This window comes from Burkholderia sp. PvR073, from assembly GCF_054055695.1.
The window spans coordinates 113,583-171,253 of the sequence record NZ_JBSRXO010000014.1; the positions used below are offsets into that span (position 1 = coordinate 113,583).

A 57,671-nucleotide genomic window follows, 5' to 3' on the forward strand; every position below is an offset into this window, starting at 1 on the left:
GTCGCGTCGACGCACGAAATGCCGAACCGCGATACGCTGGAAGTGGATCGCGTTCAAACCGAACAGGACGGCGCCGAAGCAGCGCCGGCCGGCGGGCAGTCCGAGCCGCCGCGCGCGGAGTGGAACGAGGAAGATCGCAAGCCGGCCGCCGACGCGGTTGCCGGAGACGGAGCGGAGGCGGTCGGCGACATGCCGGGCGAGGCTGGGAACGCCGGCGCCTCACGATCCCGTCCCGCGGACGGCGAGATGCTGGACGATACGTCCGGCAGCCTCGCCGATGCCGTACGCAGTGCCAGCGCGCCCATCGGCGCCGACGCGCTGCCGGACGACGAAGCAGAACCCGAACAGCGCCGCGCCTAATCGCGGCCGACTTCTTGCCGCGCCCGCGCCGGGCGCGAGACCTGACATTTTGAGGTTGTTTTGACAGATATCCACGATATTGAATCGTCCGCGCCTGCCGTACAGGCCGCGCGTGCCGACGATACGCCGGAGCAGGACGCTCCGGCCGCGGGTGGTGACGAGCGTCCCCGCCGCGGCCTGCGGCGCGGTCCGCGCAGCCTGATCGCGCGTCGCCGCGCGGCGGCCAAGTCGAAGGGCGCCGATGGCGAGTCCCAGGACGGCGAAGGCGCGGACGCGCAGCCGGCCGAGGCCGCGGAAGCGCAGCCCGCACGCGCCCCGCGCAAGGAAGGCGCGGCCAAGGGCGGCCGCAAGCCGGCCGGCAAGCGTGAAGGTGCAGCCAAGGGTGCTCCGGGCGGACAAGGCGGCCAGGGGCGGCGTGGCGGTCCGGCGAAGGCCGAGGGTGGCGCGGCGAAGGCCGAAGGCGATGCGGTGTCGCAGGACGATCTGTTCGCCTATGTGACGTCGCCGGCCTTCGACGCGGACAACTCGGCGGGCGGCAGCGGCGTGCGTGCGCCGATGCTGCGTCGCGGTCGCGCGCAGCCGACGAACAAGCGCGTGCTGTCGCCGGACGACGACGCGCCGAAGCTTCACAAGGTGCTCGCGGAAGCAGGCATGGGCTCACGCCGCGAAATGGAAGAGCTGATCGTCGCCGGCCGCGTGTCGGTGAACGGTGAGCCCGCGCACATCGGCCAGCGCATCATGCCGACCGACCAGGTCCGCATCAACGGCAAGCCGGTCAAGCGCAAGCTGCCGAACAAGCCGCCGCGCGTGCTGCTGTACCACAAGCCGACGGGCGAGATCGTCAGCCATGCGGATCCGGAAGGTCGTCCGTCGGTGTTCGATCGCCTGCCGCCGATGAAGACGGCGAAATGGCTCGCGGTGGGCCGCCTCGACTTCAACACCGAAGGTCTGCTGATGCTGACCACGTCGGGCGATCTCGCGAACCGCTTCATGCACCCGCGCTACAGCGTCGAGCGCGAATATGCGGTGCGTGTCGTCGGCGAGCTGTCCGAAGGGATGCGCCAGAAGCTGCTGCATGGCGTCGAACTCGATGACGGCCCGGCGAACTTCCTGCGCATCCGCGACGGCGGCGGCGAAGGCACGAACCACTGGTATCACGTTGCGCTGGCCGAAGGCCGCAACCGCGAAGTGCGCCGTATGTTCGAAGCGGCCGGCCTGATGGTGAGCCGCCTGATCCGTACGCGCCACGGTCCGATCCCGCTGCCGCGCGGCCTGAAGCGCGGTCGTTGGGAAGAGCTCGACGAGGCGCAGGTACGCAAGCTGATGGCGACCGTCGGCCTGAAGGCGCCGTCCGAGGAAAAGGGCAAACGCGGTGGCAGTGGGCCGGCCGAGCGCCGCCAGCCGGATCCGATGCAAACGTCGATGGGCTTCATCAGCCGCGAGCCGGTGCTGACCACGCATGGTCAACTCGACCAGCCGCGTCGCGGCGGCGGTCGGCGCGGCGGCCCGGGCCTGCCGGGCCTGAGCGGCTACGGCAGCCTGCCGGTTTCGCCGTCGGGCCATGGCAACCGCTCGGGCGGCGGCCGCGATGTCGACGGCAATCGTGCGTCGTATGGCGCTGGTCCCAAGCGTGAAGGCGGCGCGGGCGGCAAGCGTGGCGGCGTTAAGGGCGGCGGCAACCGCAACCCGAACGGCAATCGCGCCGAAGGCGCCGGCAACGCCGGTGGTGGTGCACGCGGCGGCCAGCGTCCGCAGCGCAATCGCTCGCGCGGTCGCTGAGCGTTTCTGGCGGACGGCGGCGTGAAGCCGCCGGCATGCCGGTGTGCCGGCTAAATCGGCGTGAATCCGGTTCGGTCGGCACCGTGCGTTGCGTGACTTGCTTTTGACTGTATATATATCGCGCTGCCGGATTGTGCCTGGTCGGACAGTCCGGTTTCGCATTTTTGGTCGGTAAATGCGGGCTGGGCGCTGCTTTTACCGGCTGGCTTGGCGTTTGCGCCAAAAAACGCTATAATCGCGGAGTCGCTGGGCGTACGGATTCAATGTGCGGCTCAGGTGCGACCACCAGTAAGAGAAGATGGGCGTTCCGCCCATTTTTTTTTGCTGAAACGGTTAGGCATCTCGGGTAGCGCTTCCTGCGCCGGCTAAGGCGCGCGCCCGCGGGTGTAATCGCGAGCGGCGGGCGCGAACACCTGAGAGGACACAGTGCAACTGACGGAACTGATAGAAACCACGGTCACCGGGCTCGGCTACGAGCTGGTGGATCTCGAGCGCACCGGGCGCGGCATGCTTTGCATCTATATCGATCAGCTTGCCGGCATTTCGCTCGAAGATTGCGAAAAGGTCACGCGTCAGCTCCAGCACGTCTTGACGGTCGAAAACATCGATTACGAACGGCTCGAAGTCTCGTCTCCGGGGCTCGACCGCCCGTTGAAGAAACTGGCCGACTTCGAGCGCTTCGCCGGCAGCGAAGTTTCCGTGACCTTGAAAAAGCCGCTGGACGGGCGCAAGACGTACCGGGGCATTCTGCACGCGCCGAATGGCGAAACGATCGGTTTGGAATTTGAGGGGAAGAAGGGCGAGGCGGCCATGCTGGATTTCACGCTGGCAGACATCGACAAAGCCCGCCTGATTCCGCAAGTTGACTTTAGGAGCCGCAAATAATGAGTCGCGAAGTGTTGATGCTGGTGGATGCGCTGGCGCGCGAGAAAAACGTCGACAAGGATGTGGTGCTGGGCGCCCTCGAGGCTGCGCTCGCGTCCGCTTCCAAGAAGCTGTTCGACGAAGGCGCCGAAATCCGCGTCCATATCGATCGCGAAAGCGGCGAGCACGAAACCTTCCGTCGCTGGCTCGTCGTCCCTGACGAGGCGGGCTTGCAGGAGCCGGATCGCGAGATCCTGCTGTTCGAAGCGCGTGAGCAGAACCCCGACGTCGAAGTCGGCGAATTCGTCGAGGAACCGGTGCCGTCGATCGAGTTCGGCCGTATCGGCGCGCAGGCTGCCAAGCAGGTGATCCTGCAGAAGGTGCGCGATGCCGAGCGCGAGCAGATCCTGAACGACTACCTCGAGCGCGGCGAAAAGATCATGACGGGCACGGTGAAGCGCCTCGACAAGGGCAACTTCATCGTCGAATCGGGCCGCGTCGAAGCGCTGCTGCGCCGCGACCAGCTGATTCCGAAGGAAAACCTGCGCGTGGGCGACCGCGTGCGTGCGTACATCGCGAAGGTCGACCGCACCGCGCGCGGCCCGCAGATCGAACTCTCGCGCACGGCGCCCGAGTTCCTGATGAAGCTGTTCGAGATGGAAGTGCCGGAAATCGAGCAGGGCCTGCTCGAGATCAAGGCAGCCGCTCGCGATCCGGGCGTGCGCGCGAAGATCGGCGTGATCGCCTACGACAAGCGGATCGATCCGATCGGTACCTGCGTCGGCATCCGCGGCTCCCGCGTGCAGGCCGTGCGTAACGAGCTTGGTGGCGAAAACATCGACATCGTGCTATGGTCCGAGGATCCCGCCCAGTTCGTGATCGGCGCGCTCGCGCCGGCAGCCGTCCAGTCGATCGTCGTCGATGAAGAAAAGCACTCGATGGACGTCGTCGTCGACGAGAACGAGCTGGCTGTCGCGATCGGCCGCAGCGGTCAGAACGTTCGCCTTGCCGGCGAACTGACCGGCTGGCAGATCAACATCATGACGCCGGACGAATCCGCCCTGAAGCAGGGTGAAGAGCGCGATCGACTGCGTGCGCTCTTCATGGCGCGTCTCGACGTCGACGAAGAAGTTGCCGACATCCTGATTGACGAAGGCTTCACGAGCCTCGAAGAGATCGCTTACGTGCCGCTCAACGAAATGCTCGAAATCGAGGCATTCGACGAGGACACCGTGCACGAGCTGCGCAACCGCGCACGCGACGCACTGTTGACGATGGCGATCGCGAACGAAGAAAAGGTCGAAAACGCAGCGCTGGATTTGAAGGGCCTCGACGGCATCACGCCGGAGTTGCTCGCAAAGCTGGCCGAACACGGCATGCAGACGCGGGACGATCTCGCCGAGCTGGCTGTGGATGAACTGGTCGATATGACCGGGATGGAAGAGGATGCCGCTAAGGCGTTGATCATGAAAGCACGTGAACACTGGTTCCAGTGAGAAATGACCATGGCGCACTGATTTGATGGCGGCCTTATGGCCTGACCCGATGCTAACCGCAAGGAATCGGTCCTTGCACTAAGAGGAATGAATGGCGAGTAACAACGTAGCCCAATTTGCCGCGGAACTGAAAATGCCTGCTGGTGTGCTGCTCGAACAGCTGCAGGCAGCGGGCGTCCAGAAAGCGAGTGAAGACGATGCGCTGTCCGAGGCGGACAAGGCGCGTCTGCTCGATCATTTGCGCAAGTCGCACGGCGCAACCGACGGCGACAAGCGCAAGATCACGCTGACCCGCAAGCATACGTCGGAGATCAAGCAATCTGACGCGACGGGCAAGGCTCGCACCATTCAGGTCGAGGTCCGCAAGAAGCGTACGTTCGTCAAGCGCGACGACGTGGCCGAGGGTGCGGAACAGGGTCAGGCGCAGGTCGCCGAAGCGGACGACGATGCAGAACTGAAGCGTCGCGAGGAAGAAGCGCGCCGCGAGGCCGAGCTGCTCGAGAAGCAGGCGCAGGAACTGCGCGAGCGCCAGGAGCGCCTCGAGCGCGAGGAAGCCGAGCGCCGCGCCCGTGAGGAAGCGGCCGAAGCCGAGCGCCGTCGTGCCGAGGAAGAAGCGGCGGCGAAGCGTGCCACGGCCGAAGCCGTAGCGGCACAGCAGCAGGCTGCTGCCCAGCAGGCCGCCGAGGCTCAGCAGGAATCAGCCGGTGCGCAGTCCGCGCAGGACGAAGCACGCGCGGCCGCCGAACGTGCGGCCCAGCGCGAAGCGGCGAAGAAGGCCGAGGACGCTGCCCGCGAGGCGGCGGACAAGACGCGCGCCGAGCAGGAAGAGATTCGCAAGCGTCGCGAGGCGGCCGAGGCCGAAGCGCGCGCGATCCGCGAAATGATGAACACGCCGCGCAAGGCCATGGTCAAGGCAGTCGAGCCGCCGAAGCCGGTGGAACCGCCGAAGCCGGTCGAAGCGAAGGGCACGCTGCACAAGCCGGCAAAGCCGGCGGGCGCAAGCACGGCACGTCCGGCGGTGAAGAAGCCGGCCGGCGCAGCGCCGGCGACGACGCAGGCACCGGCAGGTGCGGGCGACCGCAACAAGAAGCCGGGTGGCGGCAAGGGCGGCTGGCAGGACGACGCAGCCAAGCGCCGCGGCATCAAGACGCGCGGCGATTCGAGCGGCGGCGTCGACCGTGGCTGGCGCGGCGGCCCGAAGGGTCGTGGCCGTCACCAGGACAGCGCATCGACGTTCCAGGCACCGACCGAACCGATCGTGCGTGAAGTGCACGTGCCGGAAACCGTCTCGGTTGCCGATCTCGCGCACAAGATGTCGATCAAGGCCTCGGAAGTCATCAAGGTGATGATGAAGATGGGCCAGATGGTCACGATCAACCAGGTGCTGGACCAGGAAACGGCGATGATCGTCGTCGAGGAACTGGGCCACCGCGCGGTTGCCGCGAAGCTGGACGATCCGGAAGCGCTGCTGGTCGAAGGCGAGACCACCACCGATGCGGAGCAACTGCCGCGTCCGCCGGTCGTCACCGTGATGGGCCACGTCGACCACGGCAAGACCTCGCTGCTCGACCACATCCGCCGCGCGAAGGTTGCAGCGGGCGAAGCGGGCGGCATTACGCAGCACATCGGCGCATACCACGTCGAAACGCCGCGCGGCGTCATCACGTTCCTCGATACGCCGGGTCACGAAGCGTTCACGGCAATGCGTGCACGTGGCGCGAAGGCGACCGACATCGTGGTGCTGGTGGTGGCTGCCGACGACGGCGTGATGCCGCAGACGAAGGAAGCCATCGCTCACGCGAAGGCGGGTGGCGTGCCGATCGTCGTGGCGATCAACAAGATCGACAAGCCGGAAGCGAACCTGGACCGCGTCAAGCAGGAACTGGTCGCGGAAGGCGTCGTGCCGGAAGAATACGGTGGCGATTCGCCGTTCGTGCCGGTGTCGGCCAAGACGGGCGTCGGTATCGACGACCTGCTCGAGAACGTGCTGCTGCAGGCCGAAGTGCTGGAACTGAAGGCACCGATCGAGGCGCCGGCCAAGGGCATCGTGATCGAAGCGAAGCTGGACAAGGGCAAGGGCCCGGTCGCGACGATCCTGGTGCAGTCGGGTACGCTGAACCGCGGCGACGTCGTGCTCGCAGGCTCGGCTTATGGCCGCGTGCGTGCGATGCTCGACGAGAACGGCAAGCCGACGAAGGAAGCCGGCCCGTCGATCCCGGTCGAAATCCAGGGTCTGTCGGAAGTGCCGGGTGCCGGTGAGGAAGTGATCGTGCTGCCGGACGAGCGCAAGGCGCGCGAAATCGCGCTGTTCCGCCAGGGCAAGTTCCGCGACGTCAAGCTGGCGAAGCAGCAGGCCGCGAAGCTGGAAAGCATGCTCGAGCAGATGGGCGAAGGCGAAGTGCAGAACCTGCCGCTCATCATCAAGGCGGACGTGCAGGGCTCGCAGGAAGCGCTCGTGCAGTCGCTGCTCAAGCTGTCGACCGACGAAGTGCGCGTGCAGATCGTGCACAGCGCGGTGGGTGGCATCAGCGAAAACGACGTCAACCTCGCGACGGCATCGAAGGCGGTCATCATCGGCTTCAACACGCGTGCGGATGCACAGGCGCGCAAGCTGGCCGAAGCGAACGGTATCGACATCCGCTACTACAACATCATCTACGACGCAGTGGATGAGGTGAAGGCCGCGATGTCGGGCATGCTGGCGCCGGAGAAGCGCGAAGTCATCACCGGTATGGTCGAGGTGCGCCAGGTGTTCAAGGTGCCGAAGATCGGCACGGTCGCCGGCTGTATGGTCACGGACGGTATCGTCAAGCGCTCGTCGTCGGTGCGCGTACTGCGCAACAACGTCGTGATCTTCACGGGTGAACTCGAATCGCTGAAGCGCTTCAAGGACGACGTGAAGGAAGTGAAGCAAGGCTTCGAGTGCGGTATGTCGGTGAAGAACTTCAACGACGTCATCGAAGGCGACCAGTTCGAAGTCTTCGAAGTGACCGAAGTCGCGCGTACGCTGTAATTGTCGCGTATCGGCTCGTGGGCGGGGCAGGCTTGTGGGCCTGTCCCGCCCATTTTCATGGCGGCGTGCCAGAAGGCGGCCGCATTATCCTGATAAACGAATCAGGGATCGATCATGTCCAGGAAACGTACTTCCCCCAATCGCAACGTTCAGATTGCCGACCAGATTCAGCGCGATCTGTCCGAACTCATCATGCGCGAGGTCAAAGACCCGCGCATCGGTATCGTGACCATCCAGAGTGTGGAGCTCACGCCGGACTACGCGCACGCGAAGATCTATTTCACGGCGCTCACCGGCGATCCGGACAAGACGCAGGAAGCGCTGAACCACGCGTCGGGTCACCTTCACAACCTGCTGTTCAAACGCCTGCACATTCATACGGTGCCGACGCTGCATTTCCATTACGACCAGACGATCGAGAAGGCCGTGGAAATGTCGCGCCTGATCAAGGAGGCCAACTCGACGCGCGCGAAGGACGACGACGAAGCCGACGCGCCTGCGAAGGACGATTGAGCGCGCGCGCCCTATGAAGACTGCAGCCCCCCAGCGTCCGCGCGTGCCTCGGCGCGCGCTGGACGGCGTCCTCCTGCTCGACAAGCCGGTTGGTCTGTCGAGCAACGACGCCCTGATTCGCGCGAAGCGCCTGCTTCTCGCGAAGAAAGCCGGTCACACCGGCACGCTCGATCCGCTGGCCTCGGGCCTGTTGCCGCTGTGCTTTGGCGAGGCGACGAAGTTCTCGCAGGACTTGCTGGAAGCGGACAAGACCTACGAAGCGACGATGCGTCTAGGCGTACGCACGACCACCGGCGACGCGGAAGGCGACGTGCTCGACACACGCGCCGTCGAATGCGACCGGGCGGCGGTGGAAGCCGCACTCGCACGCTTTACCGGCGAGATCGTGCAGGTGCCGCCGATGTATTCGGCGCTCAAGCGTGACGGCAAGCCGCTGTACGAATATGCGCGCGCGGGCCAGACCGTCGAACGGGAAGGCCGCAACGTGACGATTCATGCACTCGACCTGCTGGCCTGCGAGCTGCCGGACGTGACGTTTCGCGTGACCTGCAGCAAGGGCACGTATGTGCGTACGCTGGCCGAAGATATCGGCGAAGCGCTCGGTTGCGGCGCCCATCTGACGATGTTGCGTCGCACGGGTGTCGGTGCACTGACGCTCGAGCATGCGGTGACGCTCGACGCGCTGTCCGACGCGGACGAAGCGGCGCGCGATGCGTGGCTTCAGCCGGTCGACGCGCTGCTGTCGACGTTTCCGCTGGTGCGTCTGGACGAAGCCGGCGCGAAGCGCTTCCTGCATGGTCAGCGCTTGCCGCTGTCGGCGCTCGATCCGATCGATGCGGCGGAGGGCGAGCGTGTGCGCGTGTACGATGCGGCGCGGCTGCTCGGCGTGGCGCGCAAGGCCAACGGCGTGCTCGCACCCGAACGCCTGGTCGTGACGGCTGCATGATGCGCGGCGCGCCAGCGCCGTCGGAATGAAAAAATAGCCCGGTCGGAGTCGACCGGGCTATTTTGTTTGGCGCGCTCGTTCGAGCGCGGTGCTCAGTGTGCAGCCGACGCCGCCGCACCCGCATCGCCGCCGCCCGCGCGTTCGGGCTTCGTGATCCAGATCAGTCCGATCAGCAGCACGAAGATCGCCGCCGAGATATAGAACAGATCGTTCACGCCCAGCTGCGCGGCCTGCTGCGTGGCCATGTTGTTGATGAGGCCATGCGCCTGGTTCTGCGTCAGCCCGAGGTTGCCCATCTGCGTGACGGCCTGGTTGAACGTCGGATTATATGGATTGGCCTGCTCGACGAGTTGCGCGTGGTGGAAGTTGTTCCGGTGATCCCACGCGGTCTGGAAGATCGACGTGCCGATGCCGCCGCACATGATCCGCACGAAGTTCGACAAGCCCGATGCCGCGGGAATGCGATGGCCGGGCAGGCCGGACAGCGTGATCGACACGAGCGGGATGAAGAAGCCGGCCATCGCGATGCCTTGCACGAGCGTCGGCAGCGTCAGTGACCACTCGTCGACCCCGGTCGTGTAGCGCGAGCGCATCCAGAAGCACAGCGCGAACGTCAGGAACGCGGCGGTCGCGATGTAGCGCGGGTCCGTGCGCGGCAGGAACTTGCCGGTCAGCGGCGACAGCAGGATCGCGAACAGCCCGACGGGCGCCATCACGAGGCCCGCATCGGTGGCCGTGTAGCCAATCTGGGTCTGCAGCCACAGCGGCAGCAGCACGAGGTTGCCGAAGTAGAGCCCGTAGCCGACCGCGAGCGCGATCGTGCCGCCCGTGAAATTGCGCATGCGGAACAGCGACAGGTCGACGACTGGATGTTCGGCCGTCAGCTCCCAGATCACGAAGAACGCGAACGAGATGATCGCGATCAGCGCGAGCGCGATGATCGTCGTCGACGCGAACCAGTCGAGATCCTTGCCCTTGTCGAGCATGATCTGCAGCGAACCGACCCAAAGCACGAGCAGCGCGAGGCCGACGCCATCGATCGGCGCGCGGCGCACCGTCGATTCGCGCGTGCGATAGATCGACCACGTGGCCAGCGCGGCGGCGATGCCGACCGGGATGTTCACGTAGAAGATCCACGGCCACGAATAGTTGTCCGAGATCCAGCCACCGAGGATCGGGCCCGCGACCGGTGCGATCAGCGTCGTCATCGACCACAGCGCGAGCGCCATCGGCGCCTTCGCGCGCGGGTAGCTCGACAGCAGCAGCGATTGCGACAGCGGAATCATCGGCCCCGCGACCGCGCCCTGGAGCACGCGCGACGCGAGCAGGAACGGCAGGCTCGGCGCCAGCCCGCACATCCACGACGAGATGACGAACAGGATGATCGACGCGATGAACAGGCGAACCTGTCCGAAGCGATCGGTCAGCCAGCCCGTCAGCGGCACGGAGATCGCGTTCGCGACCGCGAACGACGTGATGACCCACGTACCCTGGTCGGACGATACGCCGAGGTCGCCCGAGATGGTCGGGATCGCGACGTTCGCGATGGACGTGTCGAGCACGTTCATGAACACCGCGAGCGATACCGCGATCGTCCCGAGCACGAGTTGCCCGCCCTGCAAGGGCGGGTGGGAGACTGGAGCCTGTGCCATGTCGGTAGTTTTTCCGGAGTCGGAGTCGTTACATCATCTTGGCGGCGCCGCTCGATTTCGCTGCAGCCGCGGCCGGCGCCGCTGCGTTGCCGCCGGCGTTCTCGGCGACGATGCGTGCGATCTCGGCGTCGGCTTCATCGCCGTACTTCGCGAACACGTTGGTCTCGTAGACGGTGTTCTGCGCGTTGGCGAGCTGGTCGCCGCGCTCGTCCTTGATGTCGACGTCGACCTGCATCGACAGGCCGATGCGCAGCGGATGCTTCTCGAGCTCCTTCGGGTCGATCTCGATACGCACCGGCAGGCGCTGCACGACCTTGATCCAGTTGCCCGTCGCGTTCTGCGCCGGCAGCAGCGAGAACGCCGAGCCCGTCCCGGCCGAGAAGCCGACGACCTTGCCGTGGTAGACGGCTGACGAGCCATAGATGTCGGCCGTCAGCTCGACCGGCTGGCCGATGCGCATGTGCTTGAGCTGGACTTCCTTGAAGTTCGCATCGACCCACACCGCATTCAGCGGCACGACCGACATCAGCGGGTTGCCCGGCGACACGCGCTGGCCGACCTGCACCGAGCGCTTCGCGACATAGCCGGTGACCGGCGCGGGCAGCACGTTACGTGCGTTCGCGAGGTACGCGTCGCGAACCTTCGCAGCAGCAGCCATCACGTTCGGATGCGACGCGATCGTCGTGTTCGCGGTCAGCGCGCGGTTCGATGCGAGCTGCTGTTGCGCCGCGTCGACCGACGCCTGGGCGGCGCGCACCGCGTCGCGTGCGTGGGAGATTTCTTCCTGCGACACGGCGCCCGTCTGCGCGACGGCCACCCGGCGGCGCAGGTCGTCCTGCGCCTTCGACAGGTCGGACTGGCGCAGCGCGACTTGCGCACGGTACTGATCGTCGTTGACGAACAGGCCGCGCACCTGGCGCACCGTCTGCGCGAGGTTCGCCTCGGCCTGCTGCAGCGCGACCTGCGAGTCGGCCGGATCGAGCACGACCAGCGGGTCGCCGGCCTTGACCGTCTGCGTATCGTCGGCCTTCACGGCGATCACGGTACCCGTGATCTGCGGCGTGATCTGCACGACGTTGCCGTTCACGTACGCGTCGTCGGTCTCTTCATGGAAGCGCGCGACGAGGAAGTAGTACAGGCCGTACGCGATGGCCGCGATCACGATGACCGCGATCAGCAGCGTCATCATCCGTTTGCGCTTCCCGTTGTTCTGCGGCTGTGCGCTGGCGGCGTTTTGTTGAGGGTCGCTCATGGCGATTTTCTCCGTCCGTTATTTCGAGTGTCTGCGTAGTGGTGGCGCCGGATCAGTTGGCGGCCTGTTTCGTCGGCTTGTCGGCGTCGGGCGCGGCGAGCCGCGTGCCGGTCGCGTCGAACCCGCCGCCGAGCGCCTTGATCAGCGCGAGCTGCATGTCGCGCCGGCGCATCTTCAGGTTGGTCACCGTCTGTTCCGATGCGAGGCGGTTGCTGTCCGCGGTCAGCACCTGGAGCTGGGGCGACAGGCCGGCCTTGTAGCGGATCACGGCGAGATCGTACGCACGCGTCGACGCGTCGAGCGCACGCTGCGCGTCGTCCATCTGGCGATCGACCGCGCGGATCGACGCGACCTGCGTCGCGACGTCGTTCAGCGCGTTGATCAGCGTCTGGTTGTAGTTCGCGACCGACAGGTCGAAGTCCGCATAGCGGCCCTTGAGCTGCGCGCGCAACGCGCCGGCATCGAAGATCGGCAGGTGGATGGCCGGGCCGAACTGCGCCTGGCGGCTCGCGAAATTCAGGAATTTGCCCCAGCCGAACGCATCGAAGCCGAAGCCGGCCGCGAGGTTCACGTCCGGGAAGAACTCGGCCTTCGCTTCCTTCACGTCGTGCATCGCGGCCTCGACCTGCCAGCGCGCGGCGACGATGTCGGGGCGCCGCGCCACGAGGTCGGCCGGCAGGTTGCCGGGCAGCGCGACGTCGCCGGCCGGGCTCATCACCGGCGCGGCGATCTGCAGCCCGCGGTCCGGACCCTTGCCGAGCAGCGCAGCGAGCTGGTAGCGCACGGTCGTGATCTGGCCGTCGAGGTCGGACAGCGACGCCTGGGTCGTCGCGATATTGCCGCGCGCGGTCTGGCGTTCCACGTTGGTGTCGAGGCCGGCCGACACGCGGCCGTCGGTGATCTTGCCGACCGTCTGGCGGTTGGTGATCTCGCGTTGCGCGATGTCGCGCAGCGCATACAGTTGCGCGAGCGAGTTGTAGGTGCGGGCGACCGACGCCGCGAGCGTGATGCGCGCCTGCTGCATGTCGGCTTCGGCGGCCTTTTCCTGCGACACGGCCGTGTGCAAGCGCTCGCGATTCTTGCCCCACAGGTCGAGATCCCACGACGCGCTCGCGAGCGCGTTGTTCTCGCTGTACCACTGGCCGCCGTACGGGGGCGGGAACAGCGCGTTCGACGAATACAGCTCGCGCGTCCACGAGTAGCTGGCTTCGGCCTTCGGCATCAGGTTCGAGCGCGACGATTCGATGTACGACGAGGCTTTCGCGATGCGCGCCTGCGCCTGCGCGATCGACGGGTTGCCCTGGAGCGCCTCGTCGATCAGCTTCGGCAACTGCGGATCGCCGAACTGGTTTGCCCAGTCGAGCGCCGGCCACTGGCCGCCCTGGGCCGGCAGGCTCTGGGTGGCTTCGAATTGCGACGCGGGAGCGATCTGCTTGTCGCTCTTGATGCCGATGTAGTTTGCGCAGCCCGCCAGCGCCAGCGCGGCAAGCGCGGCGGCGACGGCGGCGCGGCACGACCCGGCGCGCACGGACAACGGGGAGGATTTCATCGCGCTGTTCCCTGACTCGGAATGAATGATGGACACTGCAAGGATTTCCTTACATTAATCTGTCAAAAGTAATTGTTATGGCAACTATTGCGGCACGCTACCGCCGGCGGTCTCGCAATAGTTGCTGAGAATGCGGCGCAGCATGCTCTTGAGGAATCCGACTTCTTCCGGCGTAAACCCGCCCAGCAGCTCGTCGAGCACGCTGCGGAACACCGGCGGCAACCGCTCGGCCAGCGCGCGGCCTTCGTCGGTCAGCTCGAGCCGCACGACCCGCCGATCCTCGATGCTGCGCACGCGGGACAGCAGGCCGCGCTTCTCGACGCGATCGAGCAGGCGCGTGACCGCGCTCGCGTCGATCCCGTATTCCCGCGCAAGCTCGGCGGCCGTCGAGCATTTGCCGACCGCGATCATGAACAGCATGCTCGCCTGCGTGCCCGTGATGCCGAGCTCCTCCTGCGTGCGCTGGGTGACGAGGTTGGTCATCACTGATTTCACGCGCGACATCAGATAACCGACGCTGTCGTTCATCTGATACGAGGACAGCGGCGAAACAGGCGATTGGGAAGGAGAATCCGACATAAAACCCTGAGGCTGCAATAGTTGACTAGGCAGCAGTATAGGCACAATTGTTTGCCGCGGCAAATGTTAATCGAACGGGCGAGGGCGCGCTCCGTGCCCCAAAATCCCCTTGTCGACGTCAGGGTCTTCGGCGTGTCGGCATGCCGGGTTGACCGGGTTTAGACGACGGCAGGGCGGGGCCGTTTGTTGCGCTGCAACGAACAGTCCGGCTCCCGCCACGCTCACGTGCTATAATTTGTGGTTTCCAAGCTGCAACGCGCGCGCACGTGTCCCGGTGACTGACGAGCGTGCGCGTTTGCGCGTTCAACGAATTTCCAGGTTTCTATGACCCGCGCCCTTCGCAATATCGCCATCATCGCCCACGTCGACCACGGCAAGACCACGCTCGTCGACCAACTGCTCCGCCAGTCCGGCACCTTCCGCGAGAACCAGCAGATTGCCGAACGGGTGATGGACTCGAACGACATCGAAAAAGAGCGCGGGATCACGATTCTCGCGAAGAACTGTGCGGTCGAATATGAAGGCACGCACATCAACATCGTCGACACCCCGGGGCACGCGGACTTCGGCGGCGAAGTGGAGCGCGTGCTGTCGATGGTCGACTCGGTGCTGCTGCTCGTCGACGCGGTCGAAGGCCCGATGCCGCAGACCCGCTTCGTCACGAAGAAGGCGCTCGCGCTCGGCCTGAAGCCGATCGTCATCGTCAACAAGATCGATCGTCCGGGTGCGCGGATCGACTGGGTCATCAACCAGACCTTCGACCTGTTCGACAAGCTGGGCGCGACCGAGGAGCAACTCGACTTCCCGATCGTCTACGCATCGGGCCTGAACGGCTATGCGTCGCTCGACCCGGCGGCGCGCGAAGGCGACATGCGCCCGCTGTTCGAGGCGGTCCTCCAGCACGTGCCGGTCCGTCCGGCCGATCCGGACGCGCCGCTGCAGCTGCAGATCACGTCGCTCGACTATTCGACGTACGTTGGCCGGATCGGCGTCGGCCGCATCACGCGCGGCCGCATCAAGCCGGGTCAGCCGGTCGTGATGCGCTTCGGCCCGGAAGGCGATGTGCTGAACCGCAAGATCAACCAGGTGCTGTCGTTCACGGGCCTCGAGCGCGTGCAGGTCGACTCGGCCGAAGCAGGCGACATCGTGCTGATCAACGGTATTGAAGATGTCGGCATCGGCGCAACGATCTGCGCGGTGGATACGCCGGAAGCACTGCCGATGATCACCGTCGACGAGCCGACGCTGACGATGAACTTCCTCGTCAACTCGTCGCCGCTGGCCGGCCGCGAAGGCAAGTTCGTGACGAGCCGCCAGATCCGCGATCGCCTGATGAAGGAACTGAACCACAACGTCGCGCTGCGCGTGAAGGACACGGGCGACGAAACGGTGTTCGAAGTCTCGGGCCGCGGCGAACTGCACCTGACGATTCTCGTCGAAAACATGCGCCGTGAAGGCTATGAGCTGGCCGTGTCGCGTCCGCGCGTCGTAATGCAGGAAATCGACGGCGTGCGGCACGAGCCGTACGAGTTGCTGACCGTCGACGTCGAGGACGAGCACCAGGGCGGCGTGATGGAAGAGCTGGGCCGCCGCAAGGGCGAAATGCTCGACATGGCGTCGGACGGCCGCGGCCGCACGCGTCTGGAATACAAGATCTCGGCGCGTGGCCTGATCGGCTTCCAGAGCGAATTCCTGACGCTCACGCGCGGCACGGGCCTGATGAGCCACATCTTCGACTCGTACGCACCGGTCAAGGACGGCTCGGTCTTCGAGCGTCGCAACGGCGTGCTGATCTCGCAGGACGACGGCGCGGCAGTGGCGTACGCGCTGTGGAAGCTGCAGGATCGCGGCCGCATGTTCGTGAAGCCGGGCGACGCGCTGTATGAGGGCATGATCATCGGCATCCACAGCCGCGACAACGACCTCGTCGTGAACCCGATCAAGGGCAAGCAGCTGACCAACGTGCGCGCGTCGGGTACCGACGAAGCCGTGCGTCTCGTGCCGCCGGTCCAGATGTCGCTCGAATACGCGGTCGAATTCATCGACGACGACGAGCTCGTCGAAGTGACGCCGCAGTCGATCCGCCTGCGCAAGCGCTTCCTGAAGGAGCACGAGCGTCGCCGTGCGAGCCGTGAAGGCGCAGTCGACTAAGCATCGACCGTTCCCATGCATGATGGAAAAGGCTGCCTTCGGGCGGCCTTTTTTGCATCCGCGCGATGCGCAACCGGGGTGGTTGCAAAACACTGTTCCCAAGGGCCGTGGCAATCCGGCAAAACCCCGTCGTGCGGTGCTTTCGGGCACCTGTCGTCGTGAACTTCGGTATCGGTTCTGTGATATGCTGCGCGCACGCAAGTTTTAGGTCCTTCCAAGCAAGACTTGATTCGCAATCCGCTAAACGGTCAGGCCGTGTCGCGGAAGGTTGAGTAACCCGCTATTTCTCGAGAAGCTCGAAGAAAGGTGAGCGTAAAATGTCAGATGTAATGAAGCAGTTTCAGCTGAACTCCTATCTGTTCGGCGGCAATGCTTCGTACGTTGAAGAACTGTACGATGCATACCTCAACAATCCGGCATCGGTGCCGGAGAACTGGCGAGAGTATTTCGACGCGCTGCAGAACGTGCCTGCAACCGACGGCTCGACTGCCAATGACGTCGCTCATTTTCCGATCGTCGAATCCTTTGCCGAGCGTGCGAAGGCCAATGCCTTCATCCCGCGCGAAAGCACCAGCAATCTGGCGACCGCGCGCAAGCAGGTCCACGTCCAGTCCCTCATCAGCGCCTATCGCTTCCTCGGCTCGCAATGGGCCAATCTGGATCCGCTGAAGCGTCGCGAACGTCCCGCCATCCCCGAACTCGAACCCGCGTTCTACGACTTCTCCGAAGGCGACCTCGACCAGACGTACAGCGCAAGCAACCTGTATTTCGGTTTCGACCAGGCTTCGCTGCGCGACATCGTCAAGGGCTTGCGTGACACGTACTGCGGCACGATCGGCGCCGAGTACATGTACATCAGCGATCCGGAGCAGAAGCGCTGGTGGCAGGAGCGCCTGGAATCGACCCGCGCGACGCCTGCCTTCTCGGTCGAGAAGAAGAAGCACATCCTGAATCGCCTGACGGCAGCGGAAGGCCTCGAGCGCTATCTGCACACCAAGTACGTCGGCCAGAAGCGCTTCTCGCTCGAAGGCGGCGAAAGCTTCATCGCGGCGATGGACGAAGTCGTCCAGCACGCAGGCAAGACCGGCGTGCAGGAAATCATCATCGGCATGGCGCACCGCGGCCGTCTGAACGTGCTGGTCAACACGCTGGGCAAGATGCCGGCCGACCTGTTCGCCGAATTCGAAGGCAAGCACGTCGATGACCTGCCGGCCGGTGACGTGAAGTATCACAAGGGCTTCTCGTCGGACGTGTCGACCGAAGGCGGCCCGGTCCACCTGTCGCTCGCGTTCAACCCGTCGCACCTCGAAATCGTGAACCCGGTGGTCGAAGGTTCCGCGAAGGCGCGGATGGACCGTCGCGGCGACGAAGACGGCCTGCAAGTGCTGCCGGTGCAGATCCACGGCGACGCGGCCTTCGCCGGCCAGGGCGTCGTGATGGAAACGCTGAACCTCGCGCAGACGCGCGGTTACGGCACGCACGGCACGCTGCACATCGTCATCAACAACCAGATCGGCTTCACGACGTCCGACCCGCGCGACGCGCGCTCGACGCTGTACTGTACCGACGTGGTCAAGATGATCGAGGCGCCGGTGCTGCACGTGAACGGCGATGATCCGGAAGCCGTCGTGCTCGCGATCCAGATCGCGATCGACTACCGGATGCAGTTCCACAAGGATGTCGTGATCGACATCGTCTGCTTCCGCAAGCTGGGTCACAACGAGCAGGACACGCCGGCGGTCACGCAGCCGCTGATGTACAAGAAGATCGCGCAGCACCCGGGCACCCGTGCGCTGTACGCCGAGAAGCTCGTGCAGCAGGGCGTGATCACCGCGGAAGACGCCGACAACTACGTGAAGGCGTACCGCAAGGCGATGGACGACGGCCACCACACCGTTGATCCGGTCCTGTCGAACTACAAGAGCAAGTACGCGGTCGACTGGGTTCCGTTCCTGAACCGCAAGTGGACGGACGCAGCCGATACGGCCGTGCCGCTCGCCGAACTGAAGCGCCTCGGCGAACGCATCACGACGGTCCCGGAAAACTTCAAGGTTCACCCGCTCGTCGAGCGCGTGATCAACGACCGCCGCAACATGGCGCGCGGCGACCAGCCGCTCGACTGGGGCATGGGCGAACACCTCGCATTCGCGTCGCTCGTCGCATCGGGCTACTCGGTGCGCCTGACGGGCCAGGACTCGGGCCGCGGTACGTTCACGCACCGTCACGCGGTGCTGCACGACCAGAACCGCGAGCGCTGGAACGACGGCACGTACGTGCCGCTGCAGAACATCGCCGAAGGTCAGGCGAAGTTCACGGTGATCGACTCGGTGCTGTCGGAAGAAGCGGTGCTGGGCTTCGAATACGGTTACTCGACCGCCGAGCCGAACACGCTCGTGCTGTGGGAAGCCCAGTTCGGCGACTTCGTCAACGGCGCGCAGGTCGTGATCGACCAGTTCATTTCGTCGGGTGAAGTGAAGTGGGGCCGCGTGTCGGGTCTGACGATGCTGCTGCCGCACGGCTACGAAGGCCAGGGTCCGGAACACTCGTCGACCCGTATCGAGCGTTTCCTGCAACTGTGTGCCGATCACAACATGCAGGTCGTTCAGCCGACGACTCCGGCGCAGATTTTCCACCTGCTGCGTCGCCAGATGATCCGTCTGTTCCGCAAGCCGCTGATCGTCGCAACGCCGAAGTCGCTGCTGCGCCACAAGGAAGCGGTGTCGGATCTGTCGGAACTCGCGAAGGGTTCGTTCCAGCCGGTGCTGGGCGAAACCGACGGCGGCATCGACGCGAAGAAGGTCAAGCGCGTGCTGGCATGCTCGGGTCGCGTGTATTACGACCTCGTCGCACATCGCCGCGAAGCGAAGGCGAACGACGTCGCGATCATCCGTATCGAGCAGCTGTATCCGTTCGCGCACAAGCAGTTCGAAACCGAAATGAAGAAGTACGAGAACGCGACTGAAGTGGTCTGGGTGCAGGACGAGCCGCAGAACCAGGGCCCCTGGTTCTACGTCGAGCACCACCTGAAGGAAGGCATGAAGGAAGGGCAGAAGCTGGCATACAGCGGCCGTCCGGCTTCGGCCTCGCCGGCGGTTGGCTACTACGCGAAGCACTACGAGCAGCAGAAGGCACTGATCGAAGGTGCGTTCGGCCGCCTGAAGAGCGCATCGATCGCGAAATAACCGACGGAAGCGAAACGGGAAGGCGCGCTGCGCTTTCCCGTCTCTTTTGGCCCGCCGGGCGCGTCGCGCGCCGCGCCGGCCGAAGGAATCGCACGAACCTCGTCATTACCCAGATTAAGCATCCAGGAAAATCACATGGCTATCGTAGAAGTCAAAGTCCCCCAGCTTTCGGAGTCGGTTTCGGAAGCCACCATGCTGCAGTGGAAGAAGAAGCCGGGCGAAGCAGTCGCGCAAGACGAAATCCTGATCGAACTCGAGACCGACAAGGTCGTGCTCGAAGTGCCGGCACCGGCCGCGGGCGTGCTCGCGCAAGTGCTGCAGAACGACGGTGACACCGTGGTCGCCGAACAGATCATCGCGACGATCGACACCGAGGCGAAGGCAGGTGCTGCCGAAGCCGCGGCAGGCGCTGCCGAAGTGCAGCCGGCAGCAGCACCGGCCGCAGCCGCACCGGCAGCCCAGCCGGCCGCCGCCGTTGCATCGAGTTCGGCCGCCGCATCGCCGGCCGCGTCGAAGCTGCTGGCCGAGAAGGGCCTGTCGGCAGGCGACGTCGCAGGTTCGGGCCGCGACGGCCGCGTCACGAAGGGCGACGCGCTGGCCGCAGGCAGCGCACCGAAGGCGGCTCCGGCCGCTGCACCGGCGAAGACCGCCGCTGCGAAGCCGGCACTGCCGGAGGTGAAGGTGCCGGCGTCGGCAGCGACGTGGCTGAACGACCGTCCGGAACAGCGCGTGCCGATGTCGCGCCTGCGTGCGCGTATCGCCGAGCGCCTGCTCGAGTCGCAGCAGACCAACGCGATCCTGACGACGTTCAACGAAGTGAACATGGCTCCGGTCATGGAACTGCGTAACAAGTACAAGGACAAGTTCGAGAAGGAACATGGCGTGAAGCTCGGCTTCATGTCGTTCTTCGTGAAGGCGGCCGTGCACGCGCTGAAGAAGTTCCCGCTGGTGAACGCGTCGATCGACGGTAACGACATCGTCTATCACGGCTACTTCGACATCGGTATCGCGGTCGGTTCGCCGCGTGGCCTGGTCGTGCCGATCCTGCGCAATGCGGATCAACTGAGCCTCGCCGAGATCGAGAAGAAGATTGCCGAATTCGGTCAGAAGGCGAAGGACGGCAAGCTGTCGATCGAGGAAATGACGGGCGGTACGTTCTCGATCTCGAACGGCGGCGTGTTCGGCTCGATGCTGTCGACCCCGATCATCAACCCGCCGCAGTCGGCCATCCTCGGCGTGCATGCGACGAAGGAGCGCCCGGTTGTCGAAAACGGCCAGATCGTGATCCGTCCGATCAACTACCTGGCACTGTCGTACGACCACCGGATCATCGACGGCCGCGAAGCCGTGCTGTCGCTCGTCGCGATGAAGGATGCGCTGGAAGATCCGGCACGCCTGCTGCTCGATCTGTAAGCCGAGTCTCACTGCATTGACCCGCTCCGCACGCTCGCGCCACCGCGCGAGCGCGCGGACGTACAAGTAGAAAGGATTGTCATGTCCAAGGAATTTGACGTCGTCGTGATCGGCGCCGGCCCCGGTGGCTACATCGCCGCGATTCGCGCCGCGCAGCTCGGCAAGACCGTTGCCTGTATCGAGAAGTGGAAGAACCCGGCCGGCGCGCTGAAGCTCGGCGGCACCTGCCTGAACGTCGGCTGCATTCCGTCGAAGGCGCTGCTCGCGTCGTCGGAAGAGTTCGAGAACACGTCGCATCACCTGGCCGACCACGGCATCACGGTCGACGGCGTGAAGATCGACGTCGCGAAGATGCTCGGCCGCAAGGACGCGATCGTCGAGAAGATGACGAGCGGGATCGAGTTCCTGTTCAAGAAGAACAAGATCACCTGGCTGAAGGGCCATGGCAAGTTCACCGGCAAGACCGACGCCGGCGTGCAGATCGAAGTGAGCGGCGAAGGTGAAACCGAAGTCGTCACCGCGAAGAACGTGATCATCGCGACGGGCTCGAAGGCGCGTCACCTGCCGAACGTCCCGGTCGACAACAAGATCGTGTCGGACAACGAAGGTGCACTGACGTTCGAGTCGGTACCGAAGAAGCTCGCCGTGATCGGCGCAGGCGTGATCGGCCTCGAGCTCGGCTCGGTGTGGCGTCGCCTGGGTTCCGAAGTGACGGTGCTCGAAGCGCTGCCGGCGTTCCTCGGCGCAGCCGACGAAGCGCTCGCGAAGGAAGCGGCCAAGCTGTTCAAGAAGCAGGGCCTCGACATCCATCTCGGCGTGAAGATCGGTGACGTGAAGACGACCGCAGATGGCGTGTCGATCGCTTACACGGACAAGGACGGCAACGCGCAGACGCTCGACGCCGACCGCCTGATCGTGTCGGTCGGCCGCGTGCCGAACACCGACAACCTCGGCCTCGAGGCAATCGGCCTGAAGGCGAACGAGCGCGGCTTCATCGACGTGGACGACCACTGCCGTACGGCCGTGCCGAACGTCTACGCGATCGGCGACGTGGTGCGCGGCCCGATGCTCGCGCACAAGGCGGAAGACGAAGGCGTGCTGGTCGCGGAAGTGATCGACGGCCAGAAGCCGCACATCGACTACAACTGCATTCCGTGGGTGATCTACACGTACCCGGAAATCGCATGGGTCGGCAAGACGGAGCAGCAGCTGAAAGCCGAAGGCCGCGAGATCAAGTCGGGCAAGTTCCCGTTCTCGATCAACGGTCGCGCGCTCGGCATGAACGCGCCGGACGGTTTCGTGAAGATGATCGCGGACGCGAAGACCGACGAACTGCTCGGCGTGCACGTGATCGCGGCGAACGCGTCGGACCTGATCGCCGAAGCCGTGGTGGCGATGGAGTTCAAGGCGGCGTCGGAAGACATCGCCCGCATCTGCCATCCGCACCCGTCGATGTCGGAAGTGATGCGCGAAGCGGCGCTCGCCGTCGACAAGCGCTCGCTGAACAGCTGAGTGCGGTATAGCGGCGGCCGGCCTTTGGCCGGCGCAGCCGCCTCATGACGAAGGCGGGCGGGAGTTTCCCGCTCGCCTTTGTTTTTTCCGGTTTGCCCGATGAACGTCACCGAATACTACACGCGCGAATTGACCACGCGCGGCTATCAGTCCGATCCCGCGCAGCGCGCGGCCGTCGATCGCTTGCAGCACTGCTTCGACGAGTGGGTCGACTACAAGGCGCGCCGCTCGAACGCGTTCAAGAAGCTCATCAATCATCCGGACCTGCCGCGTGGTGTCTACATGTGGGGCGGCGTCGGCCGCGGCAAGAGCTTCCTGATGGACAGCTTCTACGCGGTGGTGCCCGTGCAGCGCAAGACGCGCCTGCACTTCCACGAATTCATGCGCGAAGTGCACCGCGAACTCGAGGAGCTGAAAGGGCAGGCCGATCCGCTCGACGAACTCGCGCGACGCATCGCGAAGCGCTACCGGCTGATCTGCTTCGACGAATTCCACGTATCGGACATCGCGGACGCGATGATCCTGTACCGGCTGCTCGATCGCCTGTTCAACAACGGCGTGCAGTTCGTGATGACGTCCAACTACGATCCCGACGACCTGTATCCCGATGGCCTGCATCGCGACCGCATGCTGCCGGCGATCGAGCTGATCAAGCAAAAGCTCGACGTGCTGAACGTCGACGCGGGCGTCGACTATCGCCAGCGCACGCTCGCGCAGGTGCGGATGTATCACACGCCGCTCGGCGCGGATGCCGATCGCGAACTGCGTCATGCATTCGCGAAGCTCGCGGCGGTGCCGGACGAAAGCCCGATCCTGCATATCGAGAAGCGCGAACTGAAGGCGTTGCGCAAGGCCGATGGGGTCGTCTGGTTCGATTTCGCGACGCTCTGCGGCGGCCCGCGTTCGCAGAACGACTATCTCGAGCTGGCCAGCCGTTTTCACGCGATCGTGCTGTCCGAAGTGCCGCAGATGTCGCCACGCATGGCATCGGAGGCGCGGCGCTTCACCTGGCTCATCGACGTACTGTACGACCACAAGGTCAAGCTGCTGATGTCCGCGGCGGTGCCTGCGGAGCAACTGTACATCGAGGGGCCGATGGCGAACGAGTTCGCGCGCACGGTATCGCGGATCGTCGAGATGCAGTCGAAGGAATATCTCGAAACGCCGCGCCGCATTGTCGATACTTCGCTGACGTGATCGTAGTTTTCGACAAATGACAGGCTTCAAACGTCAATTCCGGTCAAATTATCGCGATCCCCGGGTATTTTCGGACTTGTCTTATATTCATCATTGAAGGCGGCCGATATCGTTGTGTCATGGTTCTTAAGGCTGGAGATATCCATGACACCGTATCGCGATTTGACCGACCACGAGTGGCACTGCGTCGTGCCGCTTCTGCCTGAAATGCAGCCCCGCACCGAGTTGCGCGGCCGACCGTTGGCCAATACGCGCGCCGTCCTGAACGGCGTTCTATGGGTCATCTATAGCGGCGCGACCTGGTCAGCGATGCCGCGTCGTTACCCTTCGTACCAGACATGTCATCGCCGCTTCAAGGTCTGGCACGAGACCGGCACGTTGATGCAGGTGATGCGCGAGCTGTATGGCGACGCAGGCGTGAATCTGTGCAACGAACTGTCCACGCGGATGCGCAAGCACCCGCAATCGAAGGCGGCGGAGGTGCGGGGTGCCGCGGCGCCGGTGTATCGTGCACCGGGCAGCTATGCGTCGGATACGCTGAAGCACGCAGCGTGAAGTCGTTCGATTTCATTCACGCCTGCACCAAAACAAAATCGGCCTGACTACATCGCAGGCCGATTTTTCATTGCGTCGCGCGTATCGACGCGCGTCGCGTTAGTTATTGTGCGCGAACCCAGGTCTGCGATCGGCCAAGCAGCGAGACGCCGATGTAGCCGCGCACGACGAGCTTCTGGCCGCCGTCTTCCAGCGACATCTTGCACTTGTAGATCTTGCCGTTTTCCGGGTCGAGAATGTTGCCGCCGTCCCAGTGGTCGCCGTCCTTCTTCATCGCCTTGATGATCGTCATGCCTTTGATGAGCTGATCCTTGCGCTCGTCCGTGCACGCGGTGCAGCGACGATCGGGCGTGTCGTTGGCGCCGAGACCCTTGACGACCTTGCCGGACAGCGAACCGTCGCCGTCGTCGGCGATCTGCACGAGTGCCTTCGGCTGATGCGTGTTGTCGTCGATCGTCTGCCACATGCCGATGGGGTTGTCGGTCTGGGCGTAGGTGGGGGCGGCGCAAGCGAGCAATGCACTTGCGACGGCCAGTGCGCGCAACGGGCGGGTCAGTTGAATCATTGTCTTCCTCCTTGTTTCACGTCGTGTTCGATTCGCCCGCACGACCGCCTGCATGGGGCGTGGCATGTTGCGAGCTTTGTCAGAATACGTGAAACCGCGCGCGGCGTTTGATAGAGGGGACTCTATTCCAAACAGCTCGCGAGACGCGGGCTGTTTGGTGACCGATCAGTTGAGCTGATATGAGAACGCGGCATTCACGCGCGGGCTGCGCGATGCGCTTTCAACCGGTGCATCGCCGACCGGCTTCGCGATATTCAGGTCGAGACTGTAGTAGCGGCTGTCCGTAAACCGTACGCCGATAGCGACCGACGACAAGCGGCTCGGCGACGGCGTGCCCGTATGCAGGTAGACGCGTGCCATGTCATACGCGATGTACGGCGTGATCGACTTCATGTACGTCCAGCCCGGCGTGAAGCCGCGATTGACCTCCAGCGACATTCCCCAACCCGAGTCGCCCGACGTTTCGCCGGGCTGGTAGCCGAGCGCATAGCGCGTCGAACCGAACGAGACCTGTTCCGACGTCGGCAGTGAATCGGGGCTGTACTGGCCGGTCAGCGAGACCGATGTGCCGATCTTGAACGGCCATTCGTTGGTCTGCGTGAAGGTCGCGCCGGTGCGCACGAACGTCAGCGAAATCGGGCTGTCCACCGACGTCGTGTTCGAGCCGATCGTGATGTCCTGCGATTTCGACGCGCCGAGAATGTTGAAGCCCTTCGCGACGTTGACGCTGAGTTTCTGGACTTGCTTGGCCGACACGCTCGTGTAGTCGAGCTGCATTTGCAGCACGCGGACCTGCGAGCGCGTGTCGATGCTGTTGCCGGTGATCTTGTTCTGGTAGCGGTCTTCATTGTGCGACGCATAGCCCGACACGGTGCCGAGCAGACTGCGCTGGTTATTCAGCAGCAATGGATAGGATGCCGAAAGACCGAGCTTCTCGTTCTTGACCGTGCGCTCGACGGTCGACGGCAGGCCCGGGTTGTCGGTCGGCTTGCCGCGATACGTGCTGGCGTCGAGGCGCGTGACCAGGCCGCTGCTGCCGACCGGCACCGCGCCGCTGAATGCGACGTAGGTCTGCTTGTCGCGTCCGGGCGGCACCAGCGCGGAAATGCTCAATTGCTCGCCAAACGACGTGAGGCCATTCTCCGTTGCGGTGATGAGCCCCTGGACGCCCGGGTGATTGAAATCGATGCCGGTGCTGATGTTGAATGCCTTGCGGTCGACGGCGAGTTCGAGCGTCGTCGCACCGTCGGTCGTTTGCGGCGGCGGCACGTTGGCCTTCACCGTGAGGCCGGGCAGGAGGCCGAAGGTGTTCACGTAGCGTTCGAACGTCGCGCGGCGCAGCGGGCGATCGGCCGTGATGTGCGCGGCGATCGCGCGGATCTTCGATTCCATCGCGCCGGGCTTGCCGGTGACCTTGACGTCCGCCACGTAGCCTTCGACGACCGTGACGCGCACGACGCCGTTCTCGAACGTCTGCGCAGGAATGAACGCGAACGACAGCGCATAGCCGCGATCCTGGTACAGCTTGGTCACGCCGTTGGCGGTTTCGATCAGCTCGCCGATCGTGATGTCCTTGCCGACGAGGGGCGTGAAGCGACGCGAGATTTCGTCGAACGGCACCGACTTCACGCCTTCGACCTGGAACGTTGTCGGTGTCACGTGCCGCGACAGCAGCTCCTGCAACTGCGGTGCCTGCGGCGCGACCTGCACGGTGACGGTCGGCCCTTTCTTCGGCGCGTTGATCTGGGGGAGGGAATCGAGCGGGTTGCCTGCTGCGCGCGTCTGTGCCTGTGCCGTGCCTGCTGCTGCGATGGCGAGCAGCATCATCCATGTGTCGAATCTGGATTTCATTGTTCTTCCTCGTAGGCCTTTCTTTTCGTCTTCGTTCTAATGCGGGCGCGCGACATCGAGTGTCGCGCGCCGCGTGCCGCATTGCCGGTTGTGTTTTGTACGGCCGCGCCTCCCGCTCCGGCTGCAAAGGCGCGACTGTCCTCCTTACTTGCCGACGCTACCCAGCGTGCCCAGCAGCCCCGTGACCGGCGCCAGGAGGCCCGTCGAGTTGCCCGACGATGCCGTCCCCGACACGCCGCCGACGAGCGACGTGACCGGCGCGAGCGGATTCGACGAAGCCCCGGATCCCGCCGCACCGCCCACTGCTCCGGTGACAGTATTCAGCAAACCGGTGACCGGCGCGAGAGGGTTTGCCCCGCCTGCGCCACCCGTCGCGCCGCCGAGCGTGCCCGTGACCGTCGACACGAGGCCCGTGACCGGCGCGAGCGGATTGCTGCCCGAGCTGCCCGTTGCGCCGCCGACCGCGCCCGTGAGCGAACCGAGCGGCGTCGAGCCGAGGCCGGACAGCAGGCCGCCGAGCGGGTTCGTCGAGCTGGAACCCGACGACGGGCCGTTCTGGACGGTCGTGGTCGAGCCGCCGACGAGGCTCGTGATCAGGCCGGGGATCGGTGCCGCACCGTTCGGGCCGTTCGGGTTCACGAGGCCGCCTGCGTTGGTCACGGTGTTGCCGACCGTGGTGACGAGCTGTCCGACATCGCCGACGAGCGGCTGATTCGACGTGCTGGCCACCTGCTTGCCCGCCGAGCTGATTGCGCCGCCCACCTGGCCGAGCAGGCCCGATACCGGTTGTCCAAGGCCCGTGGTCGTGCCGACCTGTTGCGTGACCTGACCCGCGGTGATCACCAGCGGCGTGATTGCCGAGCTGAGCGGTTGCGTCACTTGCTGCACGGCACCCGACGACAGCGTCGAGCCGATCGTCGTGCCGGCGGCCGTCAGACCGTTGGCGACGGTGTCGAGCACGGTGCCGACCGGCGTCGTCACCGGGGCGAGCGGCGAGAGCTGCCCCGTGCCGAGCGCCTTGACCGTCGAGCTCAGCCCGGACACGGTGTTGCTCGTCGCGCCGACGACGTTCCCGAGGCCGGCGACCGTCGTGCCGACGGGGTCCTTGATCGTGCCGGTCTGTCCGAGCCCGTTGCTCAACGCATCGGCAGCCGCGCCGACGATCGTGCCGGTGCTCGAGATGGTGCTGCCGACGCCCTTCGTCACGCCGTCGCCGAGGCCAGGCACGCTGATGTTGCCGACCGTGCTGCCGAGATCGGTCGCGGTCTGGCCGACCGTGCTGACGACGCCCTTGGTGCCGTTCGTCGTACCGCTGGTGCCACTCGTGCCGCTGGTACCGCTCGTGCCGCTGGAGCCGCCGCCGTTGCTGCTGGTCGGCGGCGTGCTGACGCTGTTGCCGCCGCAGGCGGCCAGCAGGCACGCAGCGGCGAGTGCGGTGAGGGGCATGCGCCACTGGCGCAGGGCGACCGTCGTGATGGAACGTTGCTGGGACATGATGGACTCCTCGCTGTCTTGTCGATGAATGGATGTCTGATTACTTGCCGTGCGTGCCGCCGAGCAGGCCGCCGATCAGCGACGTGACAGGTGCGAGCAGATTCGAACCCGAGCCCGAGTTCGTGACGGCGCCCGTGGTGCCGCTCAGTGACGGTGCGCCGGCCGTGCTGGTGACCGCGGGGACCGGAGCGGCGATTGGATTGCCACCGCCCGTTACGCCGCCGAGCGCGCCGGTGACCGTGGAGACGAGGCCCGTGACCGGGCCGAGCGGGCCGCCGCTCGTGCCGCCAGTTGCGCCACCGAGTGCACCGGTGACGGTCGAGACGAGGCCGGTGACCGGAGCGAGCGGGCCACCGCTGGTGCCGCCGGCTGCGCCGCCGAGTGCGCCGGTGACGGTGGAGACCAGACCCGTGACCGGAGCGAGCGGGCCACCGCTGGTGCCGCCGGCTGCGCCGCCGAGTGTGCCGGTGACGGTGGAGACGAGGCCGGTGATCGGAGCGAGCGGGCCGCCGCTCGTGCCGCCCGTTGCGCCGCCGAGCGGGCCGGCGACAGTCGAGAGGAGGCCCGTGAGCGGTGCGAGCGGGTTGGTCGCGCCGCCGGTGCTGCCCGTGAGCAGGCCGCCGACAGCCTTCACGGTATTGCCGGTCGACGAGACGGTGTTGCCGAGGCCGGTCGTGACGGGGTTGCCACCCGTCGATGCGATCAGCGCGCCGCCCTGGTTCAGGCCGTTGCCGATCGTGCCGAGCAGCGTGTTGACCGGGGCGCCGAGGCCGGTGGCCGTCCCGATCGTCTGCGTCGTCTGGCCGACCATCGTCGTGATCGGCGTGATGGCCGAGCTGACCGTCTGCGTGACCTGCTGGATCGGGCCGGTCGACAGCGCGTTGGACAGCGTGGTGCCACCGTTCGATACCGCGTTGCCGACTTGCGTCACGAGGCCGCCGACGGCGCCGGTGACAGGGGCGAGCGGCGACAGCGGGCCGCTGCCGAGGCTCGTGACCAGGTTGCCGGTCTGCGTGACCGCGCCGCCGAGCTGGTTGACGACGCCGCCCGTGCTGGCGACCGTGACGCCGACCGGGTCTTTCGCCGCACCGAGCTGGCCGAGGCCGTCGCCCACGCCAGTGCCGAGCGCCGTGACCGCACCGCCGACGTGCTGGATGATGCCGCCTGCGGCCTGCGTCGTGCCCGGATCGACGCCGGGCAGCGACTGGCTCGCGACGGTGCTGCCGAGGTTCGACACGGTTCCGCCGAGACTCGTGATGACGTTGCCGCCCTTTGCGAGGACGCTCCCCACCGGGTTCGCCGACACACCGGAGGTGCCGCTCGTACCGCTGGACGTTCCACTCGTCGTTCCGCTGGTGCTGCCGCTCGTCGAACCGCTCGTGCTGCCGCTGGTCGAGCCGCTGGTGCTACCCGAGGTGCCGCCGCTCGTCGAACCTGACGTGCCGCCCGAAGTGCCGCCGCCGGACGTGGAGATGGAGTCGGCGCCCCCGGAGCTGGAGCCGCCGCTGAGGCCCTTGCTGATGGAACCGGAGCCGCCGCACGCGGAGAGGGAAAGCATGGCTGCCACGGTGGCCGCGATCATAGTCGTCCGGAGCGTGCCATGAGGGATAACCTGAATGTCCATTTCGTCCTCGCATTGCAATTGATGTTGTGTTGAGTGATGCGGGGATTACTCTGCAACTGTCGTGCCATTTCGAGAGCCGTCGGTTCGACGATTGGTTTTAAACGATGCAATTCCTTGTCGGAAAAGGGATTTTGGGAAATTGAAAGATTGTTGAAACTGTTTAAAAGCAGTCAGATGAGAACGGTTTCGGCCGTTTCGTAACGTAACGTCACAACATTGGCGTTACGCGTGCGGCGTAACGTGGGGCCGGTACAGGGCCCGCGGGCGGTCTGGTGTTTTACTGGTGGATTAGGTGTGCACATCTAACCTATCGTAAATCCTATGTGTAAGTCGTACCGAAACGCCGTACAAATGCGTTGTGCTCCCGGAAAGTTTTTTCGACCCGGTCTTGAAAGAGGTTGGAACTTAAATAGGATCGGATATAGAATCCGGAGCAGATGTAAGGAAATGTACGGGTCGGTACACGACGTTCGAGGAGGGTCACTATCGCGAATGTTAACTTCCATCAAATTGTGATACTTACCCCTCGGGGTGACATATAAAGAAAGCGCACCCGGTTGTCGTTACACAGATAACGAACGGCGCGGGGCAAGGGCCAGATATACGGGGGATGTACAACGTATAAAAGGCCAAAAAACGTACATACAGGCACGAGGAATTTAAAAATGAAAGCACTTATCAAGCGCTTCCTCAAGGAAGAAGACGGGGTTACCGCAATCGAGTATGGGCTGATTGCGGGTCTGATTGCTGTAGCCATCATCGCAGGCGCCTCGACGGTGGGGTCCAATCTCAGCAGCACCTTCTCGAAAATCGGAACCTGTGTCTCGTCGCCGAGCGCCACGTGCTGGTCGGGCGCGACGACTACTACGGGATAAGAAAAACTGCTGGTTCCGAATATTGCCTTGCGGCTGCGCGGCGGGCGAATTATTGACGTAATTCGCCCGCTGTCCTAGTCGTGGTAGATCGCGACGTGATGGCTCGTCTTATCTTCATCGGGGCATTCCTGGGCTGGGCGGCATTCGTCGCGGCTGGCGATATCCGCTTTCGGCGTATTCGAAACTCGCTCGTTGTCGCGGGGTTGGTCGGCGCTTTGGTGGCCGCGGCCATCGGTCGAAATCCATTTGGAATTTCGCTGACTCAATCATTGGTTGGTGCGGCTGTGGGGCTCGTTTGCTTCTTCCCCTTGTTCGCATTGCGCGTCATGGGTGCGGCCGACGTCAAGGTATTCGCCGTATTGGGTGCATGGTGTGGTGCGCCGGCGTTGTTGTGGCTCTGGATTGTCGGGAGCCTCGCCGCAGGCATTCACGCGCTCTGGGTAATGCTTCTGTCGCGGACGTCGGTTTCCGCACTGTATAAGCGCGCTACACCCACGATGACACTCGGCGGCCGCCGAGCCACGCCTTACGCGGCGTTTCTCGTGATCCCCGCGGCCGTGTGGCTTTTGCATCTTGTGTATGTGAGGGGAATGTGATGGCTCGGGGAACGCAAACGCGCCAGCCGTCCGTATGGCGGCGGCAACGGGGGGTGGCGGCGGTCGAGTTCGCTGTCGTATTTCCTTTGTTCTTCCTGATCTTTTACGCGATCGTCACGTTCGGGATGGTTTTCATCATCCAGCAAAGCCTGACATTCGCGGCCTCCGAAGGCGCGCGCGCCGCGTTGAACTACACGTCGGCGCCGTGCGACCGGCTCCAGGTCAGTGCACGGAATGCCGTGACGCAAGCACTGGGCGGCACCCCGTGGTCGCAGAACGTCAAATTCGCTGCACAGGTCTCCACGTCGGTGCCAGTGCCGACCTCGACGCCTGGCGTGACCTGTAGCGCGACATCATTCGCCTCTACGTCCACCTCCTCCTTCAACGTGATGGTGACGACGACCTATTCATACGCGGCGAATCCGCTGATTCCGTGGATATTCATATTCAATGCGCCGCAGTTGCAGAGCAGTGCGACCGTGCAGGTTCAACCCAGCATGCTTTGAGTCGCATACCTATTGAATCGAATCACCCGACCGTTGCCACGCTCCAGAAACTGATTCCGGCATTCCCACATCAACATGGCCAACAATCTGACAAAAATCATCGCGGGGTTGCTGATTGCGATCGCTGTTCTGCTCGGAATCTATGCATGGATGCTTGGGCGCAGTTCGTCGCGTCCGGTCCCTGCACAACAGGCCGTCGCTGCGAGCCCGGCACCGGTGGTCGTCGCGATGCGCGCGCTGCCGGTTGGTCAGCCGATTGCCGCCGATGCATTGAAGGTTCAACCGATTGCTCCTGCGCCGGCAGGTGCGTTTGACGATCCGGCCACTCTGGTAGGCCGCGTTCCTGCGAGGGACATCCCGGCGTCGGCCCCGGTCGTGTCGGACGCACTGGTGTCCGGGCTCGCCGAGGATGTTCAGCCGGGCGAGCGCGCGATTGCGATTCGTGTCGATGAGACCAATGCCGTCGGCAACCGCCTGCGGCCGGGCAACTTCGTCGATGTATTCGTGAACCTGAAGCGTGAAGCGAGCGGCGCGCTGCTCGACGGCGAAGTTTCGCAGACGCAAGCGCGGCTCCTGATGTCGAAGGTGCGCGTGCTGTCGTTCGGCGACGCGACGCCGGAACGTGACAGCGGCAGCAACACGAACGGCAATAACGGTCAGCCGAGTAGCACGCGCATCGCGGTACTCGCGGTACCGACCGCACAGGTCGATGCATTGACGCTCGGCGAGTCGAGCGGCCGGCTGACGCTCGCGCTGCGCAACCCGCGCGACGACGAGCTTGCGACGCAGACGGTGGCGGTGCGCACGGACAACAAGCTCTCGCCGTCGGCACTTGCGGCGGTCGGCGTATCGCTGCAACAGCTGTCGGGTACGTCGAGGACCGCAGTGGCCAACGTGAATGTGCCGCCACTACCGTCGCGCCCGCCGCTGGCGGTGCGGTCAGGCGGCAACGGAGGCGGGGGCGGTATCGAGGTGATCCGCGGCGGCCGGTCGGAAACGGTTTCGTATTGAACAACATCGATGGCCTTCGATATCAGCGACGACAGTAAAGGCCGTGTGACGGTCGAACAAACAATGAAAAACACACTGACTGCATTCGTGATTGCCCTCTGGACCCTGACATTCGCCTCCATTGCAAGCGCGAGCGGCACGATCGAACTCGCGGTCGGCGCGCAGCGGCAGATTTCCGCCGGCCGCGCGTTGCAGCGGGTCGCCGTCGGCGATCCGGCGGTCGCCGATGTGCTGATCATGAAGGGCAGTCGTTCCGGTTCCGTGCTGCTGACCGCGAAAGCGCCGGGTGCCACGAACGTGATGTTGTGGGAGCGCGGGCACGACGAGCCGACGGTCTGGAGCGTCGAAGTCGTCGACGCGGCGGCGCATGCGGTACTCGACGGGTCGATGCCGCAGGTGAAGGCATACGGCGGGACGTCGGTGCTGCGGGGCACCTCGGCATCGCTCGACGCTCACGAACGGGCCGCCGCGGTCGCCAAGAACATGAGCCCGAAAGGCACAGTGATCGATCGTTCGACGCTGGCGGGCAAGAACGTCGTGCAGGTCGATGTGCGCGTGGTCGAATTCAGCCGCTCGGTGCTCAAGCAAGTCGGCTTCAACTTCTTCAAGCAGAGCAACGGCTTTTCGTTCGGCTCGTTCTCGCCGGGTGGTGTGCAGTCGTATAACGGCGGATCGGGCCCGGGCACAGCGGGATACATTCCGACGCTCGGCGCGCCGGTGGCGTCCGCATTCAATCTGGTTGTAAACGCAGCGGGACGTGGCATTTTTGCCGACCTGTCGTTGCTCGAAGCGAACAACATGGCACGTGTGCTTGCGGAGCCGACGCTCGTCGCACTGTCCGGCCAGAGCGCCAGCTTCCTCGCCGGCGGCGAGATCCCGGTGCCGTCGCCGCAGGGGCTCGGTTCGACCGCGATCCAGTGGAAGCAATACGGCGTTGGGCTGTCGCTGACACCGACAGTGCTGGGGCCGAACCGGATCGCACTGAAGGTCGCGCCGGAATCGAGCCAGCTCGACTTCGTGAACAGCGTGACGATCAGCGGCGTCGCCGTGCCGGGCATCACGACGCGTCGTGCCGATACGACGGTCGAACTCGGTGACGGCGAGAGCTTTGTGATCGGCGGCCTGATCGACCGCCAGACGATGTCGAATGTGAACAAGGTGCCGCTGCTCGGTGACCTGCCGATCATCGGCACGTTCTTCAAGAACCTGAACTACCAGCAGAACGACAAGGAACTGCTGATCATCGTGACACCGCATCTCGTCGCACCGATCGCGAAGGGGGCAGTACTGCCGGCTACGCCCGGCGAGTTGTCCGAGCAGCGTGACGGACCGGTCTGGCGCTCTTACCTGGGCGGCGCGGCGTCGCCGGATGCGGCACCGGGGTTTTCGAAATGAATGTGAAGCATTGCGCGTTGCGGCACATCGCTACGCCTTGCGTAATCGGGGGTGTTCGACATGAATGCACGAATCCAATCATTGTGTGAACCCGCCGTGACCGACTACTTCGTTTGTGCATCGACAAAGGAAGCGCATGTGCGCTGGCTGGCCGATACGCTGACGTCGGCCGGGACGGTCGAGGCTGTATCGCTGGAACCGGGTGTGCTTGCGCAGCGCATCACAGGGCTCAATCCGGCCCTCGTGTTCATCGATTTCTCCGAGCGCAGCGATGCGGCGAGCGCAGCTGCTGCCACGGTACGTGCGGCGCATCCTGGATTGCCCATCGTTGCGCTCGGCTCACTTGCCCAGCCTGAGAGCACGCTTGCCGCACTGCGGGCCGGCGTGCGCGATTTCATCGACGTGTCGGCATCGGCCGAGGATGCACTGCGGACGACGCGGGGGTTGCTGTCCCACGTCAGCGAGCCGGCGAGCCGCCACGGCAAGGTCGTCGCGTTGCTTGGGGCGCGTGCCGGCATGGGCGTCAGCACGCTTGCCGCGAATCTCGCGGTCTGGCTGCAGAAGCGGGCGCTCGGCCCGGGAGCGACGGGCGGCCCGGACGGCGGCGCGCCGGCCGGCCGTCAAACCGCGCTGATCGATCTGGGTCTGCCGGCCGGTGACGGCGCGCTGTTCCTGAACACGCGCTGCGAATTCCATTTCATCGACGCCGTGCAGAATTTGCGCCGCATTGACCGCACGTTCGTAAACACCGCGCTCACGCGGCACCAGAGCGGCGTCGCACTGACGACGCTGCCGCCGGACCTCGGCGGGCTGCGCGACGTGTCGTATGCGTCCTGCATCGGTTTGCTGAATCGCTTCCGCGCGTTCTTCGACCAGCAGGTCGTCGATCTCGGCGGGTTCTCGAATCGCGAGTTCCTCACGCAGATCGCAGCATCGGCCGACGAGGCGTGGCTCGTGTGCGATCAGGGCGTTGCATCGATCGTGTCGGCGGCCGACCTGCTCACCGGTCTGCGCGATGCGGGCGTCGACACCGACCGCGTGAAGCTCGTGGTCAACCAGTACGATCCCGCGCTGAACCTGATGCCCGGGCAGATCGCCGAGCGTCTCGGCTTGGCGCTGGTGGGCACCTTGCCCGCGCGTCGCGTCGCGATCGGCCATGCCGCGAACCAGGGGCGACTCATCGTCGATGCGGCAGAGCGCGATCCGTATGTCCGCGCACTCGAATCTCTCGCCGCGCGGCTACCCGGTGTATCGGGCATGGCAGGCGCGTCGCGCGCCACGCCGGGCTTGTCCGCGCTCAAACGTTTCATTCAACCCTCGTCCAAGCGGTCATAACCGATGGCACACGACATTCAATTCGCCGACGGCGCAGCGCCGTTCTCCCAGACGCAGCAATTCCACGACATCAAGAATGCCGCGCACGAGCATTTGCTGACGCGCATCGAGGAACTGGGCGCCGAGTTCGGCCGATGGTCCCGCCAGGCGATCAACCAGTTCGTCGATCTCGAGATCGACAGCTTCGTGCGCCTGCGCCGCATTCCGCTCAACGAGAACGAGGTGCGTGCGATCGCGGAAGCGCTGACGAAGGAGCTCGCGGGCTTCGGGCCTATCGAGGATCTGCTTGCGGATCCGGCAGTCGAGGACATCCTGATCAATGGCTACAACGACGTGTATGTGTCGCGCCACGGGATCCTCGCGAAGCTGCCGGTACGCTTCACCGACAACGCGCATTTGCTGCGCATCGTACGCCGGATCCTTGCGCCGATCGGGCGCCGTCTCGACGAGTCGAACCCGATGGTCGACGCGCGACTGCCCGATGGCGGACGTGTGAACGTCGTGATCGAGCCGCTGTCGATCGACGGCCCGATCGTGTCGATCCGGAAATTCCGCAAGGATCCGCTCAAGCCCTCGGACCTGCTCGGCAACGGCACGTACAACGAAGAGATCGGGGCGCTGCTCGAGGCGGCAGTCGAGGCACGCTGCAACGTGCTCGTGTCCGGCGGCACGAGTTCGGGCAAGACGTCGCTGCTCAACGCGCTCGCATTCCATATTCCGGAGGTCGAACGTGTCGTCACGATCGAGGACACGGCCGAACTGTCGTTGAACCACCCGCATGTCGTGCGGCTCGAAAGCCGGCCAGGCGGGTTCGACGGTACCGGCGTCGTAACGATTCGCGACTTGTTGCGCAACACGCTGCGGATGCGTCCGGATCGGATCATCGTCGGCGAAGTGCGCGGCGGCGAAGTGCTCGAAATGCTGCAAGCCATGAACACGGGCCACGACGGCTCGATGGGCACCGTGCACGCGAGCTCGCCGCGCGAGTGCCTGTACCGTCTCGAGATGCTTGCCGGTTTCGCGGGCTTCCAGGGCACCGAGTCGAGCCTGCGCCGCCAGATCGCGAACGCGATCGACTTCATCGTGCAGATCGGCCGGCTGTCGAATGGACGCCGCCGGATTCTGTCGATCACCGAAGTGACCGGCTTGTCCGACAACATCATCGCGACGCAGGAGTTGTATCGCTACGAGGCGCGTGTGACGCCGGAGGGCGAGGAAGTCGATCACTGGGAATCGCTGGGTATCCATCCGCATTCGCCGAAGCTCGCGCGTTTCCGTCAGACGTTGACGAACGGCGGAATGGGTGGCGGCGGGTTCGGCGGTGGCTTTGGCGGCGGCGGTTTCGGTCGCGGCGGGGGCTTCAATGTATAGCGCGATGATGTGGATGCTCGCGGTCGCGATGCTCTGCGTTGCATCGGCACTGATGCTATGGCGACACGCGGAAACCCGGCGCGTGCGCACCGATGCGAAGCGCTTCATCGACAGTCGGCTCGAACCCGGCGTGCGCGCGGCCGCACCGGCTGCGAGACCTGCGGGACCGGCTGCGTCGCGGCCCATGTCGCCATCGGGCGGCGCGCGCAATGCGACGTCTCGCACTTTCTGGGCGCACTGGTATGCGATCGCGTCGGAGTATCTGACCAACCTCGTCAACCGTGCCGGGATAGAAGACGCACGCGGCAAGGCGATCGTCGCACTAGCAGTTCTCGTCGTGATTTCGGGGCTTGCAGGCAGCCGCGGCGGCGCGCTCGCATGTCTCGCTGCGCTTGTCTGCGGCAGTGCGATTTTTGGTATCTGGCTGACCTCGCGAATCCAGCGGCGGCGATTGAAAATCGTCCGGCAGATCCCGTCGTTTCTCGACGGGATCGTGCGCTTGGTGACGCTTGGCAACAGCGTGCCGGCCGCATTTCAGGCTGCACTGCTGACGACGGAGGAACCTCTGCGCGGGTGTCTCGATCACGTGTCCCGGATGTTGCGTACGGGTGTCGAGATCGATCGCGCAATGCTCCATATCGCGAAGATCTACCGGACACAGGAATTCGAACTTCTCGGATCGGTGCTGCGCCTGTCGGTCAAGTATGGCGGTCGTGCGGACGTGATGCTCGAACGCATGGCCGTGTTCATGCGCGACCTCGAGCAGGCGGAGCGCGAACTGACGGCGATGTCGGCAGAGACGCGGCTATCGGCATTCGTGCTCGTGATGCTGCCGATCGGGATCGGCAGTTTTGTCGTGATGACCAATCCGAAATACCTGGAAGGAATGTGGATTGATCCAGGCGGACGAATGCTCCTCGTCCTCGCGTTCCTGCTGCAGATTGCGGGTAGCGTGTGGTTGTATCGAATGGCTCGACTCAGGTGATGCGATGACGGCAACTCAGATCGGATCGGTTGCTCTGGCGCTCGGCGCGCTGGGCGTGCTGTTGTTTGGAATGGGCGCTTTGCGGCGGGCGAGTGCCGCGTCGCGTGCCGAACGTGCGCTGGCCGACGCGCTCGATCGACGTATGGCAGCGCTCGAAGCGGCCAAGGTGCGGACGACGGCGGAAGATGGCGCAAGCGCGAAACCGGACACGCGAGGCCGCCAACGTATCGAGCGCATGCTCGACCGATTGTCGGCGGCGGGGATGCGCTGGCTCGATACCGGATTCGGGAAACACATCGTCGCGGAAGAAGATCGCCGTATTCTCGAGCAATGCGGCTACGTCGACACGCGCACGCGCGGGCTGTTCCTCAGCGCGCGGATTGCGTGTGGGATTGCGTTGCCGCTTCTGTTCGCGATATTCGCCAGCGGGCACTTGAAGGGCAGACATTGGATGATCGGGACATTCGCGGCATTCGCGCTCGGCTTCATGCTGCCGAAGCTTTTCGTGCGGCGCCGTGCCGCAGCCCGTCGCCAAAGCGTCGTCGATGAACTGCCGCTGTTCGTCGACATGCTGCGCCTGTTGCAGGGTGTCGGGTTGTCGCTGGATCAAAGCCTTCAGGTGGTGACGAACGATTTCCGCGGGATGATGCCGGTGCTGTCGTCCGAGGTTGGAATCGCACAGCGTCAGTTCGCGGCGGGCCGCACGCGCGATCAGTCGATGCAGAGGTTGTCGAGCGGATTCGAGAACGAGGACTTGCGCGCGATTGCCCGATTGATGGTGCAGGTCGACAAGCACGGCGGCGCGGTACAGGAGCCGCTCAAGCAGTTCGGCGACCGGCTGCGCGAGACGCGCCGCGCGATGCTTCGCGAGCGAATCGGTCGACTGACCGTGAAGATGACGGGGGTCATGGTGCTGACGCTGTTGCCCGCCCTGTTGATCGTGACGGCTGGCCCCGGGTTTCTGGCGGTAATGCATGCGCTGTCGGCGCATCATTGATGGGTGGAAGGAAAGACGATGAAGCGGATCAGCAGGATGGCGATGCACGCAAGTATGGCGGCAGCGGTGCTGCTGCTTGGCGCTTGCGCGACCAAGGAAAGCGGGTACGGTGTCGGTGCACAGGCCGAGCGCGCGGCGCTGATTCAGGCGGCCGACCAGAAACAGGCGGTGCCGGATACGCCCGCGATGTATCTCGGGTTGATCCAGCGAATGCAGGCACAGGGTCTCTATTACGCGTCGCTTGCGCACATCGACGCTTACGACAAGGCATACGGCGTGTCGCCGGACACGATCTTGCTGCGGGCGGACGCACTCCGCATGACCGATCAGCCGGCTGCCAGCGCCGCAGCTTATACGCAGTTGCTGACGACGCCGCTCGCCGCGCGCGGTTATCGGGGGCTTGGGTTGATCGCTGGTGCGGCCGGCGATTTCGGTCGGGCGGTACAGGCACTGACGCAGGCATCCGAACTCGCGCCGACGGATGCGTCGCTGCTGTCCGATCTCGCCTATGCAAAATTGCGTAACGGGGACGTGGTCGGCGCGCGGGTGCCGCTGATGAAGGCGGCGGAGCTGGATCAACGCAATCCGAAGATCGTCAGCAACCTCACGCTGTATCTGCTCGCTGCGGGGCGCACACAAGATGCGCAGCGGCTGATGAACCAGCAGCATTTGCCGGCGGATATCCGCAAGGACATCCTTGGCGATGCCGCAAAAATTGCAGCTGCGGCACGTGCGCAGCAGCGTGCGGTCGCGACGCCACCGGTGGTGTCGCGGCGCGCCGCGACCGCACCCATTACGCCGATGGCAAACAATTTCGGCTATGACCAGACCGTGCCGCTGCTGCAACGGTTTGCACAATGAACAGACAGGCGGGGAACGACATGAACAATAAACATTATCGCGACGCGCTTGCGGGTCGCATTGTGGTGCTGGGCGCGATCATGGCGATGGGTACGCTAGCCGCACATGCGCAACAGGTTACGACACCGGCCGCATCCGACGTCGACCGCTCGACGAAGGAGTGGCTTTCGATGCAACGAGACAATCGCGCGGCGGCACCCACGCAGCCGATGCTCGGCGACGTGGCGTCACTGGTCTATCAACGCTATCTCGATTCGTTCAAGAATAAGATTCCGCAGTCGATGAGCACGCAGCTTGGTAGTTCGGCCGGCGGCATGTCGGGTAATGGGCAGAGTGCGCAGTAAGCGAGATGACGATGCGCGCAGATCAAGCACGTGGGGCTCGGCGGCGCGACGCTCGCTGGCCTGGGAAACGACGTCAGCGTGGCTCCATCGTTGTCATGGCAGCGATCTGGGTCATGGTCGCGATCGTCGTGCTCGGGGTGATCGACATCGCCAATCTGTATTTGCAGAAGCGGGATCTGCAGAGGGTCGTGGACCTGGCCGCGTTGGCTGCAGTGCAACCGATGACGAGCGATCCGAGCGGCTGCCTGAGCGATGCCAAAAACAATGTGACGTCGAGTGCGAACATCAACGACAAAGGTTATGCGTTTACGTTGATAAGCGCCACGGCTACGGCAAATCCTACCGCGGGAAACGACCAGATTGCCGTCAGCTGCGGCAGGTGGGATTCGTCGACCGCTTACGTGACGCCGGCGTCGGCGTTGGCGAATGCGGCTCAGGTTACTGCGTACCGGCAGGTGAACTACTTCTTCCTGGGGCTGCTGAACCAATTGAGCGGGCGGCAGGCCGTTGTCTCTGCGACGGCTACCGCACGTGCGGCGGCGATCGACACGTTTAGCGTGGGTTCGACGCTTGCGAACCTGAATACCTCCTCGTCTGCAATACTCGATCCGCTACTCACAGGATTGCTGGGCTCCACGACCAACGTCAATGTGGGCCTGGCGAATTACCAGGCCTTGGCCGGGGCGAACGTCACGCTAGGGCAGTTGGCAACCGTCGCGACCCAACTTGGCACGGCGGGCATGTCGAGTCCAGCGAGCATCGGGAAGTTGCTTGGTCTCAATCTGACCGTATCGGATATCCTGAGCCTTGCCGCCACGGCGGTGGGCAGCAATACCACGGTCGGCACTGTACTCACCGCGTTGAAGAATAGTGTTGGCGCCAATGTCAATGTCAACAAGATCTCTTTGGGGAGTCTCCTTCAATACTCGGGCGGCAATGCGGAGGCGGCGGCGAACGCCAGCATCAATGTGCTTCAGTTGTTGCTCACGACGGCGGAGATCGGCGCGTACAACAGCGCGCTGACGCTGTCGGTCAGTCAAGCCAACTGCCCCGGCAGTGCGTTTTGTCCGCTTATTTCGGCGGTGTCGTCGCTGGTTAAAGTCAATAGCTTGCAATTGCAGGTGCTGGCGCCGCCGTCGATCGGAATTGGCGAAGCCGGACAAGTGAACGGCATCTGGCGCACGCAGGCGTCGCAAGCGGAGATTGGACTCTACGTCGATGTGCAAGCACTGTCGGATCCGCCACCGCTTGGAATTTCCGGCCTATTGACACTTCAGCTGACGGGACCGCACTTGCCTCTCTATATCATTCTGGGAGGCCCAGGTCGCGCCTGGCTGGCCAATACGAGTTGCCAATCGACCCCTGCATCGAGCACCGCGACGTTCGGCGCGTTGCCGGGCGTGGCGATGATTTGCGCTGGACAAAATACCGGCGGAAAGTTGAACCTCAATTCGCCGAGCTGTGCGTCCACCTCGGGCACGATTCCCGTTGCGAAGCTGTCGGGCGGGGGGCTACTTGGCAATTTTTCGCTTCTGCAAATCGTGTTGTCGGTATCGAACCCCGTAGCGTACGTTGGGAGCAGCACCGGTACGCCCATCTACAGCGGGCCGCCATTGCCTTCGACGCCGGGTGCGCTGAACGCCAGCTTGCCGCTAACTGGGACAGGGACGCTCTATCCGAACAGTTCGCAATACTCGTTCTGCAATACCAAGCCGGGTAATGGTGCTTGCACGTCGTCCGCATGGTCCCCGGGGCCCAACTGGACCACGTCGTCGACAGCAACCAATTCGCTCAACGTGCAACTGACCAATCTGTTGAACGGACCGTCGCTCCAGCTCAGCGTCTTGGGGCTCGATCTATCGATTTTGACCCAGATTCTTCAGCCACTCACTGGACAGCTCATTCCTTTGCTTCTTGGGCTCGTCAATCCGTTGATCAACACGTTAGTGACGCCGTTGTTGACGGCGTTAGGATTGCAAATCGGCCAGCTGACCGTGATACAACACAGCCTGACTTGCAACGCCCCGCAAATCGTTCATTGAAAGCATCAACAATGAGAAACACGCCCGCAATCGCAGAACTCGATCTGTACGTCTGGGAAGGCAAGGCGGACATTGTCGACCGCGTTGCCCGCTGCATGGCGAGCTTCGACGTCGAAGTGATCCGCGCCGACAATGCGGAAATCTCGCCGGAGCGCGCCGCATTGCGGCCATCGCTCGCGATCATCAGCGTGACGATGATTGAAACCGGCGCGGCGTTCCTGCGCGACTGGCAAGCCAACATCGGCATGCCGGTCGTCTGGGTCGGCGCGGCGCGCGACCACGACGCATCGCAGTATCCGCCCGACTATTCGCACATTCTGCCGCTCGACTTCACCTGCGCCGAACTGCGCGGGATGATCGGCAAGCTCGTCACGCAGCTGCGCGCGCACGCGGCCGAAACGCTGCAGCCGTCCGAACTCGTCGCGCACTCGGAGTCGATGCAGGCGCTGCTGCACGAAGTCGACACGTTCGCCGACTGCGACACCAACGTGCTGCTGCACGGCGAAACCGGCGTCGGCAAGGAACGGATCGCGCAATTGCTCCACGAAAAGCATTCGCGCTATCGCAACGGCGAATTCGTGCCGGTCAACTGCGGTGCGATCCCTGACGGCCTGTTCGAATCGCTGTTCTTCGGGCATGCGAAAGGTTCGTTCACCGGCGCGGTTGTTGCGCATAAAGGCTATTTCGAACAGGCGGCGGGCGGCACGCTGTTCCTCGACGAAGTCGGTGACCTGCCGTTGTACCAGCAGGTCAAGCTGTTGCGCGTGCTCGAGGACGGCGCCGTGCTGCGGGTCGGCGCGACGACGCCGCTCAAGGTCGATTTTCGTCTCGTCGCGGCCAGCAACAAGAAGCTGCCGCAGCTCGTGAAGGACGGCCTGTTCCGCGCGGATCTTTACTATCGGCTCGCGGTGATCGAGCTGAGCATTCCGTCGCTGGAGGAGCGGGGCGCGGTCGACAAGATCGCGCTGTTCAAGTCGTTCGTCGCGGAAGTGGTGGGCGACGAGCGGCTCGCGCAGCTGTCCGATCTGCCTTACTGGCTCGCGGACGCGGTCGCGGACAGCTATTTCCCCGGCAACGTGCGCGAACTGCGCAACCTCGCGGAGCGCGTCGGCGTGACGGTGCGGCAGACGGGCGGCTGGGATGCGGCGCGGCTGCAGCGGCTGGTCGCGCATGCGCGCAACTCGGCGCAGCCGGTGCCGGCGGAAAGCGCGGCGGAAGTCTTCGTCGACCGAAGCAAGTGGGACATGAACGAGCGCAGCCGCGTGATCGCGGCGCTCGACGCAAACGGTTGGCGGCGCCAGGATACGGCGCTGCAGCTCGGCATCAGCCGCAAGGTGTTGTGGGAAAAGATGCGTAAATATCAGATATTCGACGAAGAGCCCGAGACCCGCGAAAGCGAGTAATTAATGAGATAAAATCGCGCTGAATTACAACGACACGGGCGGGAATAAAAATTCATGAGCCATATGACGGGGTTGGGGCGGGCGTGCGTGTTGCTCGCCATGATGGGAGGCGTGCAGGGCGCGTACGCGCAGGGATTGGCAGGCAATGGAGCGCCGGCGGTGCAGCAGGCGTCGGCCCCGGTAGCGGCGATTCCGGTGCTTGATCAGCAGGTTCAAACGTCGGTGCAGCCGCAGGCGGGCGAGACGACCGGGCCGAGCACGGTTGACGAGCTGCAGCGCCAGATCCAGGCGCATTCGCTGACGGAAATGCGCACCAGCTATAACGGCAGCTACGGCGCGAGCCTGCTGTTCAGCGTGAAGGACGGTGCCTATTTCGTCGCGCTGTTCCAGCAGAAGGCGTTCTGGCGCGTGATCAAGACTTACGACGAAACGCGGGCGGAAGCGGTCTATCGCGATTTCTCGCATCAGGCGGAACGGCTGGCCGTCAACGAATTGCGTGCGGCGAAGCTGGAATCGCAGAAGGCACAGATGGACCGGCAGATCGCGCTCACGCAGGAGCGGGCGCGGCGTCTGCAGGCCGACATCTCCATCGCACGCGAGCAGCAGGCTGCGGTCGTGGATCGCCAGAAGAGCGTCCGCAATGAAACGGCGGCGTTGCAGGCGCAGCAGGCGGAGCTTCAGTCGCAACTGCGCGCATTGCAGCAGCAGGTGCGTTCGCTGCAGCGCGAGGCCAATGCAGGCTTGCCGGCGACGGCACACTGAGCGATCACGGTACGGCCGGTGCGGCGACATGCCGCGCCGACCCACCAGGAAAAAGGGCAAGCCGGTTGGCTTGCCCTTTTGTTTTACTGGCCGTCCGGCACGATTCGCCGGCGCCGCGTGACGATCACTGGCCCGTTGCCGCCGCGTGTATCGGACTGCGACGTGTTGCCCGATGCGTCACCGGCATCGCGCGGCGCGCCGTAGCCTTCACGCGGTTCGCGCGGGGCGCTGTAACCTTCGCGGGGCGCGCCATAACCCTCGCGCGGTTCGCGGGAGCCATAGCCTTCGCGCGGTTCACGGGAGCCGTAACCTTCACGCGGCTCGCGCGAGCCGTAGCCGCCGTCGCCGCGCGATTCGCGGGAGCCGCCATGCGAGCCGTACGGGCTGTGACCGCCGCCTTCGCGGCCGCCCGGCCGACCGCCGGTACGCGGGCCGCGGGGGCCGCCGCCGCCCGGGCGCGAGCCGCCCGTATCGAGCTGGATCGTGGAAATCGCACGCTTGTAGATGCCTTGCAGACCCACGGGGGTGCGCAGCATCACCAGGTACTGGTCGAACGACTCGATACACCCCGTCAGACGAATGCCGTTGACGAGATAGATTTCAACACGCTTACGTTCCTTGCGCGCCGAATTGATGAAGTCGTTTTGCGGATGGGATTCTGCGGGATTGGCCATTGAGGTGCGGCAGGAGCCTGCGTCAGAGAATATGTTGTGCGTGTGGATGGCGTGGTCGCCCACCAGGTGTTTGGCGGGATTTTACCCTGTTCGTTCCACCCGCGCGCGGTCGTGATTGTGTCGAACCGTAACCCACTATAGACGTTCCAGCGCGTTTTCGCGATTCGGCCAAATGGCTAGCGCCGTTTCGTTACGTCGCGTTACGACTCTCGCAACGGCGTAGCACCTGGCCTGGCGCGGCCGGATTATCTTCATCGCGCGTGCCGGGCAGGCCGGCGGATCAGGGAAGGGAAACATGAACAAGAGGGGATTGGCGGTATCGATCGGGAGTGTGGCGTTGCTCGCTTCCGCCAGTGCAATGGCGCACGTCGACCTGTCGGTCGGCATCGGCGTGCCGGTCGCACCAGTCTATGTCGAGCCGGCACCGGTCTATGTGGCGCCGCAGCCGGCGGTCGTCGCGTATCCGGGTTACGGATACGGCTACTACGGCGACGAGGACGACGACCGTTACCGGAAATGGCGCAGGCACTATTACAAGCATTGGCACAAGCACCACCACGACGATGACGACGACTGAGCGCGACATGCGGCGCGCCGTCGACGCTCAGAACGCGTAGTCCGGGTTTTTCGGGTCGAACGCGGATTCGTCGAGCGTTGCCGGCGCGATCTTCTCGATGATGATCCGCTCGAAGATCTTGCCGTCGTTGTCATAGGATTCGACGGTCCGGAAGTAGGGCGCGTGCAGGTCGAGCCCGAGCGTTTCCTTCTTCGCGTAAAACTGCGGCCGGCCGGTCGGCGTCTCGTAGGTGAGCGCGACGACGCGCACACCGCTGATCGTCTTCGCTTCCACCTGCGTCGGCCGCTGCACGCCGGCTTCCTGGTATTTCTTCCCTTCGGTCAGGTACAGGTTCGTGATGAACTCGGTGCCGAGATCCTTCACCTGGTGATTCGACTGCGCGCGTGCGAGTGCGCCGTCGAGCGCCGTCCACAACGGAATCTTGCCGAGCAGGCCGCCGAGATGGCCGTACATCTCGTCCTTGCGCTGGGTCGTGTCGTAGATCGTCTCCTGTCCCGCATGCGCGCCGCCCGGCAGCCATTTCGCATAGACCCGCAGCGGCTCGCGGGTGGTCTTGACGAGCATGCGATCGGGCGTGTCGGACCATTTCCCGCTGATGCGTTCCTGCCGCACCATCGTGAACTGGTACGACGGATAGCCGTTGGGACCATTGCGGATATAGAGCGGCACGGCGAGCGGATCGAGCGCCTTGAACAGCGTCGTCAGCGTCGCATCGTCGAGTTGCGCGAGCATGCCGCGCTGGGCGGCCGTGCGCAGCCAGCGAGCCTGCTGCGCGAGCGGCTCGTGCGTGACCTTCGCCAGCTCCGCCGGCAGGGCGGCCGCCTGGGTCGTGCTCGAGGCATCGGCCGTTTCCTGCGCATGCAGGCCCGGCTGCGCGAGCAACAGCATGCAGGCGACTGCGGCGGCGGTATGCGTCGCGCGGCGTTTGTTTCCCTCGTTCATCGACAGTGTCTCCCGGAGCGATGCGTCGTTCAGCCTTGTTTCGCGGCCTTGATCCTGGCGAGTTCCTCGTCGCGCAGCGCGCGGCGCAGGATCTTGCCGACGTTGGTCTGCGGCAGCGCGTCGCGGAACTCGACGAACTTCGGCATCTTGTAGCCGGTCAGGTTCTTGCGGCAGTGCGCGAGCACGTCGTCGACCGTCAGCGCCGGGTCGCGGCGCACGACGAAGACCTTGATCCGTTCGCCCTGGACTTCGTCCGGGATACCGATTGCTGCGGCTTCGCTGATGCCCGGATGCATCACCAGCACTTCCTCGATCTCGTTCGGATATACGTTGAAGCCCGAGACGAGGATCATGTCCTTCTTGCGGTCGATGAGGCGGATGAAGCCGCGCTCGTCCATCACGCCGATGTCGCCGGTGGCGAGCCAGCCGTCGGCGTCGATCACCTTCGCGGTCTCGTCGGGCCGCTGCCAGTAGCCGCGCATCACCTGCGGACCGTGCACGCACAGCTCGCCCGGCTCGCCGACGGCGGCCCAAGTGCCGTCCTCGCGGCGAAAGCGCACGAGCGTCGACGGAGCGGGCAGGCCGATGGAGCCGCTGAATTCGGCCATGTCGTTCAGGTTCACCGGATTCATCGTGACGATCGGCGAGCATTCGGTGAGCCCGTAGCCTTCGACGACCGGCCGGCCCGTGACCTGCTGGAAGCGCTCCGCGACCGCGCGCTGCATCGCCATCCCGCCCGCCATCGCGAGCTTGAGCTGCGAGAAGTCGCGCTTGCGGAATTCCTCGTTGTCGAGGAACGCGTTGTACAGCGTGTTGATGCCGGTGATCCCGGTAAACGTTTCGTTGCGGATGATCTTCATCACCATCGTCATGTCGCGCGGGTTCGCGATCAGGATGTTGCGCCCGCCGAGCCCCATGAAGATGAACGCGTTCACCGTCAGCGAATAGATGTGATAGAGCGGCAGCGGTGTCAGCACGGTCTCGACGTCGCCCGACACCTGATCGGCGATCCACGCCTTGGCCTGCAGCAGGTTCGCGATCAGGTTGCCGTGCGTGAGCATCGCGCCTTTCGCGACGCCGGTCGTGCCGCCGGTGTATTGCAGGAACGCGAGATCGTCGCGTGTCGTCTGCACCGGCTGCGGTTTGTCGCGCGCGCCGAGCGCGAGGGCGGAGCGCAGCCGGATCGCCTGCGGCAGGCTGTAGTCAGGCACCAGTTTCTTCACGTGCTTCAGCACGAAGTTGATCAGGCGTCCCTTCGCATTGAAACCGTCGGCGAGCAGGTCGCCGAGCGCGGTGACGACGATGTTCTTCACTTGCGTTTCCGGCAACGCTTCCTGCAGCGTGCGCGCGAAGTTCTCGAACACGACGATCGTCTGCGCGCCGCTGTCCTTCAGCTGGTGCGCGAGTTCGCGCGCGGTATAGAGCGGATTGACGTTGACGACGATCGCGCCGGCCTTCAGCGTGCCGAACAGGGCGACCGGGTACTGGAACGTGTTCGGCAGCATGATCGCGACGCGGTCGCCCGGCTTCACGCCGGTGCTTTGCAGATACGACGCGAACGCTTCGACTTTCTGCGCGAGCGTGCGGTAGGTCATCGATGCGCCTGCGCTCACGTAGGCGACCCGCTCGGCGAAGCGCGTCGTGCATTCGTCGAAGAACTGTACGAGCGATGCGTATTGCGTGACGTCGATCTCGTGCGGCACGCCGGGCGGATACGACGCGTACCAGATGCCGTCGCTGTTCGGCGGGAGCTGGGCCGTTGCGGTTGCTGCGGATGAGGACATGATGTGTCTCCAATGTCGACGAGAGTTGGCGCTTTAGCGCCTTACTCTCGTCCCATGCTTCGCGGTCGACGAGAGTTGGCGCTTTAGCGCTTACTCTCACCCCATGCTTTTCGTCGACGAAAGCCGGCCAGCCTTGGCTCCCGCCGCATGACATTCGTACGGCCCGGGCCCGCGCATCAACGCCGGTCCGGGCCGCCCAAATCGTGAATCGCCGCCTGCGCGGCGTGACGCAATCAGCTCGCCGAATGTGCGGTCGCCGTATCGGCCGCGGCCGTACCCGGCGGCAGCCCGAAGGCTTCGCTCGCGCCCGCATCGTCGAGCACGGCCGCGAAGATCGACAACTGCGTGCTGTCGGGCATCGGCGCCTTCAGCGCGGCGACGATCAGCGAGGACAGCCGCGCGATCATCTGCACGTCGTTCATCGTGCGGCGTTGCGAGAATTCGTCGATCAGGCTTTCGGTTTCGGCACCGGCCAGCGCGCCGGACAGCGCGCCGATCGCGAAGTGCAGCCGCCAGCCGAGTTCCGTGCGCGGCAGATGCGGCAGCGCGCGCTGGAACGCATCGAAGAAGCGGCCCGCGACGCTCGCATAGTGCGCGGTCAGGAAGTTGCGCACGAACGGCGACGGGTCGGTGTACGCGCGGCCGATCAAGCGAAGGAACGCGGGGCCGCCGCGATCGGGGTCGCGCGACGCCTTCAGCGCCGGAATGAACATCGCGCCGAGCACGTGCTCGCAGGTGATGTGCGCACCGAGTTGCGCATCGAAGCGGTCGAGGATGCCGAGGCGCTCCTGGTTGAGCTGATCGAGCCGACGCGACAGCATCGCGTGGATCAACGCTTCCTTGCTGCCGAAGTGGTAGTTGACCGCGGCGAGGTTTACCGCCGCGCGCGACGTGATCTGCCGCATCGACATCGCTTCGAAGCCATGCTCGATGAACAGGTCCTCGGCCGCATCGAGAATGCGCGCCTTCGTTCCGCCAGCCTGCCGACTGCCGGGTGCCCGCGTCCCGGACGACCGTCCCGCGGACGATCGCCCCTCCTGACTTACTGCCATGTCCCGCCTCCCAATGCCGGTCGCGCGGCCGCGAACAGGTGATTTGATTATGTAATTCAAACAGCCGTTTTTATTAAGATAAAAAAACGCAGGCGGCGCGGGCAAGCAGGGAATCTGGACAAATTCCTCTAGTTCGATGTGCAGATGCGGAATACATCGCGTGCGGCCCCGGCGGGACGGGGCACACGCGATGATGCAATGCGGCAACGCGCGGGTTTAGCCGACGGTGGTACGCGTATTGACCGATTGCGTCATGTCGATGCCGCGCCGTTCGCGGCTGAACACGATCAGCACGGCGATCACGACGGCGACGATGCCGGCGACGAGCGCGAGGGCAAAACTGTAGTTGTTGCCTTGCGAAACCGCGAGCGACGCCTGCATCGTCGCGTTACCCGACGCCAGCAGATTGCCGAGCTGGTAGACGACGCCGGGGAAGGTCGCGCGGATCTCGTCGGGCGAGATCTCGTTCAGGTGGACGGGGATCACGCCCCACGCACCCTGTACCGAGATCTGCATCAGGAACGCGCCGGCGGCGAGCGCGACCGGGCCGCTCGAGAACGCCCACAGCGGCAGCACCGGCAGCGCGATCAGCGCGGCGATGAAGATCGCGCGCCGGCGGCCGATCCGCTCCGAGATCGCGCCGAACGACAGGCCGCCGACGATCGCACCGAGGTTCAGCACGATCGTGATCCACGACACGGTGTGCGGATCGAAGTGATGCTGTTCGCGCAGGAAGGTCGGGTAGAGATCCTGCGTGCCGTGCGAGAAGAAGTTGAACGCGGTCATCAGCACGATCGCGTAGATCGTGAGCTTCCAGTTCTGCTGCAGCGTGGCGCCGAGGCTCGGCCGCGTACGCTTTTCCATCTGCTTCCAGGCCGGCGACTCGGGCACGTGCGCCCGCACGTACAGCACGAGCAGCGCGGGCAGCACGCCGACCATGAACATCCCGCGCCAGCCGATGTATTGGTAGAGCAGGCCGAACACGACGGACGCGAGCAGATAGCCGCTCGGATAACCGGCCTGCAGCAAGCCCGACACGAAGCCGCGCGCATGGGTCGGCACGGTTTCCATCGTCAGCGCGGAGCCGACGCCCCATTCGCCGCCCATCGCGATGCCGAACAGCGCGCGCAGCACCAGCAGCGCGGTCAGGCTCGGCGCGAAGCCCGATGCGAGTTCGAACAGCGAATAGCACGCGATGTTGACCATCAGCGTCGGGCGGCGGCCGAAGCGATCGGCGAGCCGGCCGAAGATCAGCGCACCGATCGGGCGCATCGCGAGCGTCAGCGTGAGCGCGAACGCGACGGCGGGGATCGTCGACGCGAATTCGGCGGCGATGTCCTTCAGCACGAAGACCATCAGGAAAAAGTCGAATGCGTCGAGCGTCCACCCGAGGTAGGCGGCGATCGTGACGTTGCGTTGTTCGCGGGTCCAGCTCATGTCCGAGGTCTCCTCGTTGGGCTTCTTGCGCTCACGATCTGAAGGCGGATGCCGGCCCGGCTGGCGCGCGGCGCGGGGGCATGGACCGAGTGTAGGCCGCGATGCCGTCCGATGTGGGGCGCGATAATCGTGAATCGGGAATAATCCCTACGAAATGATCTGTTGAGAAAGCGGAAACAACGGCGTGTGAGACGAGCGTCAGGCGTCTGCATCATTACTGAAGGCTTTTTGTAGCAGTTATGTAATGCGTGATGCGCACGATGCGCGTCGCCCCCGAATCAGGAGTCCCGATGACCGAACCTTCCGTAGCCGCATTGCCCGTCCTGGAGACCGAGCGGTTGTGGCTGCGCCCGCGCGTGCTGGCCGATCTCGACGCGAGCATCGAGATGGATCGCGATCCGGAGGTCACGCGCTACATCGCGGGCCCGTGGCACGACCCGGACGAACATCGCCGCTTCGTCACGCACCGGATCACGCGCGACTATCCGCCGGGCCTCGGCTACTGGTCGATCTTCGAGAAGGCCGCGCCCGGCACGTTCATCGGCTGGATCCTGCTGATTCCCGACTATGCGGACGGCGCGCGCGACGTCGAGATCGGCTGGCGGCTGGTGCGCGCGGCGTGGGGGCGCGGCATCGCGTGCGAAGCCGCCGCGGCCGTCGTGCGTCATGCGTTCGACACCGTGCGGCTGCCGCGCGTGATCGCCGATATCGCCGAGGCGAACACGGGCTCGCTGAACGTCGCCCGCAAGCTCGGGATGCGGCGCGTGAGCGTCGTGCACGACGGGATTCCCTACGTGCGTCATCGTCTCGAGCGCGACGACCTGCGAGCCTGACGCGGTGACGTGACGTGACGTGACGTGACGCGGCAGCGACGCCGGTTGTCAGAGAAGGTCAAGCGCATGCCGATCCTGATCGCGAGGTATTAGCAGTTCGCACGATCAGGAGTATCGTTGCCGGAAATTCCCAACATGGGGTACGACCATGGCACTCGGCAACGACGTTCATCTCATTCCCGTCCGGCTCGACGCATTACGTCCGACACAAATGACGGTCGGCTATCGCGAAGTGAAAGCGAAGCGCAGGCACTGGAAAGCGCTCGACAAGCGTGCGCGCAAGGCCGCGATCGACTCTCACTGGTTTCCGGCCGTCCTCGGCCCGGGCGGCCTTTACTACATCACCGATCATCACCATCTCGGCCTCGCGCTGATCGAGGAAGGGCAGACGCGCGTGAACGCGATGCTGCTGAAGGATCTGTCCTGGCTCGAGGACACGATCTTCTGGCGGATGATGGAGCACAACCAGTGGGTGCATCCGTTCGGTTCGGACGGCTCGCGTCGCGACTACGCGAATCTGCCGAAGGTACTGACGGGGCTCGAGGACGATCCGTACCGCAGCCTCGCGGGCGAACTGCGCACGGCGGGCGGCTATGCGAAGGATGCGACGCCGTTCAGCGAATTCCTGTGGGCCGACTACCTGCGCCAGCACGTGACGCTCGACCAGATCCGCAAGAACTTCTCGAAGGCGCTGGACGTCTCGCTGCGCCGCGCACACGACCAGGACGCGCGCTATCTGCCCGGCTGGTCGGGTGTCATCGCTGCCAAACCCTGACACGCGCACGGCGCCTACCGCCTCATGACGACCGCCTCGCCCCGTCCGGATGCCGGCCCGCAGCATCCCGAGCATTTCGCTGCACTCGATGCGGCAACGCCGCCGCCCACGCGGCGCATCGGCCTTGACGCGCTCGCCGGTCTGTCGATCGCCGGGCTGCTGATTCCCGAGGCGGTCGCATATGCGGGGCTCGCCAACCTGCCGCCGCAGGCCGGTCTGATCGCACTGCTGTCGGGGCTCGTGGTGTATGCGCTGACCGGCAGCAGCCGCTTTGCAATTGTGTCGTCGACCTCGTCGTCGGCGGCCGTGCTCGCGGCGACCGTGCTGGCCGAATCGGGGATGGCGCTCGCCGCGCAACTTGCGCTGGCGGCCGCACTCGTCGCGATGACCGGCGTGCTGTTCATCCTGGCGGGCGCGGCACGGCTCGGCGGCATGTCGGATTTCGTCGCGCGGCCAGTGCTGCGCGGGTTCACGTTCGGGCTCGCGCTGACGATCGTCCTCAAGCAACTGCCGAAGATCCTCGCGATTTCCGTGCAGCACAGCGATGCGCCGCATGTCGCGCTCGACCTCGTCGCCGGTGCGCCGCATGCGAACCTCGCGAGCGTCGCGCTCGGCGGGAGCGCGCTCGCGCTGCTGTTCCTGCTCGGGCGCAGCAAGCGGGTACCGGCCACGCTCGTCGTGATCGTGCTGTCGATCGCGGCCGGCTATATGGTCGAATGGCAGCGCTACGGGATCGCGATCGTGGGCCACATCGATTTCCAGCACCTCGAATTCGGCCTGCCGCAACTCGACCGCAACGCATGGATGCAGACGGTCGAGCTCGCTTTCGCGCTGATGCTGATCCTGTATGCGGAGTCGTACGGATCGATCCGCAACTTCGCGCTGAAGCACGGCGACAGCGTGTCACCAAACCGCGACCTCGTCGCGATCGGCTGCGCGAACCTCGTGTCGGGGCTGCTGCACGGGATGCCGGTCGGCGCGGGCTATTCGGCGACGTCGGCGAATGAGGCGGCCGGCGCGCAATCGCGTTTCTCGAGCCTGTGGGCGGCCGGCGTGGTCGCGCTGATCGTGTGGCTGCTGCTGCCGCAACTCGCGCGCACGCCGGAGCCCGTGCTCGCGGCGATCGTGATCTTCGCGGTCAGCCATTCGCTGCATCCGTCGGTGTTCCGGCCGTACTGGGTCTGGCATCGCGACCGGCTCGTCGTGGCCGCCGCGCTGCTCGCGGTGCTCGTGCTCGGCGTGCTGCACGGGCTGCTCGCGGCCATCGGCGTGAGCCTGCTGCTGACGCTGCGCAAGTTGTCGGAGCCGAACGTCAGCGTGCTCGGCCGGCTGCGCGACGGGCACGACTTCGTCGCCGTCGCGAATCACGCCGATGCGAAGCCGATACCCGGTGTGCTGATCGTGCGGCCCGAGGCGCAGCTGTTCTTCGCGAACGCCGACCGGATGCTCAATCGCGTGCGCGCGCTGATGAAGGCCGCGCCCGATACGCATACGGTGATGCTGAGTCTCGAGGAAACGCCGGACGTCGACGGCACGACGATCGAGTCGTTGCGCACGTTCGCGGCCGAATGCGCGGCACGCGGGCTGCAGTTCGCGATCGTGCGGCTCAAGGAGCACGCGCTGCATGCGCTGAGTCGCGCGACCGACGATACGCTGCGTGACGAAGCGATGTCGGAGCTGAGCGTCGACGAGAGCCTGCAACTGCTGCAGGCGCGCGGCGATGTCGGGAAGGCAGGCGCGTGAGCCTGCGGGGCACACGCGCGGGCTAGCTCCGGAGCCGCCTAGTGCGACAGTGCGGTGTCGGCCGGTTCGGCGCTCGCGCGGCTGGCCACGACGTCGGCGACTTCGGCAGCCGTCGGCGCATACGCGCCCGCATGCGCGCAGGCGACCGCCGCGCAGGCTGCCGCGTAGCGCAGATGGTCGGCGGCCGATGCGCCGGGATGCATGAGCTGGCTGGCGAGCCAGCCGCCGATGCTGGCGTCGCCGCAGCCGACGGTATCGGCGACCTCGGTCGCGAACGCCGGCTGGAACAGCGCGGTGTCGCGGTGCAGGAGCTGCATGCCCGCCGCGCCGCGCGTGACGAGCACGGTCGCATCGGGCGCCCAGGCGCGCAATTGCGCGAGCGCGGCGGCTTCGTCGAGTTCGGGAAACAGGCCGCGCAGATCTTCATCGGAGACCTTGATCCAGTCGGCGAGACCGGCCAGCGTGCGCAGCGTGTCGCGATACGACGGAGCGGCCATCGGCGCGCGATAGTTCGGGTCGAACGAGATCCGCTTGCCGGCCGCGCGGGCAGCCCGCACGACCTCGATCAGGCGCGGCGCGAGCGGCTCGCGCACGACGCCGAGCGAGCCCACATGCACGATCTCGGCCGCGTCGAGCGCGCCATCGGGCAGGTCGGCCGGATCGAACACGAGGTCGGCGCTGTTCTCGCCGATGAAGAAATAGTCGGGCGGCTGTTTCGACACGACCATCGCGAGCAGCGGCGGGCGATCGACCTGTTGCATGAAGCGCAGGTCGAGCCCGGCATCGGCGCTCCGGCGCATCAGTTCGTCGCCGAAGATATCGCGGCTGACCGTGCCGGCGAATGCGGTCGGCACGCCGAGCCGCGCGCCGACGCGCGCGACGTTCCAGCACGAGCCGCCGGCGACGCTGCGCCAGTGCTGCGCATCGTCGCGGATGAAATCGGTCAGCGCTTCGCCGAATACGATCAGGCGGGGGAGCGTCGTCGTCATGTCGAAATCTCGTGCCGCGGCGTGTCGCGCGGCGGTGCGGCGGTTGAGGTGGGCGGACGGGCAGGGCGCGCGTCGCACGCGGCGACGCGGCCCGGCGCCGCCCGGGGTCGCGGGTCGCGCAACGCGATCAGCGCGGGCTGCTCCAGCCCTTGTAGCCCTTCACGTTGTCGCGCGTGACGAGCGTCGGCTCGATCAGGATCATCGGATTGGCCGGCTTCTGCCCGTTCATGATTCCGTAGCCGACGTTGACGGCCTGCTGCGCCATCGCCCACGGATCCTGGCTCGACGATGCCTGCACGAGCGTGTTGGACTTGAGCGCCACCTCGATGTCGGGCGCGCCGTCGACCGACGTGATCACGATGTTCGGGCGGTTCAGCTGTTTCGCCGCGAGATCGCTGCCGATCGCCTGCGGGTCGTTGATCGTGAACACGCCGTCGAGCTTCGGAAAGCGCGTCAGGTAGCCCTGCATCGAGTTCATCCCGCCTTCGCGCGAGCCCTTGCCGTCCTGATCGCTCGACAGCAGCTTGATGCCCGGATTCTTCGCGAGCACCGCCTTGCAGCCGTTCACGCGATCGATCACGGCCGACACCTGCGGGCCGTTCTCGATGATCACGTTACCCTTGCCGTTGAGCTTCTTCGCGAGATAGTCGCAGGCCAGCTCGCCGGCCTTCACGTTGTTGGTCTGGACGGTCGCGTTCGCACCAGCCGCCGCGACGTCCACCGCGACGACCGTGATGCCGGCCGCCTGCGCCTTCTTCACCGCCGGCTCGATCGCCTTCGGATCGGTCGCGTTGAGCAGGATGATGTCGACGTGCGCGGAGATGAAGTTGTCGATCTGCGTGAACTGCTTGTTCAGGTCGTAGTCGGCCGACACGGCGGTCACTTTCGCGTTCGGGTTGAGCTGTTTCGCGCGCGCTTCGGCGCCTTTCACGATCGTGACGAAGTACGGGTTGCCGAGCGATCCGACCGTGACGCCGATCGATTTCAGCGGCTTGTCGGCTGCATGGGCGGCGGCAGCGCCGAATGCGAGCGTGCAGGCGACGGCGGTCAGGGCGGCTTTGTGCTTGAACATGTCGTTGTGTCTCCGGATGGTCCGTTGGCGGACGGGCGCAGGAGGACCTGCCTGCGCCCTGATGGTTGAACGGTGAGGAAAGCGTGTCAGGTACGGGCCGAGTCGCGCTGGCGATAACGGTCGAGCGCGACCGCGCCGATGATCACGAGCCCCTTGATGATGTACTGCCAGATGTCCGATACGCCGAGCAGCACGAGGCCGTTGGTCAGTACCGCGATGATCAGCGCGCCGATCAGCGTGCCGACGATCGAGCCGACGCCGCCGACGAAGCTCGTGCCGCCGAGGATCACCGCGGCAATCGCATCGAGTTCGTACGACTGGCCGAGCTGCAGGCCGTTGGCCGCATAGAGCCGCGCGGACGACATCACCGCGCCGAGACCCGCGAGCAGGCCCGACGCCGCATAGACGAACATCTGGATTGCCCGCACGTTGATGCCCGACAGCCGCGCGGCTTCGGGATTGCCGCCGACCGAATAGATCCGCATGCCGAGCACCGTGCGGCGCAGGATGAACCACGACAGCGCGATCACCGCGCAGGCGATCACGACGAGCCACGGCACACCGAGGATCGTGCCGTTGCCGATGAACGCGAACGGCAGTTGCGGGTTGAAGATGGTCGTGTCGTTGCCGATCAGGCGGGCGACCCCGCGCACGGCCGTCATCGCGCCGAGCGTGACGATGAACGGCGGCAGGCGCAGGAACGAGATCAGGCCGCCGTTGATCGCGCCGAACACGAGGCCGACGGCGAGCGCGATCGGCACGCCGAGCCAGCCCCAGCCGGGGATGGTCGACGCGAGCAGTGCGGCGACGGCCGACGCGGCGAGTACCGAGCCAACCGACAGGTCGATGCCGCCCGTCAGGATCACGAAGGTCATGCCGGCCGCGAGCACGATGTTGATCGATGCCTGCTGCGTGACGATCGACAGGTTCTGCAGCGTGAAGAAGCCGTCGGTCAGGAATCCGAAGCCGATGCAGAGAACCAGCAGCACCGGCAGCATGCCGGCGGTGCGCATCAGCGACTGCATGCGTGCGCGATGATCGGCGCCGCGCATCAGCGGCGTACGGGTGGCCACCGGATGGGCCGTCGCGGAAGCGAGGTTCCGCTGCTTGGTCGGGTTGATCATTTCGGTACCTTGAATGAAGAAGGAAATGAAGGGGCCGTGGTCAGTGCGCGTCGGCGAGTTCGGCCTGCGAGCCGGTCGCGAGCGCGATGATCGCTTCCTGCGTGATGGGCGTATGCGTGTGGCCGCCGAGTTCGCCGGCGATCTCGCCTTCGCGCATCACGAGCACGCGGTCGGCGACACCGATGATTTCCGGCAGTTCGCTCGAGATCACGATCACGCCGACGCCCGCGCGGGCCAGTTCGTTGATGATCCGGTAGATCTCGGATTTCGCGCCGATGTCGACGCCGCGCGTCGGTTCGTCGAGAATCAGCACGCGCGGCTTCGTCTCGAGCAGGCGCGACAGCAGCACTTTCTGCTGGTTGCCGCCCGACAGCGCGCCGACGTTGACGTGGGCGTTCGGCACGCGGATCGACAGCGATGCGATCGCGTCGCGTGCGCGTTGCGCGCCGCGTGCGAGATCGAGCGCACCGAGCCGCGCATCGCGGTTGCACACCGAGATATTGATGTTGTCGCGTACGCTCATGTCGAGGAACAGGCCCTGGCGCTTGCGGTCTTCCGTCAGGTAGACGAGGCCGGCGTCGATCGCGTCGCGCGGCGAATGCGCGCCGAATGCGCGGTCGCCGAGCTTCACGTCGCCGC

At 65.0% G+C, this 57,671-nt stretch carries 48 protein-coding genes (2 of these 48 cut by a window edge); 31 read left to right on the top strand and 17 right to left on the bottom strand.

Translation table 11 applies throughout. From position 1 onward, the window contains the following. The 7 genes from scpB to truB all read left to right on the top strand — a co-directional run. Positions 1–360, top strand: partial view of an SMC-Scp complex subunit ScpB gene (gene scpB / locus ACVK00_RS30390; RefSeq protein ID WP_354122962.1) — the end only. It extends 663 nt beyond the left edge of the window; only the last 360 of its 1,023 coding nucleotides appear in the window; its start codon lies off the left edge, out of view; its stop codon occupies positions 358–360. 60 nt (positions 361–420) lie between these two features. Continuing rightward, the gene (rluB, locus tag ACVK00_RS30395; protein ID WP_228907480.1) at positions 421–2,139 is read left to right on the top strand and encodes a 23S rRNA pseudouridine(2605) synthase RluB; all 1,719 of its coding nucleotides are present in this window, start codon (positions 421–423) and stop codon (positions 2,137–2,139) included. Positions 2,140–2,565: 426 nt separating this feature from the next. Beyond that, positions 2,566–3,024, top strand: coding sequence for a ribosome maturation factor RimP (rimP, locus tag ACVK00_RS30400; RefSeq protein ID WP_006752291.1), 459 nt, complete (start codon positions 2,566–2,568; stop codon positions 3,022–3,024). Beyond that, positions 3,024–4,499 (top strand): transcription termination factor NusA, encoded by a 1,476-nt coding sequence (gene nusA, locus ACVK00_RS30405; RefSeq protein ID WP_006757628.1) that lies wholly within the window; start codon positions 3,024–3,026, stop codon positions 4,497–4,499. The genes rimP and nusA overlap by 1 nt, the downstream gene beginning before the upstream one ends. 91 nt (positions 4,500–4,590) lie before the next feature. Beyond that, positions 4,591–7,512: a translation initiation factor IF-2 gene (gene infB, locus ACVK00_RS30410; protein WP_228907481.1), complete on the top strand. Its 2,922-nt coding sequence runs from the start codon at positions 4,591–4,593 to the stop codon at positions 7,510–7,512. A gap of 114 nt (positions 7,513–7,626) precedes the next feature. After that, positions 7,627–8,025: a 30S ribosome-binding factor RbfA gene (rbfA, locus tag ACVK00_RS30415; protein ID WP_006752288.1), complete on the top strand. Its 399-nt coding sequence runs from the start codon at positions 7,627–7,629 to the stop codon at positions 8,023–8,025. A 13-nt stretch (positions 8,026–8,038) separates the two neighbouring features. Continuing rightward, the gene (truB, locus tag ACVK00_RS30420; protein ID WP_175798254.1) at positions 8,039–8,971 is read left to right on the top strand and encodes a tRNA pseudouridine(55) synthase TruB; all 933 of its coding nucleotides are present in this window, start codon (positions 8,039–8,041) and stop codon (positions 8,969–8,971) included. A 92-nt stretch (positions 8,972–9,063) separates the two neighbouring features. On the opposite strand, the gene ACVK00_RS30425 is transcribed toward truB, so the two are convergent. The 4 genes from ACVK00_RS30425 to ACVK00_RS30440 form a co-directional block, all read right to left on the bottom strand. Continuing rightward, a complete protein-coding gene (locus ACVK00_RS30425; protein WP_228907482.1) occupies positions 9,064–10,623 on the bottom strand; it encodes a DHA2 family efflux MFS transporter permease subunit in 1,560 nt (519 codons plus the stop codon). A 28-nt stretch (positions 10,624–10,651) separates the two neighbouring features. After that, the gene (locus ACVK00_RS30430; RefSeq protein ID WP_228907483.1) at positions 10,652–11,875 is read right to left on the bottom strand and encodes an HlyD family secretion protein; all 1,224 of its coding nucleotides are present in this window, start codon (positions 11,873–11,875) and stop codon (positions 10,652–10,654) included. Between the two features lie 52 nt (positions 11,876–11,927). Then, positions 11,928–13,424: an efflux transporter outer membrane subunit gene (locus tag ACVK00_RS30435; RefSeq protein ID WP_354122963.1), complete on the bottom strand. Its 1,497-nt coding sequence runs from the start codon at positions 13,422–13,424 to the stop codon at positions 11,928–11,930. Positions 13,425–13,508: 84 nt separating this feature from the next. Beyond that, entirely contained in the window at positions 13,509–14,003 is a 495-nt protein-coding gene (locus ACVK00_RS30440) for a MarR family winged helix-turn-helix transcriptional regulator (RefSeq protein ID WP_284891644.1), read from the bottom strand. A gap of 324 nt (positions 14,004–14,327) precedes the next feature. On the opposite strand from ACVK00_RS30440, the gene typA reads away from it, so the two are divergent. The 6 genes from typA to ACVK00_RS30470 all read left to right on the top strand — a co-directional run bounded on the left by typA (position 14,328) and on the right by ACVK00_RS30470 (position 24,013). Beyond that, positions 14,328–16,154, top strand: coding sequence for a translational GTPase TypA (gene typA / locus ACVK00_RS30445; RefSeq protein WP_228907486.1), 1,827 nt, complete (start codon positions 14,328–14,330; stop codon positions 16,152–16,154). Between the two features lie 317 nt (positions 16,155–16,471). After that, positions 16,472–19,336 (top strand): 2-oxoglutarate dehydrogenase E1 component, encoded by a 2,865-nt coding sequence (locus tag ACVK00_RS30450; RefSeq protein WP_228907487.1) that lies wholly within the window; start codon positions 16,472–16,474, stop codon positions 19,334–19,336. 135 nt (positions 19,337–19,471) lie between these two features. Further along, positions 19,472–20,749, top strand: a complete 1,278-nt coding sequence (gene odhB / locus ACVK00_RS30455; RefSeq protein ID WP_228907488.1) for a 2-oxoglutarate dehydrogenase complex dihydrolipoyllysine-residue succinyltransferase — start codon at positions 19,472–19,474, stop codon at positions 20,747–20,749. Between the two features lie 81 nt (positions 20,750–20,830). Next, positions 20,831–22,261, top strand: a complete 1,431-nt coding sequence (gene lpdA / locus ACVK00_RS30460; RefSeq protein WP_166721503.1) for a dihydrolipoyl dehydrogenase — start codon at positions 20,831–20,833, stop codon at positions 22,259–22,261. 99 nt (positions 22,262–22,360) lie between these two features. Then, the gene (gene zapE, locus ACVK00_RS30465) at positions 22,361–23,458 is read left to right on the top strand and encodes a cell division protein ZapE (protein WP_166721504.1); all 1,098 of its coding nucleotides are present in this window, start codon (positions 22,361–22,363) and stop codon (positions 23,456–23,458) included. Between the two features lie 114 nt (positions 23,459–23,572). After that, a complete protein-coding gene (locus ACVK00_RS30470; RefSeq protein ID WP_228907489.1) occupies positions 23,573–24,013 on the top strand; it encodes a transposase in 441 nt (146 codons plus the stop codon). Positions 24,014–24,116: 103 nt separating this feature from the next. On the opposite strand, the gene ACVK00_RS30475 is transcribed toward ACVK00_RS30470, so the two are convergent. From ACVK00_RS30475 to ACVK00_RS30490, 4 genes are all read right to left on the bottom strand, one after another. Further along, complete coding sequence (locus tag ACVK00_RS30475; RefSeq protein ID WP_228907490.1) at positions 24,117–24,578, bottom strand: DUF2147 domain-containing protein; 462 nt, start codon at positions 24,576–24,578, stop codon at positions 24,117–24,119. Positions 24,579–24,743: 165 nt separating this feature from the next. After that, positions 24,744–26,429, bottom strand: coding sequence for a ShlB/FhaC/HecB family hemolysin secretion/activation protein (locus ACVK00_RS30480; RefSeq protein ID WP_284891642.1), 1,686 nt, complete (start codon positions 26,427–26,429; stop codon positions 24,744–24,746). A gap of 144 nt (positions 26,430–26,573) precedes the next feature. Further along, positions 26,574–27,923 (bottom strand): collagen-like triple helix repeat-containing protein, encoded by a 1,350-nt coding sequence (locus ACVK00_RS30485; RefSeq protein WP_284891641.1) that lies wholly within the window; start codon positions 27,921–27,923, stop codon positions 26,574–26,576. A 40-nt stretch (positions 27,924–27,963) separates the two neighbouring features. Then, the gene (locus ACVK00_RS30490) at positions 27,964–29,547 is read right to left on the bottom strand and encodes a collagen-like triple helix repeat-containing protein (RefSeq protein WP_284891640.1); all 1,584 of its coding nucleotides are present in this window, start codon (positions 29,545–29,547) and stop codon (positions 27,964–27,966) included. A 665-nt stretch (positions 29,548–30,212) separates the two neighbouring features. On the opposite strand from ACVK00_RS30490, the gene ACVK00_RS30495 reads away from it, so the two are divergent. The 14 genes from ACVK00_RS30495 to ACVK00_RS30560 all read left to right on the top strand — a co-directional run bounded on the left by ACVK00_RS30495 (position 30,213) and on the right by ACVK00_RS30560 (position 44,030). Next, the gene (locus ACVK00_RS30495) at positions 30,213–30,422 is read left to right on the top strand and encodes a Flp family type IVb pilin (protein WP_284891639.1); all 210 of its coding nucleotides are present in this window, start codon (positions 30,213–30,215) and stop codon (positions 30,420–30,422) included. 98 nt (positions 30,423–30,520) lie between these two features. Beyond that, on the top strand, positions 30,521–31,018 hold the full coding sequence (locus ACVK00_RS30500) for an A24 family peptidase (protein WP_284891638.1): 498 nt from the start codon (positions 30,521–30,523) through the stop codon (positions 31,016–31,018). After that, entirely contained in the window at positions 31,018–31,524 is a 507-nt protein-coding gene (locus ACVK00_RS30505; RefSeq protein ID WP_284891637.1) for a TadE/TadG family type IV pilus assembly protein, read from the top strand. Before ACVK00_RS30500 ends, ACVK00_RS30505 begins: the two co-directional genes overlap by 1 nt. 75 nt (positions 31,525–31,599) lie before the next feature. After that, entirely contained in the window at positions 31,600–32,535 is a 936-nt protein-coding gene (gene cpaB, locus ACVK00_RS30510) for a Flp pilus assembly protein CpaB (RefSeq protein ID WP_284891636.1), read from the top strand. 63 nt (positions 32,536–32,598) lie between these two features. Then, entirely contained in the window at positions 32,599–33,930 is a 1,332-nt protein-coding gene (locus ACVK00_RS30515) for a type II and III secretion system protein family protein (RefSeq protein WP_284891635.1), read from the top strand. A 60-nt stretch (positions 33,931–33,990) separates the two neighbouring features. Then, on the top strand, positions 33,991–35,265 hold the full coding sequence (locus ACVK00_RS30520; protein WP_284891634.1) for a fimbrial protein: 1,275 nt from the start codon (positions 33,991–33,993) through the stop codon (positions 35,263–35,265). Between the two features lie 3 nt (positions 35,266–35,268). After that, positions 35,269–36,636: a CpaF family protein gene (locus ACVK00_RS30525; protein ID WP_284891632.1), complete on the top strand. Its 1,368-nt coding sequence runs from the start codon at positions 35,269–35,271 to the stop codon at positions 36,634–36,636. Then, a complete protein-coding gene (locus ACVK00_RS30530; protein ID WP_284892801.1) occupies positions 36,629–37,621 on the top strand; it encodes a type II secretion system F family protein in 993 nt (330 codons plus the stop codon). The genes ACVK00_RS30525 and ACVK00_RS30530 overlap by 8 nt, the downstream gene beginning before the upstream one ends. 4 nt (positions 37,622–37,625) lie before the next feature. Further along, complete coding sequence (locus tag ACVK00_RS30535) at positions 37,626–38,618, top strand: type II secretion system F family protein (RefSeq protein ID WP_284892799.1); 993 nt, start codon at positions 37,626–37,628, stop codon at positions 38,616–38,618. 18 nt (positions 38,619–38,636) lie between these two features. Beyond that, entirely contained in the window at positions 38,637–39,479 is an 843-nt protein-coding gene (locus ACVK00_RS30540; protein WP_284891631.1) for a tetratricopeptide repeat protein, read from the top strand. Between the two features lie 20 nt (positions 39,480–39,499). Further along, positions 39,500–39,823, top strand: coding sequence for a DUF3613 domain-containing protein (locus tag ACVK00_RS30545; protein WP_284891630.1), 324 nt, complete (start codon positions 39,500–39,502; stop codon positions 39,821–39,823). Positions 39,824–39,834: 11 nt separating this feature from the next. Continuing rightward, on the top strand, positions 39,835–41,865 hold the full coding sequence (locus ACVK00_RS30550) for a pilus assembly protein TadG-related protein (RefSeq protein WP_284891629.1): 2,031 nt from the start codon (positions 39,835–39,837) through the stop codon (positions 41,863–41,865). A gap of 11 nt (positions 41,866–41,876) precedes the next feature. Then, complete coding sequence (locus tag ACVK00_RS30555) at positions 41,877–43,268, top strand: sigma 54-interacting transcriptional regulator (protein ID WP_166721519.1); 1,392 nt, start codon at positions 41,877–41,879, stop codon at positions 43,266–43,268. A 54-nt stretch (positions 43,269–43,322) separates the two neighbouring features. Then, positions 43,323–44,030, top strand: a complete 708-nt coding sequence (locus tag ACVK00_RS30560) for a DUF2968 domain-containing protein (protein WP_284891627.1) — start codon at positions 43,323–43,325, stop codon at positions 44,028–44,030. An 83-nt stretch (positions 44,031–44,113) separates the two neighbouring features. Here ACVK00_RS30560 and hfq read toward each other — a convergent pair whose 3' ends face one another. After that, a complete protein-coding gene (gene hfq / locus ACVK00_RS30565) occupies positions 44,114–44,704 on the bottom strand; it encodes an RNA chaperone Hfq (RefSeq protein ID WP_166721569.1) in 591 nt (196 codons plus the stop codon). Between the two features lie 295 nt (positions 44,705–44,999). Between hfq and ACVK00_RS30570 the strand changes: the two genes are divergently transcribed. Further along, positions 45,000–45,281: a hypothetical protein gene (locus ACVK00_RS30570; protein WP_166721521.1), complete on the top strand. Its 282-nt coding sequence runs from the start codon at positions 45,000–45,002 to the stop codon at positions 45,279–45,281. 27 nt (positions 45,282–45,308) lie between these two features. Here the strand turns inward: ACVK00_RS30570 and ACVK00_RS30575 are convergent, their stop codons facing one another. The 4 genes from ACVK00_RS30575 to ACVK00_RS30590 form a co-directional block, all read right to left on the bottom strand. Continuing rightward, positions 45,309–46,223, bottom strand: a complete 915-nt coding sequence (locus tag ACVK00_RS30575) for a DUF1571 domain-containing protein (protein ID WP_284891625.1) — start codon at positions 46,221–46,223, stop codon at positions 45,309–45,311. Between the two features lie 29 nt (positions 46,224–46,252). Continuing rightward, positions 46,253–48,007 (bottom strand): AMP-binding protein, encoded by a 1,755-nt coding sequence (locus ACVK00_RS30580; protein ID WP_284891623.1) that lies wholly within the window; start codon positions 48,005–48,007, stop codon positions 46,253–46,255. 233 nt (positions 48,008–48,240) lie between these two features. Next, positions 48,241–49,059 carry a TetR/AcrR family transcriptional regulator gene (locus tag ACVK00_RS30585; RefSeq protein ID WP_228907508.1) on the bottom strand — a complete coding sequence of 273 codons (819 nt, stop codon included), beginning with the start codon at positions 49,057–49,059 and terminating at the stop codon, positions 48,241–48,243. A 216-nt stretch (positions 49,060–49,275) separates the two neighbouring features. Next, complete coding sequence (locus tag ACVK00_RS30590; protein WP_284891621.1) at positions 49,276–50,496, bottom strand: MFS transporter; 1,221 nt, start codon at positions 50,494–50,496, stop codon at positions 49,276–49,278. A gap of 290 nt (positions 50,497–50,786) precedes the next feature. On the opposite strand from ACVK00_RS30590, the gene ACVK00_RS30595 reads away from it, so the two are divergent. From ACVK00_RS30595 to ACVK00_RS30605, 3 genes are all read left to right on the top strand, one after another. After that, positions 50,787–51,329: a GNAT family N-acetyltransferase gene (locus tag ACVK00_RS30595; RefSeq protein WP_284891618.1), complete on the top strand. Its 543-nt coding sequence runs from the start codon at positions 50,787–50,789 to the stop codon at positions 51,327–51,329. Positions 51,330–51,477: 148 nt separating this feature from the next. Further along, complete coding sequence (locus ACVK00_RS30600; protein ID WP_228907511.1) at positions 51,478–52,104, top strand: ParB-like protein; 627 nt, start codon at positions 51,478–51,480, stop codon at positions 52,102–52,104. A gap of 24 nt (positions 52,105–52,128) precedes the next feature. Next, a complete protein-coding gene (locus ACVK00_RS30605) occupies positions 52,129–53,847 on the top strand; it encodes a SulP family inorganic anion transporter (RefSeq protein ID WP_284891617.1) in 1,719 nt (572 codons plus the stop codon). Between the two features lie 38 nt (positions 53,848–53,885). Here the strand turns inward: ACVK00_RS30605 and ACVK00_RS30610 are convergent, their stop codons facing one another. The 4 genes from ACVK00_RS30610 to ACVK00_RS30625 form a co-directional block, all read right to left on the bottom strand. Then, positions 53,886–54,836, bottom strand: coding sequence for a carbohydrate kinase family protein (locus ACVK00_RS30610; RefSeq protein WP_284891616.1), 951 nt, complete (start codon positions 54,834–54,836; stop codon positions 53,886–53,888). Between the two features lie 127 nt (positions 54,837–54,963). Next, positions 54,964–55,908 carry an ABC transporter substrate-binding protein gene (locus ACVK00_RS30615; protein ID WP_166721530.1) on the bottom strand — a complete coding sequence of 315 codons (945 nt, stop codon included), beginning with the start codon at positions 55,906–55,908 and terminating at the stop codon, positions 54,964–54,966. A gap of 86 nt (positions 55,909–55,994) precedes the next feature. Beyond that, complete coding sequence (locus tag ACVK00_RS30620; RefSeq protein WP_166721531.1) at positions 55,995–57,032, bottom strand: ABC transporter permease subunit; 1,038 nt, start codon at positions 57,030–57,032, stop codon at positions 55,995–55,997. Between the two features lie 40 nt (positions 57,033–57,072). Continuing rightward, positions 57,073–57,671: the 3' end of a sugar ABC transporter ATP-binding protein gene (locus tag ACVK00_RS30625; RefSeq protein ID WP_284891614.1), read on the bottom strand. The gene runs 955 nt beyond the window's last position; the window shows 599 of its 1,554 coding nt (coding positions 956–1,554); its start codon lies off the right edge, out of view; its stop codon occupies positions 57,073–57,075.

Excerpts from the sequence above, each read along its gene's own strand:
- nusA (WP_006757628.1), top strand. The coding sequence starts at position 3,024 with ATGAGTCGCGAAGTGTTGATGCTGGTGGATGCGCTGGCGCGCGAGAAA.
- infB (WP_228907481.1), top strand. The coding sequence starts at position 4,591 with ATGGCGAGTAACAACGTAGCCCAATTTGCCGCGGAACTGAAAATGCCT.
- rbfA (WP_006752288.1), top strand. The coding sequence starts at position 7,627 with ATGTCCAGGAAACGTACTTCCCCCAATCGCAACGTTCAGATTGCCGAC.
- truB (WP_175798254.1), top strand. The coding sequence starts at position 8,039 with ATGAAGACTGCAGCCCCCCAGCGTCCGCGCGTGCCTCGGCGCGCGCTG.
- ACVK00_RS30425 (WP_228907482.1), bottom strand. The coding sequence starts at position 10,623 with ATGGCACAGGCTCCAGTCTCCCACCCGCCCTTGCAGGGCGGGCAACTC.
- ACVK00_RS30430 (WP_228907483.1), bottom strand. The coding sequence starts at position 11,875 with ATGAGCGACCCTCAACAAAACGCCGCCAGCGCACAGCCGCAGAACAAC.
- ACVK00_RS30435 (WP_354122963.1), bottom strand. The coding sequence starts at position 13,424 with ATGAAATCCTCCCCGTTGTCCGTGCGCGCCGGGTCGTGCCGCGCCGCC.
- ACVK00_RS30440 (WP_284891644.1), bottom strand. The coding sequence starts at position 14,003 with ATGTCGGATTCTCCTTCCCAATCGCCTGTTTCGCCGCTGTCCTCGTAT.
- typA (WP_228907486.1), top strand. The coding sequence starts at position 14,328 with ATGACCCGCGCCCTTCGCAATATCGCCATCATCGCCCACGTCGACCAC.
- ACVK00_RS30450 (WP_228907487.1), top strand. The coding sequence starts at position 16,472 with ATGTCAGATGTAATGAAGCAGTTTCAGCTGAACTCCTATCTGTTCGGC.
- odhB (WP_228907488.1), top strand. The coding sequence starts at position 19,472 with ATGGCTATCGTAGAAGTCAAAGTCCCCCAGCTTTCGGAGTCGGTTTCG.
- lpdA (WP_166721503.1), top strand. The coding sequence starts at position 20,831 with ATGTCCAAGGAATTTGACGTCGTCGTGATCGGCGCCGGCCCCGGTGGC.
- zapE (WP_166721504.1), top strand. The coding sequence starts at position 22,361 with ATGAACGTCACCGAATACTACACGCGCGAATTGACCACGCGCGGCTAT.
- ACVK00_RS30475 (WP_228907490.1), bottom strand. The coding sequence starts at position 24,578 with ATGATTCAACTGACCCGCCCGTTGCGCGCACTGGCCGTCGCAAGTGCA.
- ACVK00_RS30480 (WP_284891642.1), bottom strand. The coding sequence starts at position 26,429 with ATGAAATCCAGATTCGACACATGGATGATGCTGCTCGCCATCGCAGCA.
- ACVK00_RS30485 (WP_284891641.1), bottom strand. The coding sequence starts at position 27,923 with ATGTCCCAGCAACGTTCCATCACGACGGTCGCCCTGCGCCAGTGGCGC.
- ACVK00_RS30490 (WP_284891640.1), bottom strand. The coding sequence starts at position 29,547 with ATGGACATTCAGGTTATCCCTCATGGCACGCTCCGGACGACTATGATC.
- ACVK00_RS30495 (WP_284891639.1), top strand. The coding sequence starts at position 30,213 with ATGAAAGCACTTATCAAGCGCTTCCTCAAGGAAGAAGACGGGGTTACC.
- ACVK00_RS30500 (WP_284891638.1), top strand. The coding sequence starts at position 30,521 with ATGGCTCGTCTTATCTTCATCGGGGCATTCCTGGGCTGGGCGGCATTC.
- ACVK00_RS30505 (WP_284891637.1), top strand. The coding sequence starts at position 31,018 with ATGGCTCGGGGAACGCAAACGCGCCAGCCGTCCGTATGGCGGCGGCAA.
- cpaB (WP_284891636.1), top strand. The coding sequence starts at position 31,600 with ATGGCCAACAATCTGACAAAAATCATCGCGGGGTTGCTGATTGCGATC.
- ACVK00_RS30515 (WP_284891635.1), top strand. The coding sequence starts at position 32,599 with ATGAAAAACACACTGACTGCATTCGTGATTGCCCTCTGGACCCTGACA.
- ACVK00_RS30520 (WP_284891634.1), top strand. The coding sequence starts at position 33,991 with ATGAATGCACGAATCCAATCATTGTGTGAACCCGCCGTGACCGACTAC.
- ACVK00_RS30525 (WP_284891632.1), top strand. The coding sequence starts at position 35,269 with ATGGCACACGACATTCAATTCGCCGACGGCGCAGCGCCGTTCTCCCAG.
- ACVK00_RS30530 (WP_284892801.1), top strand. The coding sequence starts at position 36,629 with ATGTATAGCGCGATGATGTGGATGCTCGCGGTCGCGATGCTCTGCGTT.
- ACVK00_RS30535 (WP_284892799.1), top strand. The coding sequence starts at position 37,626 with ATGACGGCAACTCAGATCGGATCGGTTGCTCTGGCGCTCGGCGCGCTG.
- ACVK00_RS30540 (WP_284891631.1), top strand. The coding sequence starts at position 38,637 with ATGAAGCGGATCAGCAGGATGGCGATGCACGCAAGTATGGCGGCAGCG.
- ACVK00_RS30545 (WP_284891630.1), top strand. The coding sequence starts at position 39,500 with ATGAACAATAAACATTATCGCGACGCGCTTGCGGGTCGCATTGTGGTG.
- ACVK00_RS30550 (WP_284891629.1), top strand. The coding sequence starts at position 39,835 with ATGCGCGCAGATCAAGCACGTGGGGCTCGGCGGCGCGACGCTCGCTGG.
- ACVK00_RS30555 (WP_166721519.1), top strand. The coding sequence starts at position 41,877 with ATGAGAAACACGCCCGCAATCGCAGAACTCGATCTGTACGTCTGGGAA.
- ACVK00_RS30560 (WP_284891627.1), top strand. The coding sequence starts at position 43,323 with ATGAGCCATATGACGGGGTTGGGGCGGGCGTGCGTGTTGCTCGCCATG.
- hfq (WP_166721569.1), bottom strand. The coding sequence starts at position 44,704 with ATGGCCAATCCCGCAGAATCCCATCCGCAAAACGACTTCATCAATTCG.
- ACVK00_RS30570 (WP_166721521.1), top strand. The coding sequence starts at position 45,000 with ATGAACAAGAGGGGATTGGCGGTATCGATCGGGAGTGTGGCGTTGCTC.
- ACVK00_RS30575 (WP_284891625.1), bottom strand. The coding sequence starts at position 46,223 with ATGAACGAGGGAAACAAACGCCGCGCGACGCATACCGCCGCCGCAGTC.
- ACVK00_RS30580 (WP_284891623.1), bottom strand. The coding sequence starts at position 48,007 with ATGTCCTCATCCGCAGCAACCGCAACGGCCCAGCTCCCGCCGAACAGC.
- ACVK00_RS30585 (WP_228907508.1), bottom strand. The coding sequence starts at position 49,059 with ATGGCAGTAAGTCAGGAGGGGCGATCGTCCGCGGGACGGTCGTCCGGG.
- ACVK00_RS30590 (WP_284891621.1), bottom strand. The coding sequence starts at position 50,496 with ATGAGCTGGACCCGCGAACAACGCAACGTCACGATCGCCGCCTACCTC.
- ACVK00_RS30595 (WP_284891618.1), top strand. The coding sequence starts at position 50,787 with ATGACCGAACCTTCCGTAGCCGCATTGCCCGTCCTGGAGACCGAGCGG.
- ACVK00_RS30600 (WP_228907511.1), top strand. The coding sequence starts at position 51,478 with ATGGCACTCGGCAACGACGTTCATCTCATTCCCGTCCGGCTCGACGCA.
- ACVK00_RS30605 (WP_284891617.1), top strand. The coding sequence starts at position 52,129 with ATGACGACCGCCTCGCCCCGTCCGGATGCCGGCCCGCAGCATCCCGAG.
- ACVK00_RS30610 (WP_284891616.1), bottom strand. The coding sequence starts at position 54,836 with ATGACGACGACGCTCCCCCGCCTGATCGTATTCGGCGAAGCGCTGACC.
- ACVK00_RS30615 (WP_166721530.1), bottom strand. The coding sequence starts at position 55,908 with ATGTTCAAGCACAAAGCCGCCCTGACCGCCGTCGCCTGCACGCTCGCA.
- ACVK00_RS30620 (WP_166721531.1), bottom strand. The coding sequence starts at position 57,032 with ATGATCAACCCGACCAAGCAGCGGAACCTCGCTTCCGCGACGGCCCAT.